The following is a 57,671-nucleotide window of genomic DNA, read 5'->3' on the forward strand; positions in this document are numbered from 1 at the left end:
GAGGCCAATCTCTACATCAAAGTCCTGCATTCTCGGCTTTTTATCGATGTCCGGATCGAATCTATAAATCGAAAATCGCATGGCTGCTTCCAATATGAAGTACCGCGGCGGTGGCTTATCAGCCGCCCGCTGTGAATAACACCTGCATAACCCATGCCCCCATGCTGATCAGGCTGAGTGCGAGCAATGCCAGCACAGTCATCCGTAGGGGTAAGGGTTTGACGTAATCCATAATGACGTCACGAAGACCGACCCAGGCGTGAGCAAGCAGGGCGATGAAAAATACGCTGGTCGTGACCATCAGCGCAGCGCCCGACATCGAATCTTGCCACGCGTCATACGACACCGGCGGAAAAAAGACGAAGTACACCAGCAGGAAAAGAAAGAAAAAAAGCAGGTAAATTGCGGTAAACCGTTGAATGATCCAAGCTCCCAGCCCGCTGACAGGTGACTTTTTCATAGGAAAGCCACGGCGGCAAGCACGGCAAGCAAAGGGCTGATGCAATTGACTATCCAGGCGCTACGCCGAGCCCCAGCCAACCTTGAACCAATATCGATATCACTGAGCAAGTGGCGAACGCCGGCCAACAGGTGATGGCCCAACGCCCAGGCAAAAAGTATCGCCAAACATCGAATGGGAAGGCTATCGAGTAGCGCCATGGCCTGTTGGTAGGCATCGGGACCATCCAGCGACAAATCCAGCAGGTAGATACTGAAAGGAATGCCTATGGCGAGCAGAATTCCGGTAACGCGATGGATGATGGAGGTGATCGCGCCTATTGGCATCTGAATCTGGAATACGTTGAAAAAGACCGGCCTTTGCATGTTCCCACCCCTTCATTGGTCAGGCTGCGACATGCAACTATCATACTCTTCGTGCCATTATGCGCTAGCCAGTGGGCTGTCGCAGGGCGCATTGTGACGACCCTTACATAGTCATGTGCTTGGGTAGCCAGGTGGCGATGCCGGGCACCGCATAAACGATAAGCACGCCGAGGATCATGAGCGCGAACATGGGGAACACAACGCGGGAGAGATAAGGCAGCTCTTTCTTGGTCATGCCGGAAAGCACGAACAGGTTGAACCCCACTGGTGGAGTGATCTGGGCCATTTCAATAACGAAGACCAGGAATATTCCGAACCATATGAGATCGATGCCTGCCGCGGTGACCGTAGGAAGCAGCACACCCATAGTCAATACCACGATGGATATTCCATCAAGGAAACATCCAAGGACGACGAAAAACACCATGAGCGCAATGATAAGGCTGAACTGAGAAAGGCCTAGGGACCCTATCCACTCCGCAAGAGCCCTCGGCAAACCGATATATCCCATGGACAGCGTCAGGAACTGTGCGCCAGCCAGAATCAGTGCAATCATGCAATATAACCGGGTCGCGCCCATGAGCGAATCTTTGAATACTTTCCAATTCAATGAACCCTGCGCGGTCGACAGGATCAACGATCCCACCACACCCACAGCCGCTGCTTCGGTTGCGGTCGCGAACCCGGTATAAATAGAACTGAGTACCACGGCAATCAGGATGACAACCGGAATCAGGTGACGCGATTCATAGACCTTGCGGGTGAACGTCATTGGCGCATCGGCCTGCGGAATCTGGTCAGGATGCAGCATTGCCCAAACGGCGATATAGCCCATGAAGAGCCCTGCCAGTAGCATGCCTGGGAAGATGCCTGCGATGAAAAGCTTGGAAATGGAGACATCGGCCGAGACACCGTAGACGATCATGATGATGGACGGCGGGATCAGCAGACCCAATGTGCCGGCACCAGCCAGTGTGCCAATGATCTGGTCTTGGGGATAACCGCGGCGGGTAAGCTCCGGTATGGTCATTTTCCCGATGGTCGCACAGGTGGCAGCCGAAGACCCTGATACAGCCGCGAAGATGGCACAACCGACCACATTGGTGTGCAGCAGGCGCCCCGGTATGCGGTCCAACCATGGTGCCAGCCCCTTGAACAAGTCCTGGGAGAGGCGCGATCGGAACAAAATTTCGCCCATCCAGAGAAATAATGGCAGGGCTGTGAGTGTCCAGCTTGACGCGGCCCCCCAAATGGTGATGGCCATGGCGTCGCCTGCAGGGCGATTGGAAAAAAGCTCCATGCCCAGCCAGGCCGCACCGGCCAGAGTAAGGCCCACCCACACTCCACCGGCAAGGAATCCAAAGATGGACAGCACGAGCAGGGAAATTACCAGCACTTCATTCATAATGTATTTCTTCGCTGTTCGCTTCGGGAATACCGCGCATGCGCCGTATGGTTTCGTCGGCGACGCCGATGAAGAAAATGAAAGTGCCTATAGCCATCGCGATTTGCGGTATCCACAAAGGGGTGGCGTCGTCACCGGTTGAAATGTCGTTATAGGAAAAAGAATCAAGGACCAGTTTTCCGCTGAACCAGCAAAGGTTGGCTGTGATGGCACAGGCTACCAGCAACGCGAAAATATCGAGTCGCATTCGGCCTTTTGCAGGTAATGCGGCCAACACTAGCGTCACACGTATATGCTCACCACTCTTGAATGTATGGGCCAACGCAAGAAAGCCGGTAGCAGCCATGAAATAGCCGGCGTATGCATCCAGTCCGCCAATATGCACACCCATTTGCCTGGAAACGATGGACAATACCACCGCGCCCAGGACGCCGACCATGAAGACGGCCGCCATGCCGCCTGATACGAGGTATAGTCCATCGAGAAAGCGGCGCATGCTTACTTGTTGGCCCGGAAAGTATCGATCACTTTCTGGCCATCAGGACCTGCCTTCTGGATCCACTCGGTAAGCATGGTGTCGCCGACTTTATCCAGGCCTTTCATCAGGGCGGGGGCAGGCTTGATGATTTCCATGCCATTCTTGGCCAGATTGTCCAAATACCATTGGGTTTTTTCTTTGGAAAGTGCCCAGCCGCGTTTTTCGGCGTCTGCGCTGGCTTGCAACAGCGCTTTCTTGCTTTTCTCGTTGAGCGCGTCAAACGCCTTTTTGTTCACGATGACGGCATTCTTGGGCAACCAGGCCTGTGTGTCGTAGAACTTCTTGATGTATTCATAGGTCTTGGTGTCCCAGCCTGTGGATCCGGACGTCATGAAAGCATTGACCACTCCGGTCGCCATGGCCTGGGCCAGTTCGGACTGCTGGATCGTAACGGGTTGAGCGCCAACCAGTTCGGCGATACGGGCGGTGACGGGGCTATAGGCGCGCCACTTGACGCCCTTCAGGTCGTCCACGCTGTTGATTTCTTTATTGGCGAAGATACCCTGTGGCGGCCAGGCCACGGTGTAAAGTGCCGTCATGCCTTGCGCAGCCAGCTTCTTGTTCAGCAGTTCTTTCTGAGCCTGGTAGAGCTTCCAGGCGGCATCGTAGCCAGTGGCCAGGAACGGGAGTCCGTCCAGTGCATAGATGGGATCTTCGTTCGCGTAATTGGTCAGTAGAATCTCACCGATCTGGGCCTGATTGCCTTGCACCGCCCGTTTGATCTCCGGGGCCTTGTACAGGGAGGCGTTATTGTGCAGGACGATGTCGAGTTCGCCATCGGAAAGTTTTTTTACATCCTTGACGAACTGCTCAAGGTTTTGCGTGTGGAGATTCGAAGCCGGGTAGGCACTGGGCAGATCCCACTTTGTTGCCGCATGAGCGTTCAAGGCAAGCGCGGCGGCACCGACTGTGGTCAGGAAAGCGAGTGTTTTTTTCATAGGAGAATCCTTTGACGGAACAGTACATTCGTGCGATATGCACAGGGGGCCGATTGTAGTGTGGGAACTTCCAAGATCCAGCGGTTTCGCCCGTAATTCAGGGTAATCACTAGTGGGGCCCCGGCCTGTGTTTGCGTGCGGGTGGTGAACTGCGTTCTAATCAATTCTTTTTGCGTTCACGGTCGTGATAACGGCCGCGTATTGCACATCGGTAATCGGAGCATGCATGAAGAAGTGGCAATTTTGGGTGGATCGTGGCGGTACCTTTACAGACATTGTCGCGATCACACCCGATCGAAACATACTGACCTGCAAATTGCTGTCCGAAAACCCGGAGCAATATCCGGACGCCGCTGTGGCGGGAATAAAGCGCCTCCTCAATGTAGATCCCGGCGAGAAAGTTCCAGTAGAGCGGATCGAGTGTGTGAAGATGGGCACTACCGTCGCCACCAATGCGTTACTCGAACGAAAGGGTGAACGCACGGTATTGGTCACGACTCGCGGTTTCCGCGACGCCTTGCGCATTGCATACCAGAATCGTCCGCGGCTTTTCGACCGCCATATTGTGCTTCCTGAACTTTTGTATGAAAGCGTTATCGAGGTGGATGAGCGCCTCGACGCCCAAGGTCAAGTGCTCAAGACGCCTGATATGGCCGCGTTGGAAACCCAGCTGGCTGCCGTTTATGCCACTGGCGTGCGCACGATAGCCGTGGTGCTGATGCACGCATGGTTACGGGGCGACCATGAGATGATCGTAGCTCAGCTCGCGCGGGACATGGGATTCACACAGGTTTCTGTGTCGCATGAAGTCAGCCCGCTGATCAAATTCGTGTCACGTGGCGACACGACGGTGGTCGATGCCTACCTTTCCCCCATACTGCAACGCTATGTCCAACAAGTTTCAGCCGAGCTTCCCGGTGTGCCGTTGCTGTTCATGCAATCCAGCGGCGGATTGACGCACGCTGGCAGCTTTCGCGGCAAGGACGCCATACTGTCTGGTCCCGCTGGCGGTATTGTCGGCATGGCGCGCACCAGCGAGCGGGCGGGTTTCGAGAAGGTCATTGGGTTCGACATGGGAGGGACGTCAACTGATGTCTCGCACTATGCAGGTGAGTTCGAGCGCGAATTCGAGACGCAGGTCGCCGGCGTTCGGATGCGGGCGCCCATGATGAGCATCAATACGGTAGCTGCGGGTGGGGGTTCCATCCTGCACTTTGACGGCGCGCGTTTACGCGTCGGCCCCGATTCCGCAGGCGCGAACCCCGGGCCGGCCTGCTATCGACGAGGCGGTCCATTGGCCGTCACCGACTGCAATGTCATGTTGGGAAAAATTCAACCTGATTTTTTCCCCGGGGTGTTTGGCCCGCGCGCGGACGAAGCCCTCGATGCGGCAACGGTACGGGCACTATTTCGTGAAATGGCCGGTAGCGTCAGCGAGGCTACCGGGCAGGACATGAGCGCCGAGGTGCTGGCCGAAGGCTTCCTTGCCATCGCAGTAGGTAACATGGCCGAGGCCATTAAGCGTATTTCTGTCCAGCAGGGTCACGATGTCACCACCTACGCACTCACCGTATTTGGCGGTGCCGGCGGCCAGCATGCTTGCCTGGTCGCTGATGCCCTCGGCATGACGCGCATATTTTCCCATCCTTATGGCGGCGTCCTTTCAGCCTATGGCATGGGGCTGGCGGATCAGATCGAGATTCGCCAGCAGACGGTAGAAAAATTGCTCGAGCCCGGGCTTATGCCCGTTCTGACGGCCTCCTGTCAGCAGTTGATCGAGCAGGCCAGCCAAGGCCTGGGCGGGCAGCATGGCAACAACGCGCCGTTGCAGACCACATGCCGCGTTCATTTAAAATACCAGGGAACCGACACGGCGCTGGATGTGCGGCTATCCGCAGCGATCGCCGACATGCAGACCGAGTTCGAGCAGTCATACCGCAAACGCTATTCATTTTTGATGCCGGACAGAAAGCTGGTGGTCGAGTCGATATCGGTGGAAGCCAGCCTGGCGGGCGACCAGATCGACGAACCACCGGCGCCTTTGGCGTCGCGCAATGGGGATGCGCAACCCCGGGCGATACGGCCCATGTTCAGCGGTGGCCAATGGTGGGACACGCCTGTCTATGATCGTGCCGATTTGCAAGCCGACGATGTCATAACGGGGCCGGCAATCATATCCGAGCCTAACCAGACGCTGGTGATCGAACCGGAATGGCAAGCTCGCCTGACGAGCCAGAATCACTGGACCCTCTTGCGGCTTCGACCCTTGACGGGTCAGATGGAAGTGAGCTCACAAGTCAACCCCATCATGCTGGAAGTGTTCAATAATCTGTTCATGTCGATTGCCGATCAAATGGGGGTGCGCCTGCAGAATACGGCGTATTCGGTCAATATCAAAGAGCGGCTTGATTTCTCCTGCGCAATCTTCGACGTTCAGGGCAATCTCATCGCCAATGCGCCGCACATGCCCGTGCATCTCGGTTCCATGAGCGAATCGATCAAGACCGTCATGCGCGAAAATGCGGGACGCATGCAAGCCGGCGACGCCTATGTCGTCAATGACCCCTATCACGGTGGGACACATTTGCCGGATGTCACGGTTATAACACCGGTGTTTGACCGGGCCGGGGACCGGATACTGTTTTTTGTGGGTTCGCGCGGGCACCATGCCGACATTGGGGGCCTGACGCCCGGATCCATGCCCCCAAATTCCAGGACAGTTGAAGATGAGGGCGTCCTGTTCACCAATTTCCAGCTGGTCGGCAACGGAGTCTTTCACGAAGCCGAGGCTCGCGCCATATTGGGTTCCGGTAAATGGCCGGCGCGTAATCCGGATCAGAACCTCGCCGATATGCGTGCACAGATCGCCGCCAACGAAAAAGGCGTGCATGAATTGCTGAATATGTGTGATCAGTTCGGCCTGGGCGTCGTTGTGGCGTATATGCAGCATGTGCAGGACAATGCGGAGGAGGCCGTGCGCAAGGTGATCACCCGGCTGCGCGATGGTCAATTTGATTATGCACTGGATAATGGGGCGCATATCCGGGTGGCAATCACCGTCAGGCACGAGGACCGCAGCGCCGTGGTCGACTTCAGCGGCACATCGGCACAGCTGGACAATAACTTCAATGCGCCAGCGTCCATTGCCGTTGCGGCAGTACTGTACGTGTTCCGTACACTGGTTGATGATGACATCCCCCTGAATGCGGGCTGCCTCAAGCCTCTCGAGATCATCGTCCCACAAGGGTCCATGTTGCGGCCCAACCCTCCGGCCGCGGTCGTGGCGGGTAACGTTGAGACCTCGATGTGTATCGTCAATGCGTTGTACGGTGCTTTGGGTGTGCTGGCTGCCAGCCAGGGGAGCATGAACAACTTCACTTTCGGTAACCAGCGCCATCAATACTATGAAACCATTTCAGGTGGCACTGGCGCCGGGCCGCAGATCATTGGTGTTCCTTACGACCAGGCGGGCGGTTTCCATGGTACGTCGGTGGTACAGGCGCATATGACGAACTCGCGCCTGACCGATCCGGAAGTTCTGGAGCTGCGCTTTCCGGTAAGGCTTGAATCCTACGAAATACGTCCAGGCTCCGGAGGGCAAGGGCGATGGAACGGCGGGGATGGCGGCATACGCAGGGTTCGCTTCCTGGAGACCATGACTGCCGCCATTCTCTCAAACAATCGCGTCTTTCCGCCGTTCGGCCTGGCCGGCGGATCCGCAGGGGCTTTGGGTGCCAACTACGTTGATCGCGCGGATGGCTCACGGACTGTACTAGGACCTCAGGACAGTGCCGAACTGGTGCCGGGCGATGTTTTTGTTATTGAAACGCCAGGAGGCGGTGGTTATGGTCTCAAGGAGTCCTCATGAAGCGGTACAGCCTGATTGCGGCGGTCGCATTGCTGTTCCCGCTTGCAGCCGGCGCCGAAGGCTATATCAGCCGCCTGTTGAATCAGCCCATACCGGGCGGTGTCGCGGTTGTGCCATTGGGCAAGGTGCCCCAGCTGCCCCGGGCATACCTCGATGGTGAACGGGTCATGGTGCTGCGCGACAGCGACGACCAATGGATTGCCATCGTGGGCATTGACCTGAAAACGCCCGCCGGCAAGCAGACTTTGAAGGTGAATGGCACGCAAGAGCGCACCTTCATGGTCGGCAGAAAGGATTACAAGGAACAACACATAACATTGAAGAATAAAAGCCAAGTCAATCCCGATCCTGAACAAACCCGCCGATATGAGCGGGAGTACAAGGAGCAGATGATTGCCTATGCCAACTTCCGGGATGCAACCCCCAGCAATGTGGTGCTCGATAAGCCGGTGGAAGGTCGTTTGTCGAGCCCGTTCGGATTGCGACGTTTCTTTAACGGAGAGGAACGCAACGCCCATTCCGGCCTTGACTTCGCCGTTGGGCTAGGGACACCTGTAAAAGCGCCTGCCGACGGAATAGTCACTATCGTTGGGGACTACTTTTTCAATGGAAAAACGGTGTTCATCGACCATGGCCAGGGCTTCATCACAATGTATTGCCACTTGTCATCGTTTCAAGTGAAGGTCGGCGATGCGGTGACGCGTGGTCAGCGCATCGGGAAGGTTGGGGCGACGGGTCGCGCCACGGGGCCACATTTGCACTGGAATGTGAGCCTGAACAACGCGCGGGTTGATCCGGCGATATTTATCAATGCATTCAAGCCTTGATGCCGGATGAAATCCGCTTTTTTCCGGGGCCTGTTCGATAGCCTGTCCATCGCCGTTGGTTATGTGCCGGTGGCAATTTCGTTTGGGCTGTCCGCCGTCTATGCAGATATTGCTCCCTGGATCGCGGTTCTCATCTCCGTTCTTGTCTACGCGGGAGCCAGTCAATTCATCCTTGTAAGCCTTGTAGCAAGCGGCAGTGGGGCTCTCAGTGTTGTCGGCATCGTCCTGTTGATGAACTTGCGCCATTGCTTCTACGGTCCAGTGCTGATGAGCAGATTCAACGACGCCCCGCGGCAACTGCCCGTCTTTGTGATGGCCGCAGGCCTGACCGATGAGGTGTTCGCGACGGCGATAAGCAAACTGGACCGCCAGCCGGCACCCGAACGCGAGCATTGGTATGTCGGTTTGCAATTGGGGGCTTACCTGTCGTGGGTCGGAGGGACGGCGATCGGTGCTTTTTTTGGTCATGACATGCTGCAGGGTTCGCCACTATTGGCGCAAACCGCAGGATTTGTCCTGCCGGCGCTCTTTTTCGCGCTATTGCTGGAGATTCGACAGCTTGTGCCGCATCTCCTATTGGCAGGGGCTGCGCTGGCTACAGTGGGTGCGTCGCTGGTATTGCCGCCCTATGGCGCAGTCATCGTCGGGATGTTGACGGGGTCCCTGCTGGGATTGCGACGGCGGATAGGTGCGAAATGACCAACACGACACTCGTGCTATTGATTGTGGCCGGCGGCGCAGGCACATTGCTGATCCGGCTGCTGCCAATGTTATGGCAGCAAAAGGGCGACAGAATAGGTCGCAGGCCTCTGTTGCGTAACGCACTGGAAGCTATCGGGCCCTCGGCCATAGTCGCCCTGTTGTCGGTGTCATTATGGAGCATGGCGTCCACGCAGCCTTCACTCGATGGCATCTTGCCTATGATCGCGGGTTTACTGGGTGTATTCACGGGAAAAAAGCTGCTGCGCAGCATAGCCTGGGCAACGCTGAGCGGGGTCCTGGCTTACGGCGCGACCCTGTGGCTGCTGTCTGTCAGCCTTTGACGCGTACGATTTTTTGCACTTGAGGTACGTGGCGTATGGCGCGTATGACCTGCGCCAGATGCTTGCGGCTGTCAACTTGGACCGTCAAGTGCAGAGTACCGTTGGCCCCAGCGTCGTCTTGCATGGTCAAGTGCAGGATATTTGAATCCGCCTCGGTTATTTGCGCTGCCAATCGTCCAAGCACCCCACGCTCGTTCACCACCGTGACGTCCAGCCGGGTTGTCAGATGCCTGGCCGTATTGGTATCCCAAAGCACGGGAATCCATCGTTCGGGTTCGCGCGCGCGTTGACGTTGTGCCACCGCGCATTCCTCCATGTGCACAACAAGTCCATGTCCGAGCCGGATACCACCAATGATGGCATCGCCAGGCAGTGGTCCGCAACAAGGTGCCAACTGGACTGCCTGGCCTTCATTGCCATGAATGAGAATCGGAGCGTTGGTGGCGGAGGAGATTTCGTCGAAGGCCGCCGCGGTAGTCGCCAGCAGGGCGTTCTCCGGAGCGAAGCGCCGGGCCACCACGGCTGCCAGGCGCTTGCCCAGACCGATGTCCGCGAGGATTTCTTCGCGCGAGATCGCGCCCGAACTTTTTGCGAGCTTTTCCCATTCGGGATCAGCGTCGGACGGATGAGGCAAATGCAGTTGATCGAATGCCTGATTCAGCAGGCGTTGACCAAAGGCGACTGATTCTTCAAGCTTGACCGTGCGCAGGTAATGGCGGATCTCGGACCGAGCGCGCCCTGTACGCACGTAATTGAGCCATTGAGCGCTGGGCCGGGAAGCGGGCGATGTGACGATTTCGACCGCGTCGCCACTTTTGAGCTCGGTGCGCAAAGGTGCGAACTCGCCATTGATCTTCGAGGCTACCGCCTGGTTACCGATATCTGTGTGTATGGTGTAGGCAAAGTCGACCGGCGTGGCGCCTCGCGGCAGCGAAAGAATCTTGCCTTGAGGCGTGAAGACATAGACGGCATCAGGGAAAAGGTCTACTTTGACGTGTTCGAGGAACTCACCCGAGTCGCCAGTCTGACTTTGAATGTCCAGAAGCGATTGCAGCCATTGGTGTGTGCGTTTCTGAAGGTCATTCAGCGTAACGTTGTCTTCTTTGTACAGCCAGTGCGACGCCACGCCTTCTTCGGCTACGTGGTCCATGTCGCGAGTACGGAACTGAAACTCCACGGGCGTGCCGTAGGGACCTACCAGTGTGGTGTGGAGCGATTGATAGCCATTGAGCTTGGGGATGGCAATGTAGTCTTTGAATTTGCCGGGAACAGGACGGTATAACTGGTGCAAGGTACCCAGGGCAAGATAGCATTCGGGTAGGGTATGGACGATGACGCGGAAACCGTAGATGTCGAGCACCTCGGAGAATGACTTTTTTTGCTCCGTCATTTTCGTGTAGATACTGTAGAGCGATTTTTCGCGTCCACTGACTTCGGCTTCGATACCTGCGGCGGGCAGTGCCACGCGGACCGCATCGGATATCTTGCCGAGTACTTCGCGGCGGTTGCCCCGTGCTGCCATCATGGCCTTGTGAAGCACCTGGTACCGGTTCGGATGAACTGCCTGGAAACAAAGGTCCTGCAATTCGCGAAACAGCGCATTGAGTCCGAGGCGATGTGCGATGGGCGTGTAGATATCCAGCGTCTCACGGGCAATGCGGCGACGTTTCTCTGGACTGACAGCGCCCAAGGTGCGCATGTTGTGCAGACGGTCGGCCAGTTTGATCAATATGACCCGTACGTCGCGGGCCATGGCGAGCAGCATTTTGCGGAAGCTTTCTGCCTGTTGTTCGGCTTTGGTTGCGAATTCCAGTCGATCAAGCTTGGACAAGCCGTCCACGATCTCCGACACATCCGCGCCAAATTTTTCGGCGAGCTCCTGTTTGGCGACCCCCTGGTCTTCCATGACATCGTGCAGCAGGGCGGCCATGAGTGAGTCGGCGTCCAGCTTCCAACCCGCACAGATCTCGGTGACGGCAATAGGATGGGAAATGTATGGTTCACCGCTGGCGCGGAACTGGCCAAGGTGGGCTTGGTCGGCAAACCGATAGGCTTCCTTCACCCGCTCTACGTCTTTCTGGCTCAGGTAGTGGCTGATGACTTTTGTAAGCGGGGCCAGCGACGCTATCGTATTGGGGGCGGTATCTGTACCCAGCGGCAGCGGAGTTTTGCGAGGCTTGGCGCGGCGCAGGCGTGAACCCTTCTTGAGGACGGCCAGTAGGCCGGATGAAGCACCACGAAGACTGGTAAACGCCATGACCTACATCCGGGGATCAGGTTGGGACTTTGCGCAGCATTTCCACACCGGTGACGCCGGCAGCAATTTCACGCAGTGCGGTCACGGTAGGCTTGTCTTTGCTATCGATACGCGGTTCATGGCCCTGGGCCAGTTCACGGGCGCGGTAGGTGGCGGCCAGAGTCAGGTTAAAGCGGTTGGGGATTTTATCCAGACAATCTTCGACAGTAATACGGGCCATGATAAACCTATGAAATGGGGGAATGAGAGTGTCAGGCAAGTGTCTTGCTAATGCCCAACTGCGAAAAGAGTTCTGCGTTACGGGCAGCCTGAGTGCCGAACCTCAGGCGGGTGGCTGCGACAATTTGCCCGAGTTGCAACAATGCGGTGCTAAATTCTTGATTAATAATAACATATTGACACTCGGACGCGTGCGACATCTCGCTTCCAGCTGCCAGCAATCGACGCGATATGACGTGCGGGGCGTCTTGTCCGCGAGTGGTCAGCCTGGACTCCAGCGCTTCGATGGAAGGCGGCAGAATGAAAATCCCTATTGCCTGCGGATAATGTTCACGTACCTGTCGGGCGCCTTGCCAGTCGATCTCGAGCAATACGTCCTCGCCCCGTTCAAGCGCGGTATGGATCCGGTCACGTGGAGTGCCATAGAAGTTGCCATGGACTTCGGCCCATTCCAGCAGGGCTTGATTATCGCGCATCGCCAAGAATTCTTCGGTACTGACAAAACGGTAGTGCTTATTGGCTTGCTCGCTTGGCCTGGGTGCGCGCGTCGTGCAGGAGATCGACAGAATAAGGCTGGGATCTTCGGACAGCAGCGCATTGACCAGGCTGGATTTGCCGGCTCCGCTGGGCGCCACGATCATGAAAATATTGCCGGAGTAGGAAGGCATGTTTGGTATTGGTAACAATTGCGAGACGCAAGAATAGCAAATCGTGCGGGAAATTTGGCCCGCAAGGCGGATTTCAGGCGGCTTCTTTACAAAATAGACGGGATTGTAAGGTCAATACCGTCTCTCGCCGGTTCAGTCTGCAGGTTCCGCCGCTTGCCCTAGTTCTTCGAGGACCGTGAGATAAACTTGCGAATTGGCGCAAAGGAATACCGCAGCATCGCCGGGGCTCATATTGAAGACAATGTCTTCAATCTGCTCTCGGGCCTGCTGTTTCTGGTCGATTGCGGCCACATGCACATCACCATCTTCCTCGAACTGTTCCTTGGGTACAAAGTCGGCAACCCGATCGATATCCGGTTCGCTGACGACGACATAGGCGCGAAACTGCAGGTCTTCAATCGTCACATCTAGCACCAGGCCTTGCTCCAACATATCGACAATTTGACTAAGTGCATTCATGGGAAGGTGGCGTAAGCTTGATTGAATGAAAAGAAAAGGTGGTGATGTTGGCGGGAGGCAAGTTTGCCCAGACAAACTGGGACGAGGTTTGCTGGGCGTCGACCAGGCGTCGCCACTTCGGCAGGCGCAGATTGTACGTGAACTGGATGGCGACCCCGCCGTCGTGCAAGAGGGTGCGCCACTGTTCCAATATCGACTGCGTGATGGGTTCAGGCAACGAGCACAATGGAAGGCTGGAAACAATAGCGCAAATTTTGGTGTTCCGCGGAAGCAGATCGCAAAGGTCGGCGGCATTGCCGTGGATGACCTCGACGTCTGGAAAGCGTTGACGGAGTCTTCGAACGAAGGGCGCAGAGAACTCGATAACCTTCAGTTTTTCAGGCGCCACGCCATGATCGAGCAATGCCCGGGTAATCACGCCAGTGCCACCGCCGAGTTCAACGATAAGCCCATCCTTCGAGTCGGGGATCTGCCGCGCCATCTGCCTTGCCAAATAACGGGAACTGGGACAAATGGCGCCGATGGCACCGGGCCGATTAATAAGCTCTTGAAGAAATATCCCTGGAGCGATATTTTTAAAGTATTGCGAAACACGCTGGGCGCGGCCCAATCGTAGAACTCGAAGCATCATAAAACCTGTCTTGTCGAAGTCGGGCCACGGTAACAGCTGCTACGCGAAACGCTATGTCGAAATGTTAATGGCAATTCCGCGCTGAAACAGCAGTATATGAGCAAGCCAGCAAGTGTGTAGCCCACGCTGATTTTTTTGTTTAAACGTTCGGATTGTGGGACGTGGTCAAATCCAGTGTCGCGATAACCGGAGCATGGTCGGAGGGTTGGTCGTTGGCACGCGGTGCCTTGTCGATAACGCAGGCGGTGCAATAGGGGGTCAGATCCTTGGACAACAGGACGTGATCGATGCGCAGGCCAGCATTGCGGCGAAAAGCAAACCGACGATAATCCCACCATGTAAATGATTTTTCGTCCTGTTCAAATTCGCGGAACGCATCAGTGAAGCCGAGGTCGAGTAAAGAATTGAACGCCGCCCTTTCGGGCTCTGAAACCAGGACGTCTCCAACCCATTTTGAAGGGTCATGAACATCCTCGTCTTTCGGCGCTACGTTGTAATCGCCAAGAATGGCCAACCGCGGATAACGCTTGAGTTCGTCGTTGAGCCATACGTGCAGCGCCTTGAACCACGCCAGTTTATATTCGTACTTATCGCTGCCTACCGACTGTCCGTTTGGACAATAGGCGCTTACGACGCGGATATCGCCTATTGCGCTATCCAGTGTTGTGGCGATGATGCGTTGCTGGTGATCGTCGTAGGCTGGAAGATTGCGTTGCACGTCCGTACAGGCGGCGCGGCTGATCACCGCCACGCCGTTATAGGTCTTCTGTCCGGCCCAATGCGCCTGGTAGCCAATCTCGGTGAAAGCATCCAACGGGAAATTTTCATTGGAAAGTTTCAACTCCTGCAGGCATAGCGCCTCAACCGGATTTAGAGCGAGCCAGTCCAGCACTTGCGGCAAACGCACCTTAAGGGAGTTCACATTCCAGGTCGCGAGTTTCATGTTTTATGTCGGGCCTTGTTTCATTTGCCTATGTGATTTAGGCACGCGGTGTTGGTCCGGATCACGGGCGGATATCCACGCGATCCCGTATAACGTGTCTACACCCGACAGGATACCATTGGCCACGTATGTGATGGATCGGAGGAACTGGTGTTGTCATTCCTTGTCCACCGAACCTCGGTACTGTGAAATCATTACGTTTTCGCGACAATGAGAGAGGTTATCCCTAGGGTTATCCACGGATAGTGTGGATAAGTGCTGCATTCGCAGTTGTCAGTGTCAGGGTTTTACATGTCTGAATAAAGATGCGGTAATGTGATGCCAGGGGTGATGCTTCGGTTTCTTGCCGGATGCTGCATACACTGGGCGGCTCACCGGATGGTGACGACGCGTTGCAGGACGCAGGAGTGCATTGGCGCGCGTCGTAGCGGTGTTTGCTGGGAGCACCGATCCGGCCCCGAAGGAAGTTTTGTCCTTGGCGTGGTTCTCTGTATTTTCATGGAGCAAATCGTCGTCTTCCTCGGCTTTTGGCGACGCGAGCGTCAGCATGCCGAATATGACGATGATCCAGAACAGCAGTGAAAGTGTCACCGACAAGAGGCCGTCCAGACTGCCATAGCCGTTTGCCGGCGTTGCATCGATATTGAGCAGGGATGCAATGGGAGGAATATGCCCCAAGCCTTCGACCAGCAGGTTTCCTGGCAGGCGATAGACAACCTTAAGGATCTCCCACAGCTCCCATGCGCTGTAATGGCCATCGCGATTGATATCGACAGAGAAGTTCAATGATTGAATGTTCATGGCGGCTCCTTGAATTGCAGCCAGACTCGGGTGCGGACTCGAAATGCGTTGCTTCAACACACCGTAATACTCATTAACACTATATTCCCTGCCATCTGCCAGTTCAAGCGTCACATGCTGGTGGGTCAGCAGTATTACGACCGGTCGCTGAAGAGCCAGACCCGCGGAATGTGACGTCCGGCATCATGAATCCGTGATCATGCAAAAAATAGTGTAAGCACTTGACGAAATGTTGCTCAAAACGTATGAGGGATATGGGCTAAGTCCATGAGCTGATTGGCTTTATTTGTGAATATGGGTTACCCTATAAGGCTACCCGGGCGCGTTGTGCGCCTTGGTGATGCATAAAGGAGAGCTAGCATGGCAACACAATCCACCCAGAAAAAGCAACCTTTTGTAATCGAGCCCCTGAACTGGGTAGCCCCTGAAGTCGATCGTGATGATTCCGATCGGCAAAACCAGGATGGCAAGCAGGCAACTGGTGCCAAGGAATCTCGCAGCTAAAAGCTGACTGGCATAACCTGACCATAAAGAAAAGCGGCAGACATCAAATCCTGCCGCTTTTCTTTATGCACGGCAAACGTGGGCGCAGGGCGCGCGTTACTATTCTGTATCTGGCTGAGGCCGCTCATAGTTAACAAGGAACCTTCATTATGGAAGATGTGGTTGTCATTGGCGCATGTCGTACCGCAATAGGTGATTTCGGCGGCGGCCTCAAGGATGTGCCTCCGTGCGAACTGGGTGCAACTGTCGTTCGGGCAGTCCTCGATCGCAGCAACGTGGCGGCATCCGACGTGGGGCACGTGGTATTTGGACACGTCATCAACACCGAACCGCGCGATATGTATTTATCCAGGGTGGCCGCCATCAATGCAGGTATAGGGCATTCCACCCCGGCGTTCAATGTGAACCGGTTGTGCGGTTCGGGATTGCAGGCCATTATTTCAGCCGCCCAGGCGCTGAAACTGGGGGACGCTGAAATCGCTATTGGCGCCGGCGCCGAAAGCATGAGCCGGGCTCCATATAGTGTCCCTGCACACCGATGGGGTGCCCGGATGGGTGAAAGTGTGCTTATCGACATGATGACCGGCGCACTGGCCGATCCTTTCGATAAGACACACATGGGCGTCACGGCGGAAAACGTCGCACAGAGGTATTCCATATCCCGAGAAGAGCAGGATGCCCTGGCCCTGTCGTCGCATCAGCGTGCCGAGACCGCCATTGACAATGGTTACTTCAAGGACCAGATCGTGCCGATTGTACAAAAGACGCGCAAGGGTGACGTTGTCTTTGACACCGACGAACATGTGCGTCGTGGTGCGACCGATGCCAATTTTTCTTCGTTGAAACCCGTGTTTGTGAAAGAGAATGGAACCGTGACCGCCGGTAATGCGTCCGGTTTGAACGATGGCGCTGCCGCGGTGCTGCTGATGACAGCCAGCGCCGCAAAGGCACGCGGTCTGAAACCGCTGGCAAGGTTGATTTCCTACGGCCATGCCGGTGTCGACCCCAAATATATGGGCATAGGGCCCGTTCCCGCAACCCGGATAGCGCTGAAAAAAGCCGATATCACGATAGACCAGCTCGATGTCATCGAAGCCAATGAAGCCTTTGCTGCACAGGCGTGTGCTGTCAGCAAAGAGTTGGGCTTCGATAGCGCCAAGCTGAATCCTAACGGCAGCGGTATCGGACTCGGACACCCCATCGGAGCGACAGGTGCAATCATCACGGTGAAGGCCTTGCACGAGCTCGAACGTGTCCAGGGCCGTTATGCACTGGTAACCATGTGCATAGGCGGCGGGCAGGGAATTGCCGCGATTTTCGAACGTGTTTGAAGCACAGCCCTGGCAGGCCGACGAACCCACGCTTTCCGAACTCGGCGGTGTGCGCTATCTGCACTTCGGTACCGAATGGGTGCAGGGTGCCATGCGGGTGGGCAAACCCAATGAACTGGTGCTTGCCTATACGCAACAAATGATGGCCTGGCTGCTATTTCTCGAACCTTCGAAACAGGACGAGATCGGCATCATGGGATTAGGAGCCGGATCCTTATTGCGATTTACGCTCAAGAATACGCAAGCCTCCGTGGAAACCGTTGAATGGAACCCCCAGGTAACCGCCATATGCCGGGCTTATTTTCGACTGCCCGACAACCGCCGGTCGGTTATCGACCATTGTGACGCGGCGATCTGGGTGAAAAAACGCCACAACATCGGCAGGTTCATGGCGTTGATGGTAGATCTATACGACGCCCAGGCTCAGGGACCTGTGCGTGATTCGCTCGAATTTTACCAGGGGTGTTACGGAGCGCTAGGCGACGTCGGGATCATGACAGTCAATTTGTTCGGCGATCATACCAGTTTTCCGCCCAATATCGATAACATCCGGAAGGCATTCGCGGGCAGGGTCCTGGAGCTTCCCGAGATCGACGCTGGCAATCGGATAGTACTGGCATTCAAGGGGCCTTTGCTTAATATCTCCACACAGCAGTTGCTGGATCGAGCGGCTGCTGTAGAGACGCGCTACGGGTTGCCGGGCGGCCGCTGGGCCAGGGCCTTGCTTGCCCAGCATGGCGCGGCAAGCAAGGTCGCCATTTAATGTCTTGCGCCCTGGGGATTTCCCCTCGAGACAATGGCTTCTTGAACGCGTTAGACTTAGCCCGTTCGCGATCATAGTCAGGTCGGCGCCAATAACCTTCAAGGAGCATCAATGAAGTTCTACAAGTCTGCCAAGCTGGTGTGCGGTGCTATGGCCGCGGCCGGCGTCCTGGCCCATGCCCCCGCGACCGCACAGTCGGTCGCAGTCACCTCCATAGTCGAACATCCGGCGCTCGACGCGCTCAAAGATGGCGTACTCGAGGCGTTGAACAAGGCCGGCTATACCGAGCCAAAAGGCTTGAAATGGCAATTTCAGACAGCGCAGGGCAATACTGCCATCGCGGCCCAGATTGCGCGAAAATTCGTGGGCGATCAGCCCGATGTCATCGTAGCAATCGCTACGCCGTCCGCGCAAGCCGTGGTAGCCGCCACCAAGACTATTCCTGTCGTGTATTCGGCCGTAACCGACCCCATAGCGGCCCAACTGGTCGCCACCATGGATCCCTCGGGCACGAACGTAACCGGCGTGTCCGACAGTCTTGCGCTCGAAAAGCAGGTGGAACTGATTAAAAAAGTGGTACCGGACGCCAAGCGCGTCGGCATGGTCTACAACCCGGGCGAGGCCAATTCGGTGGTGGTCGTCAAGCAGATGCGGGACCTCCTGCCCAAGTCCGGTTTATCCCTGGTTGAGGCGACTGCTGCTCGCACCGTGGATGTTGGTGCGGCTGCCCGCAGCCTGGTAGGTAAGGTCGATGTCATCTATACCAATACCGATAACAACGTCGTGTCGGCATACGAGGCGCTGGTCAAGGTTGGAAACGATGCCAAGATACCGCTTATTGCATCCGACACCGACAGCGTTGCGCGCGGCGCTATCGCGGCGCTGGGTGTCAACTACCACGATCTTGGCTTGCAAACCGGAAACATGGTCATCAAGATATTGAAGGGCGCAGCACCCGGCTCGCTCGCATCACAGACCAGCAGCAAACTCGAACTGCACGTCAACCCTGGTGCAGCCCGGAAACAAGGGATCACATTGACCGACGCCTTCCTGAAGTCGGCCAGCAAGGTTGTCGATTAGAATATAGCCATCTGGATATCAGGCGGGCTTGTCACGCGCAGCTCGCCTGTTTCTTTTTCTGGTTATCTGGCTAAAACATGTCACTTTATTCATTATGGGGTGCGCTTGAAATCGGTCTTATTTTCGGACTGGTCGCGCTCGGCGTACTCATCTCATTTCGCATGCTGCGCTTTCCCGATCTCACCGTGGATGGCAGCTTTCCGCTGGGCGGTGCGACCGCGGCCACACTGATCAGCGCCGGCATGGATCCATACACTTCAACCATTATTGCCACGTTCGCTGGGGCCGTCGCGGGCATGATCACAGGCTGGCTGAACGTCAAGCTGAAGATCATGGATCTGCTGGCCAGCATTCTGATGATGATTGCCCTGTACTCGATCAATCTGCGCGTGATGGGCAGGCCGAACGTGCCGCTGATTTCAGAGCCCACGGTGTTCACCATGATCCAGCCTGAAGGGATGAGCGACTATATTGCCCGTCCCTTGATTCTCCTCGTCTTGCTGATCGTGGTGAAGTTCGCGCTTGACTGGTTCTTTTCGACTAAGACCGGCTTGGCAATGCGGGCTACAGGTTCCAATCCCCGCATGGCGCGCTCACAAGGCGTGGCCACCGGCACCATGCTGCTGGTCGGCATGGCGATCTCTAACGGTTTGTGCGCCCTTGCGGGCGCACTTTTTGCACAATCCCAAGGCGGCGCCGATATTTCCATGGGAATAGGCACTATTGTCATAGGTCTGGCCGCGGTGATAGTGGGAGAAAGCATCATGCCATCACGCAAGCTTATCGTCATTACGCTGGCCGTCATTGTTGGCGCTGTGCTTTATCGTTTCTTTATTGCTTTGGCACTCAATGCCGACTTCATTGGGCTGAAAGCACAGGATCTCAACCTGGTCACTGCCTTGCTCGTGACGTTTGCACTGGTGGTCCCTTTGCTCAAAAAACGGCTGCGCACCTTGATGGGAGGGCATTGATATGTTGAGCGCCAAAGACCTGCGCATCACCTTCAATCGTGGAACGGTGCTTGAAACCAAAGCCTTGCGCGGCCTGTCGCTGGACATCCCCACGGGGCAGTTTGTTACCGTTATTGGATCGAACGGCGCTGGTAAATCCACACTGCTCAATGCCGTATCCGGTGATCTGCCTGTCGATAGCGGATCGATCTGCATCGACAGCCACGACGTTACGAAATTGGCGGTATGGACGAGGGCTGGACAGGTGGCGCGCGTATTTCAGGACCCGTTGGCGGGGACCTGTGAGGATTTGACCATAGAAGAGAATATGGCATTGGCGCATAGTCGCGGTCAACGACGGGGGCTAAGCCTGGCCGTCAAGTCCAACATGCGCGGCGACTTCCGGGAACGCCTTGCCACACTGGGCCTCGGACTGGAGAACCGGCTCGGCGATCGCATTGGCATGTTGTCCGGCGGACAGCGACAGGCCGTCAGCCTGCTCATGGCTGCCTTGCAACCATCCCGAATATTACTGCTCGACGAGCATACTGCCGCACTGGATCCGAGAACCGCCCAGTTTGTGCTGGACCTTACCACCCGTATTGTGCACGAACACAGCCTGACCACCATGATGGTGACCCACAGCATGCGCCAGGCACTCGACGTGGGTGAGCGAACCATCATGTTGCACCAGGGCAATGTGGTTCTGGATGTTTCGGGGACGGAACGCGAGGGACTAGACGTTCCCGATCTGCTCTCGATGTTTGAAAGGGTGCGAGGCGAGACCTTATCCGATGACGGACTGCTGTTGGGATAGGCTGGGCATGGCGCTTGCTGTCGAAGAAAATTATAACTTCGTGGGCGCCCATGACCATTGCAGATACGTCGACAACATTACGAGTGCTTACCGTAAATACCCATAAGGGATTTACATTTTTCAATCGTCGTTTCATCCTGCATGAACTGCGCGATGCCATTCGCGCCACCCACGCCGATATAGTCTTTCTACAGGAAGTGCTGGGGGCCCATGAGGCGCATGCGTTGCGCTTGGCCCGTTGGCCTGATGTCAGCCAGTATGAATTCCTGGCGGACTCGATCTGGGACGATTTTGCCTATGGTCGGAACGCCGTCTATCCCAATGGCCATCACGGCAATGCGTTGCTGTCCAAGTTTCCGATTACGTTCTACGACAATCTGGATATTTCGATGGGCAAGCACGAAAAACGAGGAATGTTGCATTGCATCCTACGTCCACCTGACATGGCGACAGATATACATGCGATTTGCGTCCACCTGGGCTTGCACGAAAGACATCGGACGCGACAATTGACAAGCCTGTGCACGCTGCTCAAGGACGAGATACCCGCAACAGTACCCCTGGTGGTCGCTGGCGATTTCAACGACTGGCGGCAGCGGGGACAAGAGATCCTGATGCGTTCCAGCGGGCTGAAGGAGATTTTTGCCGAGTGCAATGGACAGGTAGCGCGGACGTTTCCAGCGCGTTTTCCATTGCTGCGACTTGATCGCATTTATGTCCGTAATGTTGGCCAGTTTCAACCGATCACGCTATCTCCCAAACCCTGGACTCATTTGTCGGACCATGCGCCGTTGGCCGCCGAGGTGACGCTATGACGGTGAAATGGACTAGCGGAAATACCCTGGAACTGCTGGAAAACGGGGAGGCGTTCTTTCCCGCTGTATTCGATGCCATACGCCGTGCAGAATACAGTGTAATCCTGGAGACGTTCATCATCTTTGAAGACAAGGTAGGTAATGAACTGCGGCAGGTACTGATAGAAGCGGCCCAGCGAGGCGTTCGGATCGAAATGACCGTTGATGGTTATGGATCGGCTGACCTGACCCCGGAATATATCCAGGGCCTCACCTCGTTAGGCGTGGGTTTTCATGTGTTCGATCCGCAACCTCGGCGCATGGGTTTCCGCACCAATCTGTTTCGGCGCATGCATCGAAAGATAGTCGTGGTCGATGGTGTCCTGGCCTTCGTGGGCGGGATCAACTACAGCGCAGACCACCTGGCCGATTTTGGGCCTACGGCCAAGCAGGACTATGCCATATCGATTCGTGGTCCGCTTGTTGAAGAGATAGCGCGCTTCGCTCTGGACGCGCTTTCACCCGTTCGCGTGCGGTTCTCCTGGCGCAGCCTGCTGCGCCGGCGTGGGAGGCAACATTCCCAAAGTGGCGAGACTGTAGCGGCACTGGTCCTGCGAGATAACGATAAACACACTAACGATATTGAACAACATTATCGTATAGGCATTCGGGCGGCCAAACACGAGATCACAATCGCCAACGCTTATTTTTTCCCGGGCTATCGTTTTCTTCGCGATCTGCGCCAGGCGGCCAAGCGGGGAGTGCGGGTGCGCCTGATCCTGCAAGGGCAACCTGATATGGCAATAGTCCGTTTCGCGGCGACGATGCTCTATGACTACCTTTTGTCGGCCGGCGTCGAAATATATGAATATTGCGAACGTCCTTTTCATGGCAAGGTCGCGACAGTCGACCATACCTGGGCAACTGTGGGTTCGAGCAACCTCGATCCGCTGAGTCTGGCCTTGAATCTTGAGGCGAATGTAATGATTCATGACCGCGCCTTCAGCTCCCATTTGCACGAACGGCTTGAATTTCTCGTTAAGAATCATTGCAGGGTGATGGAGCGCGTTGCGCCGCCCCGGCGCAAGATCCAGCGAGTTTTCGTCAGCGTGTTTGTTTTCCATTTCTTGAGGCGCTTCCCCGCATGGGCGGGTTGGCTGCCCGCACGCGAGGCGCAACTTACGTCATTTGGATCGCAGGCCGAAACGATGAGCGAAGGAAAGCCATGAGCGCTTCCAGATGGGACGATGTCAGAAGCTGGCTCAAGCAGCATTGGAAAATCATACGACGGTTCATTGGCATTGCATTCGCGACAGCGATAGTAATACTGATTACCATGGCAGTGATCAAGATCGACTGGCGTGAGGTCGTTGGCGCCATCCATGGATTGCCGGCCAGCGCTTTGTGGCTCGCAGGCCTGATCACTGTGGCGAGCTATTTCGTCTACAGCAGTTATGACGTGCTGGGCAAGCGATATACGGAACATGACCTGCCATGGTGGAAATGCATGATGACCGGGTTCATCAGCTATGCATTCACCATGAATATGGGTGCGCCTGTGGGGGGGCTCGGATTGCGACTGCGCTTGTACAGCAAGCACGGTCTGGAGCCCGGCGTCATCGTGCGTATCGTCGGGCTGAGCATCACGACGAACTGGATAGGCTATACATTGCTGGCCGGAGTGCTATTCGCATCGGGCATGGTGGAGCTTCCTGCCGACTGGAAACTGGACAATGGCCCACTGCGGATCATAGGCGCAATAATGGTGGCTATCGCGCTTGCGTATCTGGCGCTATGCAAGTTCTCCACGACCCGTTCCCGGGAGATCTTCGGCCACACCATCGAATTGCCATCCATCGGCATAGCTTTAGTCCAGATCTGTTTGGCCGTAGTCAACTGGATGCTGATCGGCGCGGCCATCTACGTGCTCCTGCAGCAGAACATTTCCTATCCTGTCGTGCTAGCGACGTTTCTGGTAAGCGCAGTGGCCGGTGCCCTGACACACATTCCAGGCGGAATCGGGGTGATCGAATCCGTGTTCGTTGGCTTGCTCAGCGGTTCAATGGCCCGGCACGAGATTCTTGCCGGCCTTTTGGTTTACCGCGCCATCTATTACCTTGGGCCGCTAGTCGTTGCGGGTACGTGGTATCTGGCCATGGAGGCCAGGCTGGGCCGTTTCGCCCGGCATGCTAATTGCTCATCGAAGTCAACCAGATAGCGCTTTGGAGCGCTCGCCAGACAAGGGGTAATCATGTCGCTGATCGTAGCTGCTCGTTTCGATACCTTTGACGCTGCCGAAAGAGCTGCAACCGCTCTCATGAGCGAAGGTGTCGCCTCCAACGATCTCCATACCTTTTTTGTTAATCCACCCGGTGGGCATGACCGTTATCCGATGGGTGGCGACCAGGCAGCAGATCCAGATTCCGAGGGAGCACCTTTAAGCGCGATTGGCGGGGCCGCCGCCGTAGGGCTGGCCGGCGCGCTCATCGGCGGGTTGATCGCCTTGTCAATCACTGATTCGATGCTGCCTATCGTTGGAGGTGCGGGGGTGGGGGCGTATATAGGGTCGCTGGCAGGCGCGGTATATTCCCTTGGCCGCAAGCGTCCGTCGCGAACGCGACAGCAGGTTACCCAGGCGAAGGTCCATGAGGGTCGCCCGTCTGGCGTCGTGCTGGCAGTCCATACCTCACCGGAACATGAACGGCGTATCGCAGAAATACTTCGCGCCGCGGGCGGAGTCGAAGTTGAGCGAGCCCAGGGCCGATGGGCAAACGGCCGTTGGGAGGACTTCGACCCCTTGGTCAGTCCCACGTTGAAAAAGGATTTCTAGGGAACCTTGATGTCGTAATTCACCTTTTTCACTCCCGACACCTGCCGCGCCGCCTGTACGGCGTTCCGGGCCGCCAACGTATTATCGGCGGTGCCGGATAGCGTCACCACTGCACCTTCCGTCGAAATCCGGACGTTGTGGGTGTGTATGCCTGGAACACTCATGACTGCCGCTTCCACCTTTGCATTGATGGAAACGTCGTCGTCGTATTGAGCCGAGGCTCGCGGAGTGGTGTCACCGGCGCAGCCACCCAACGCCATGGCTGTGGCTGTGGCTGCTATCAGTGTCATCAAGCGAATGCTGTAGGGGAACATGCTGAAACTCCAGTAACGGTAAATGGGATCGGTGCAGAGTGAAGCCGGCAGCAATCGGTGTGCCGCGGTAACCGGAACGATACTTATGTGCGGTTGCAGCGAATTTTCGATATATACTCACGCTTTACTAAAAATCAGAACGGTCAAAGCTGTGTTTGCACAGTTCGCCATGCTGTTCCAGGAGTCTTTGTATGTCGAACCTTCGCCTGCCTTCCGGGCAGCAAGTCCGCGTTGTCATTTTTTCGTCCCTGCTCCTCCTTACCGCCTGCGGTGAAAAGCCGCCATCCGGAGTACCGGGAGAAATGAAGGTTCCGGTCAGCGTAGTCACCGTTCAGCCCACACCAACAGAAGTCGTTGTTGAGCTTCCCGGACGGGTCGAAGCCATCAAAGATGCGCAGATCCGCGCACGGGTCAACGGTATTGTCACTGAGATCAACTTTGACCAGGGCAGCGACGTCAAGGCCGGACAACTGTTATTCACCATCGATCCAGCTCCGTATCGCGCTGTCCGCGCCCAGGCGGCCGCACAATTGCAACGCGCCGAAGCCGATGCAAAGAGCGCACGGCTCCTGGCAGAGCGCTATTCCAAATTGATCAAGGCCAACGCGGTCAGCCGTCAAGAGTACGACAATGCCATGGCTGCGGCTGGTCAGGCTGAAGCAGCCATTGCTGCCGCCGAGGCGACGCTGCAGGCCGCCGACATCGATCTGGGATACACCAAAGTCGATTCGCCCATTGATGGACGCATAGGCAAGTCGCTGGTCACCGAAGGCGCACTGGTCAGCGCCACGGCGGCCACCCAGTTGGCCACGGTGCAACAGATTAACCGTGTCTATGTCGATCTCACCCGCTCGACCGCAGAGGTCTCGCAGTTGCGCCAGGCTCTTGCCAGCGGCAAGCTCGAACAATCGCCTGACGGCAATGCCAAGGCGGAGGTCGTGCTCGAAGACGGTTCAAGTTACGATCAGCCGGGAAAAGTCCTTTTTTCCGGAATCACCGTCGATCCGACTACGGGTCAAGTAGTTTTGCGTGCAGAATTTCCCAACCCAGACCAGATTTTGCTGCCGGGCATGTATGTCCGTGTGCGCCTGCAGCAAGGTGTAGACGAGAAAGCCTTGCTGGTACCACAACAGGCACTGCAACGTACCGCCGATGGCCTCAGCAGTTTGATGCTGGTCAGGGACGGCAAGGTCCAGGTAGTCGCGGTTGAAGTGGGTCCCGAAAGCAAGGGCAACTGGATCATCACAGAGGGTTTGAATGCCGGTGACGTCGTGATCGTAGAAGGATTCCAGAAAATTCGCCCTGGGGCGGCAGTGCAGGGAATGCCGTGGAAACCAAAGGGCTCACAGGACGGCAACGCATCTGCCCCGGCAGAGCCCGGTGCGCCAGGCGTCGAAAAAGGTGCGGATCCGTCGGGGGACAAGGCGCCCGTTGCCGAACCCGGTTCCAAGGGTTGATCCCTAAGCTTGCCCGGCCGCCAGTCTGGCCGCCGACACTGTTTATTGCTTTTAGAGTGAGCACGCATGCCGCAGTTTTTTATAGAAAGGCCTATTTTTGCCTGGGTCGTTGCCCTGGCAATTACCCTGGCGGGTTTGTTGGCCATTCCCAACATGCCGATTTCGCAATATCCCGAGGTGGCCCCACCAGCAATTACGATCCAGGCCACATACCCCGGTGCATCGGCTGAGGACGTTGCCCAATCCGTATCCAGCGTAATCGAGAACGAGCTTAACGGCGCAAAGGGGTTGCTGTACTACGAGTCGGTCAGCGACTCCTACGGCGGTTCAGAAATTACAGCAACCTTTGCGCCAGGCACTGATCCTGATCTGGCCCAGGTGGACGTGCAAAATCGCATCTCGAACATCACGGCCAAGTTGCCAGGCGCCGTTACGCAGCAAGGCTTGAAGGTCAACCAAAGCAATGCCAGCTTCCTGTTGGTAGCGGCGCTTTCGTCCACCGACGGCTCTCTCAATCAAGTTGCGCTGGCTGACTATATTACCCGCAACATCCAGAATGCTATTTCGCGCGTTCCGGGCGTTGGAAAATTCCAGCTGTTTGCGGCACCCCGGGCGATGCGTATATGGGTCGATCCCGACAAGCTGACGGGTTACAAGATAAGCATGGCGGAAGTCAACGCCGCCGTCGCGAAGCAGAATGTATTGATTTCCGCGGGGATTATCGGATCACCTCCCAACCCGGATGAACAACGTGTCACGGCACCTATTGTCGTCAACGGTGAGCTCACGACCGTGGAAGACTTCGAGAAAATCGTATTGCGTTCGAACGTGGATGGTTCCAGCGTCCGGATGCGTGATGTCGCGCGCATCGAGGTCGGCGCCGACAATTATCAGTTCGGTGCGCGGCTCAATGGCAAGCCCACCGCTGCGTTCGCCATATCGCTCGCCACGAATGCCAATGCCTTGGAGACCGCGGAAGGGGTGAAAGCACGCATGGAGGAACTGTCTCAGTTCTTCCCGGGAAACATCACCTACTCGATTCCCTACGACACGACACCGTATGTCCAATTGTCGATCGAGCAGGTCGTCCATACGCTGCTCGAGGCCATGGTCCTCGTGTTTATAGTGATGTTCATCTTCCTGCAGAACGTACGCTATACGCTCATTCCGGCCCTGGTAGTTCCGATCGCCATCCTGGGCGCCTTCGCCGTGATGCTAGCGCTGGGATTTTCGATCAACGTGCTCACGATGTTCGCCATGGTGCTCGCCATCGGTATTCTGGTTGACGATGCCATCGTGGTGGTCGAGAACGTTGAGCGCATCATGGTGGAGGAAGGGCTTTCGCCTAAAGAGGCGACCAAGAAGGCCATGCCGCAGATCAGCGGCGCAGTGCTGGGCATGACGCTGGTATTGGCCACGGTGTTCTTGCCGCTGGCTTTCATGAGTGGATCTGTTGGCGTCATCTACCGTCAGTTTTCCGTTGCCATGGCCGTGTCCATCCTGTTCTCCGGATTCCTGGCCCTGACGTTCACTCCGGCGTTGTGCGCGACCATACTCAAGCCAATACCGAAGGGCCATCACGAAAAGAAAAGAGGGTTTTTCGGCTGGTTCAATCGTTCGTTCGAACGAGTGACGAATCGGTATGAAGGGTGGGTAGGGCGGAGCCTGAAGCGCAGCGGACGCATGATCATCATCTACCTGATCCTGGTTGTGGCGTTGGGGTGGATGTATATGCGCTTGCCAACATCCTTTCTTCCTGAAGAAGACCAGGGCTACGTCATTGTCAATATGGAATTGCCAGCTGGATCGACCAGCAGTCGCACACTGGAGATCATCAAGAAGGTTGAGGATTATTTCACGAAGCAGCCAGAAACGGAGAATATCGTCACTGTCCAGGGATTCAGTTTCAATGGCAATGGATTGAATTCCGCGATTGCGTTTGTACCCCTGAAGGATTTTTCTGAACGCAAGGGGCAAGAGCACTCCGCGCAAGCCGTATCCGGCAGGGCAACCCAAAACCTGCTTTTTGGGTTGCCGGACTCCATGGTGTTTGCCATCGTGCCGCCGGCCATTTCTTCGCTGGGCAACGCTTCCGGTTTTGACGTTCGTCTTCAAGACCGTGGAGGCCAGGGACATGACGCCCTGATGGCGGCCACACAGCAGCTTTTGCAAATGGCCATGCAAAGCCCTGTCCTGGCGGATACCCGTATCACCGGCCTCGGAGCGGGCCCCCAAATGAGCCTCACGATCGACAGGGCCAAGGCCGCTGCATTGGGTGTGGACTTTGGCGAAGTCGCCACGCTGATTTCAACGTCGTTGGGTTCAGCCTACGTGGGCAAGTTCCCGAATATGGGGTGGATCCAGAACATTTGGGTCCAGGCCGAGCAAAGTCACCGCATGAATGCGGACGACATCATGAAGCTGAATGCGCGCAACAGTGCCGGCGAAATGGTTCCGCTGTCGTCATTTGTCAAAGTTGATTGGGAGCAAGGTCCGGTGCAGGTGGTTCGCTACAACAGTTATGAGTCCATCCGTATCGGCGGCTCGGCGGCTCCCGGATACGCGACGGGTGAGGCCATGGCCGAGGTCGAGGAGTTGATCGGCAAACTGCCCACGGGCTTCGGTTATGAATGGACCGGGTTGTCTTATCAGGAAAAGCAGGCGGGAAGTCAGTCCTTGATACTGATGGGGCTGGCCATGCTGGTTGTTTTCCTGTTGCTTGCCGCCTTGTATGAGAGCTGGGCGATCCCGCTGTCCGTCATGCTGATGGTTCCGTTGGGTATGCTCGGTGCCGTCGGTATGGTTTCAGCGTTAGGAATGTCAAACGATGTGTACTTTCAGGTTGGCATGATTACCGTAATAGGACTGGCCGCGAAGAACGCGATTCTTATTGTGGAATTTGCCAAAGATACTTATGCGCACGGGGGCAGCATCGTGGATGCTACCGTCGAAGCGGCGCGTCTTCGCTTCCGTCCGATCCTGATGACGTCATTTGCGTTTATCCTGGGCGTTGTCCCTCTGGCGATTGCCACGGGAGCCAGCTCTGCTAGCCAGAACGCCGTGGGCCTGGGTGTGCTGGGCGGCATGCTTGCCGCGACGCCGCTGGCCATGGTGTTCGTTCCTACGTTTTTCGTGGTGGTATTAACATTGTTCAAAACCAAGCCCAAGCTGCTGGGCGCTCACGCCAAGATGGCGCCACTGACTCAAGTTCATCATGCAAGCGGCACCGCTCAAACGGATCATTCTTCGAAGGATGGGGGACAGGCATGATTACACGTAACTTCACACGCTCAGCGTTGCCTATACTGATCACCCTGGCGCTGGCCGGATGCTCGCTGGCACCCAAGTATCAACGCCCGGTCGCGCCGGTGCCGGGACAGTATCCTGACCAGGATGCGGTGCAGAATCGTGGTAGCGGAACTGCGGCTTCGGTCGCACCCGACGCGGCTTATGGGTCCGACCTTGGTTGGAGCGAATTCTTTACCGATCCGCAGCTCAAGGCATTGATCCGCCTTTCCCTGGCCAACAATCGCGACATGCGCATTGCCGTTCAGCGTGTACAGGAAGCACGGGCGCAGTACGGTATCGCCGACAGCGATCGCTTGCCCACCATTGGTATTGGGGGAAATGCGCAGTTCACGCGTAATCCGGAAAATTTGCGGATGGGCGAAGATGCCGGTAGCGTCAGCCGGTATTACCAAGCCGGCGTGGGCTTGACCGCTTTCGAAATCGATTTCTTCGGGCGAGTCAAGAACCTGTCCGAAGCGGCCTACCAGCAGTACCTGGCGACGGCGCAGGCCTCGCGCACCGTGCATATCAATCTGGTCGCCTTGGTCGCCGAAGCCTACTTCCGTCTGCGTACCGCACAGCAGCTCGACGGTTTGATGCAGAAAACGCTGGAATCACGTCAGAACACGTATTCACTGGTCAAGGCCCGCTACGACGCGGGAGTCGCTTCCTCGCTGGATCTAAGCCAGGCGCGCGCTCAACTGGATACTGTGCGAGTGGATCGCGAAGGCATCAAGCGATCACAGGCCCAGGCCTTCAACGCGTTGCAGTTATTGCTGGGCACCGAAATTCCCCAAGATATGCCGCAGTCTACGGCTTTTGGTCGTGATCAGGTGTTAGCCGCTATTCCGGTCGGCTTGCCTTCCGACCTGCTTGAGCGGCGTCCTGACATCATGGGCGCGGAGAACGCGCTGCTGGCTGCCAATGCCAACATCGGGGCGGCTCGCGCAGCCTTTTTTCCGAATATTTCGATTACGGGTCTGCTGGGCTTCGCCAGCCCGCAACTGGGTGGATTGTTCGGCTCCGGTCAGCGTTTCTGGCAGTTTGCCCCGCAATTGCAAATGCCAATTTTCTCGGGTGGTGTAAGCGGCAACCTCGATTTGGCCGAGGCCCGCAATAATATCGCCGTCGCACAGTACGAGAAAACGATCCAGACCGCATTCAGGGAAGTGGCCGATGCCCTGGCCGGCGAGGCGACCTACGACCGCCAGCTCGACGCCTTGCGTTCGCTTGAGGCGGCCGCCTCCGAATCGCTTTCGCTCGCCACGCTGCGTTATGAAACCGGTATCGACAGCTTCCTGCAGGTGCAGAACGCCGAGGTCGATCTGTATACGACACAGCAGACTTTTTATCAGATAGGCATGGAGTCGCTGATGAATCGTGTCGAACTGTATAAGGCCCTCGGAGGAGGGTGGCTTGAAAGCTCGGTGGCGACTGCACCCGTGGCGGGAGGCGTATCCGGTACAGCACCCGGAAGGGACAGCGGATCGATAAAAGGTGATAATGGTTCATGACACGATGGCTGGAACCAAATGGATGCAAGAAAATGATTGAACTAGGCGTGAATATTGACCATGTAGCCACTTTGCGCCAACAGCGACTCACCTCATACCCGGATCCCATTGCAGCGGCATTGCGTGCGGAAGAGGCGGGCGCAGATGTCATAACCTTGCACTTGCGGGAAGACCGTCGTCACATTCAAGACGCCGATGTAGTGGCAATACGGCCTTTGCTCCGTACACGCATGAACCTTGAATGCGCTGTGACGTCTGAAATGCTCGACATTGCCTGCCGAATCCAGCCCCAGGATGTGTGTCTGGTTCCCGAAAAGCGCAGCGAACTCACCACCGAAGGTGGCCTCGATGTGGCAGCACAGCTTTCGCTAGTTCGACAAGCTGTCTCACAACTGCACGCTTCCGGTATACGCGTATCCCTTTTCATCGATCCAGAACCCTCGCAAATCGAAGCGGCGGTGCAGGCAGGTGCCCGCGTCATTGAATTGCATACTGGCGCCTATTCCGGGGCTATCGAGCCTGCGGCAATCGACTTTGAACTTATACGGCTGCGCGCGGCTGTCGCCCTTGCCGCAGGAGAGGGGCTGCGCGTGAACGCCGGACACGGCCTGCATTACGAAAACGTCACGACCATTGCAGCGATGCCGGGTATTGCAGAGCTCAATATCGGCCATGCCATCGTGGCTCGGGCGATTTTCGACGGCTGGGAAAAGGCCATACGCGATATGAAAGCGCTCATGCATACTGCCCGAGCGCCTCGCTGAAAAGGATTGAAGATGTCAGTGGTGCCCCTTGAATACTTGTTATCCCGACGATCGACCAAATTCCTGAAGTCTCCGGGTCCTGATGAGTCGCAATTGGCTCAGATACTCCAGACAGCAATGTCGGCTCCCGATCATGGCAGACTGCAGCCTTGGCGTTTCGCACTGATCCGCGAGGAAAGCATAGTGCGACTTGGCGACATGGCCATCTCCGCCATCAAGGCCGAGGGTCTTCCATTGACTCCAGAGAAAGAAGCCAATACCCGACGCTGGCTTGAAGAGCTACCCCTACTGATAGCCATAGCATGCAAAATCGACCACAACAACACAAAGATTCCCGAGCACGAGCGGATGCTGGCCGTGGGGTGCGCCGTCATGAATATGCTGAACGCCGCTCATATGTTGGGCTATGGCGCATTCTGGAGCACCGGGCTGGGTACCTATGTCGATGAAGTCAGCGAAATCCTGGGTTTTGATACGCTGGAGTATCGATTCATGGGCTACCTAGCCATCGGTACGCCCATCCGCGATCTTGGTCCCGCCCAACGGCCGGACTTCACGCAGTTCGTCAAAGAGTGGACTGGAACCCGATCCATTTGAGGGGTAAAGCATGAAGCAGCTAAAAACGGATGTGGCCATCATCGGTGCCGGCACGGCTGGAATGCTGGCGTATCGCACGGTAAAGTCCGCTGGCGCAAGCGCCATGCTGATCGAGGGAGGGCCCTATGGAACAACCTGTGCGCGTGTCGGTTGCATGCCTTCGAAGTTATTGATTGCGGCTGCCGAGGCCGCACATGCGGCAGCCTCGGCGAGTGCTCTTGGTGTTCACATTGACGGAACCCTTCGCATCGACGGCACCCAAGTCATGGACCGCGTCAAGCGCGAGCGTGACCGATTCGTCGGCTTCGTGCTCGATAGCATCGACAGCATTCCGGACTGCGACAAAGTCCGGGGGTATGCGCGGTTCGTTTCCGATACGCTGCTGCGGGTCGACGACCATACCGAAATCCAGGCATCGCGGGTCATCATTGCCACGGGTTCGACGCCAGTCGTGCCAGAACCCTACCGTGCGCTGGGAGACCGCGTGATTGTCAATGACGACGTCTTCGCCTGGAATCACCTGCCGCGCCGCGTCATGGTAGCCGGCGCCGGTGTCATCGGTATGGAGATAGGCCAAGCGCTGGCGCGCCTTGGCGTTCAGGTCCGGATGATCAACCGCAGCGATAGCCTTGGTGGGTTGACCGATCCCGTCGTTCGCGCCAGCGCGCTGACCGCCTTCCAGTCGGAACTTGACTTGCATCTGAAGTCTCGCATTATCGACGTCCGGCGTGTTGGTGACGAGGTCGAGATCCGCTATCAAGCGGAAGGTCAAGACGCCGTGGTCGAGCGATTTGATTATTTGCTGGTGGCGACGGGCCGCCGGCCCAATCTGAGCGCACTCGACCTGCACAACACATCGGCCATCCTCGATGACAAAGGCATGCCGCAGTACGACGCGCGTACCTTGCAGCTGGGATCAACGTCGATATTCATCGCCGGCGACGTCAATGGCGTCCTGCCGCTGCTGCACGAAGCCAGCGACGATGGACGCATTGCGGGCCAGAACGCCGCCGCTTACCCGCAGGTCGTCCCCGGCAAGCGGCGCGCGCCTTTCGCTATTGTTTTTTCTGACCCCCAACTGGCCGCGGTAGGCTTGCGGTTCAAAGACCTTCCCCAGCAAGGCGTGGTATTCGGCGAGGTGGATTTCACAGACCAGGGCAGGTCGCGCATCATGTTGAAAAACTACGGAAAGTTGCGTATCTATGCCAACCAGGAGGACGGGCGCCTGCTGGGTGCCGAGATGGCGGGACCAGCGGCTGAACACATTGCGCATCTTCTGGCATGGGCCGTACAGCAGGAAATGAGCATACACACAATGCTCGATATGCCTTTCTATCACCCGGTCATCGAAGAGGGCTTGCGCACGGCATTGCGCCATGCAGCCCACGAATTGCTGACGTCAAAACTCGAACATGTTCGGGTCGAAGAAGAATGCGTCAATAACACTTGAGCGTCAGCGCCCGGGCAGTAAAGATCGAACGCTACTCGTCAACGCTTCGATCGATTCAGTATCGGCGGCCAGCATCCGTGCATGGCCTTCGGCGTCGAACATGTACACGCCCCGGCTGTGTGCGACTTCGTAGTTTTCCTTGTCGCTGCCAGAAGGCTTTTCTATCTGATAGGCCACTCGATAGCGGCGGGCGAGGTCGGCGATCTGTTTTTCTGTTCCCGTCAAGCCTATGGCATTCTGATCGAATGCATTGACATAGGCCTGGAGGATCTCTGGCGTGTCGCGATGGGGATCCACGCTGATGAATAAGATTCGCACCTTGTCGGCATCGTCCTGAAGATTCGACATGACTTGGGAAAGTTGCGCCATCGTCGTAGGACAGATGTCGGGGCAGCTGGCATAGCCGAAAAACAGCATGACAGTCTTGCCCTTGAAGGTTTCCTCGGTCACTGTTTTACCGCCCGCCGCCTGAAGAGTAAAACGCAGGTCTGGCAGGAATCCGCGCACATTGTGTACCGGATTGTCGGCAGCTTTCATCGGAGACACCATGGCGAACGCACAGGCCACGGCCATGAAGTAGCGGAGGAAAAAACGCATTACTGAAGCCTCTATGTGTTTACGTACGCCGGCGTCCGGCGACCTAATGTTCGCCAATTTCAGTCATGCCGCTATGGCGCAGCAGGGCATCGATGGAAGGAGGGCGGCCCCTGAACGCCTGGAAGGATTCCGCGGCGGGTCGCGAGCCGCCAACCGCCAGAATTTCCTTCAGAAAACGTTGGCCTGTGGCGGCATTCAATGTCTCGCGTGTGTGGTCCGATGCCAAGATGGCACTCTCTTCAAATGCACCGTAGACGTCGGCCGACAGTACTTCAGCCCATTTGTAGCTGTAATAGCCGGCACCATACCCACCCGCGAACAGGTGCGAGAAGTTGTGCGGAAATCGGTGCCACGAAGGAGGAAAGAGCACCGCAACCTCTTTACGGATGTCATCGAGGACATTGAGCACGGCTTGTATGGACATGCCTTGCGCCTGATGATGGATGCCCATATCGAACAGTGAGAACTCGACCTGTCGCAACGTTTGCATGCCGCTCTGGAAATTGCGTGCTGCCAGCAATTTATCGTAGAGTTCGCGCGGCAGTGGCTGACCTGTTTCGATATGGGCCGACAAGCCGCGCACGACCGACCACTCCCAGCAGAAATTTTCCATGAACTGCGATGGTAGTTCGATGGCATCCCACTCAACACTCGCGAATGCTGCGGCGCCTGGTTCGTCGACCTGCGAAAGCAGCGCGTGCAGGGCATGGCCGCTTTCATGAAACAGTGTTATGACGTCGTCGTGCGTAAGCGACGCAGGCTTGCCGCCGCGTGGACGCGAAAAATTGCAGGTCAGGTAGACAACCGGCGTCTGTACACTGTTGGCCACCTTGCGGCGATTGCGTTCGCTATCCACCCATGCACCGCTTTGTTTACCTTGGCGGGCGTACAGGTCGATATAGAGAGTGCCAAGCACCACGCCAGCATTGTCGCAGACCTCAAATGCCTTGGCGTCATCATGCCAGGTCGGGGCGTCAAATGGCAAAATGGTTACATCGAAGAGCTTGTTGATGACGTCAAACAGACCCTTGAGCACCTGGGGCTCGGTAAAGTACTGTTTTATCTCTTCCTCCGAGTAGGCATAGCGTTCTTCGCGCAATCGTTCGGAAACAAATGCGATATCCCAGGGTTCCAGTTCGAGCATCCCCAGCCGGTCACGGGCAAATGTCCGCAGCTCGTCGAGATCACGCGTTGCATACGGCTTAGCCTTGCGGGCAAGCTCGCGCAGAAATTCCAGCACTTGAGCAGCATTGTCGGCCATGCGGGTTTCCAGCCGCAGCGCGGCGAAACTGCCGAATCCAAGCAGTGCAGCTTCTTCAGCCCGAAGTGCCAACAAGCGCTCGATCAGTGGAGAGTTGTCGAGCCTCGGCTCGCCTTGCTCCGAAGCGACCGTTGCATAGGCGCGATAGAGTTCTTGGCGCAAGCTGCGGTCCGTCGCATACTGCATCACTGGAATGTAGCAGGGCATCTTGAGTACAAGCTTCCAGCCGTCCAGGCCGTCGGCCTCCGCGGCAGATCTGGCTTCCTGGACAACATCGGCCGGTAGCCCGGCAAGCCGGGCTTCGTCGCGGACGTTGAGTGACCATTGGTCCACGCTGTCCAGCACGTTCTCGGAAAACTTCTGGGAAGCCTGTGCCTGAAGGTCGGAAATCTCGGCATAGCGCAGGCGCTGGTCGCCCACGAGTTCGACACCACTGAGTCGGAAATCGCGCAAGGCCAGGTCGATGACCCGCTGCCGCACAGGTGCGAGCTCGGCGAAGCTGGCGGAGGCCTTGATGCGTTTGTACTGATCATACAGGCCGGTATGAAGCCCGACCCAGGTGGAAAATTCGGTGACGAGTGGAAGGCATTCGTTATAAGCCGCTCGGAGTTCAGGCGTATTGACGACCGCGTTCAAGTGACCGGCCACCGACCATGCGCGCCACAACTTCTCAGAGGCGTCTTCCAGCGGCTCGACGATGCTGTCCCAGGTGGCGTCCAGCTCGGGGTCAGCAGCGCGGTCGACGGCCTGTCGCGTTTCGGCGATCAGTGCCGACACGGCAGGCTCTATGTGCGCCGGCTTGACGTGGGCATAGTCGATGAGCGAGGAAATGGGTGCCAACAGAGGATTTTCAGTCATTGTCAAATTCAGCATTAAATGTGTATGGCAGCGGCGCGGCGTTCCGCGGCCTCAACGGTATTGACCAGCAGCATGGCTATCGTCATGGGGCCGACACCACCTGGCACGGGTGTAATGGCTCCAGCGACGGTCTTGGCCGAGTCGAATTCCACATCGCCGACCAAGCGGCCATCGGCGCAGCGATTGATTCCAACGTCGATAACAACCGCACCTGGCTTGATCATATCGCCGGTCACAATGCCGGGTTTGCCAGTGGCCACGACCAACACATCGGCCCGTCTTGTCTGTGCACCAAGGTCGCGTGTCTTGGAATTGCACAACGTGACTGTGGCGCCGGCGGCCAGCAGCAGCATGGCCATGGGCTTGCCGACGATATTGCTGGCGCCGACGATAACCGCCTCGGCGCCACGCAGTGCGACATTTTCCGCCTCCAGCATCTTCATGATGCCGTAAGGCGTGCAAGGCCGAAAAAGCGGTTGGCCGGTCATCAATAGACCCGCGTTGCTGACGTGAAAGCCGTCAACATCCTTGTCAGCAGCGATGGCTTCGATAACCAGGCTGGCGTTCATGTGGGCGGGCAAGGGCAATTGCACCAGAATGCCATGGATGCTGCGGTCGGCATTGAGTTCCTGTACGACGTCGAGCAGCTCTCCCTCAGTGGTGTCCGCGGCCAGGCGGATGACCCGGGAATGCAGGCCTGCCTTGTCGCATGCGGCCGCCTTGTTGCGCACATAGACCTGTGAAGCCGGGTCATCGCCGACCAGGACGACGGCCAGGCCAGGTGTGATCCCTTGTTTCTTGAGAGCCAGCACCCGCTTCGACACTTCCGTTTTCACGGTATCGGAAAGCGCCTTTCCATCGATAAGACGCGCTGTCATATGACCCCTTCCGCTTTAGTCAGCGCGATTTTCATCAAGTCGGCAACAGTGGTGACTTCGAGCTTTTCCATGATGTTGGCGCGGTGTGCTTCGACGGTCTTGATGCTGATGTTCAAGTCGCCGGCAATCTGCTTATTCAGGCGGCCCGCCACAATGCGTTCGAGCACCTGCTGTTCGCGCGCGGTAAGACGACTGAGCACGGCCTGGTGATTCTTATGCGCCTGGGCCTGGCTGACTCGCTGTGTGGCCTGGTCCAGCATCCGGGCCACTATGGTTCGCAGATCGGTCTCATTGAACGGTTTCTCGAGGAAATCGACGGCACCTTTCTTCATGGTTGAAACAGCCATGGGCACATCGCCGTGACCGGTGATGAATACGATGGGCAAGGGTGCGCGCCGCGCGATTAGCTCTTCCTGCAGTTCCAGTCCACTCATTCCGGGCATGCGCACGTCGGCAATCAGGACGCCCACCTGATCCGGTTCATATGCATTAAGGAATTCTTCCGCACCGCTGAAGCTCCGTACCCGGTAGCCATTTGCTTCGAGCAGCCACCGCAGGGAATCGCGGACCGCCTCGTCGTCATCGACTATGAAGATGGTGCTCGGGGCTTGAGGTGTAGTCATGCATGCAACTCCTGGGTTTCCTCTGCGTCACGAGGCGCTTGTGGCGGCGCGCACGGCAGGGTAAAGCGAAAAATGGTGCCGCCTTCCGGATTGGAACTGGCCCAAAGCCGGCCGTGATGCGACTCGATGATAGTACGGCAGATGTTCAGTCCCATGCCCAGGCCTTCGGACTTGGTGCTGTAAAAAGGTTCGAAGAGGCGTTCAGGGTCGCGAAGGCCATGCCCGCGGTCGATGACGGCTATCTCGACCAGTGGATGCTGATCGGTGACAACGACATGAAGCACCCGGTACTCGCTGGATTCCATCGCTTCAACCCCGTTTTTAAGCAGATTGAGCAATACCTGTTCAATTAGGATGGGGTCGGCCATGACATTTGGCAAGGGCTCCGGCAAAATCTGGTCGATATCGATCTGGCGCTTGCGGGCATCGATCTCGGCGAAGCCAACGGCATTGTCCAGTATTTGGCTGACCGGGACAGACTGACGCCGAGGTTCGCTGCGCTTCACGAATTCGCGTATGCGACTGATGATTTTTCCAGCACGTTCTGCTTGTTGTGCTGCCTTTTCCAATGCCTCGAGGAGGCGCTCGGGCTGTGCATTGCCCGACTTGAGCATGGCGACGGCCCCCATGCTGTAGTTGCTGATCGCCGTCAGAGGCTGGTTCAACTCATGCGCCAACGAGGAAGCCATCTCGCCCATCGTGGTGAGTCGGCTGGTCAGCTGGATTTTTTCTTGTTGCACGCGCGAGTCTTCTTCATGCGTACGGCGCTCGGTGATGTCGCGCGCCACTTGGAGGCGAACGCGGCGCCCATCGGTCCAGGCCAGGATACGATGATGCACTTCGAACCAGCGCTGCGCCGATTCAGAAAAGATTTCGACCGTTTCATCTGTAAAGCGGCCGAGACGCCCACCCAGCAATTCGCCATGGCCGTTGGACTGTGCGCCAAAAAATCGTCGATAAGTACGGTTCGCGAAGAGCAGTTCAAGCCCTTCGGAGGTGTCAGCAACGACGGATATGGCGTCATCCAGGCCTTCGAGCACGGTCATGAAGCGTTCGTGGGCCGCCGTCAGCGCCTCGCGAATTCGTTTGGGTTCGGTGATGTCGGTCATGGACGTCATCCAGCCGATCTGCTCGCCATTGGGGTCGCGCAGTGGAGACACATACATGCGAGCGGTAAAGCGCGACCCGTCTCGACGTTGCGCCTCGACCTCCAGTCCGCTGCTGGGCGTGCGGCCCGACAGCAGCAGGTCTAGCGTTTCCTGGTGCTGAGCGTGTCGGCCGGGCAACCAATAAGGGAAGGGCGTGGTGCGCCCGATAAGATCGGCTTCATTCCAACCTATCATGCGGCAAAAGGCCGGATTCACATAGGCGATACGTCCGTGCATGTCGAAAACACGCATGCCGGTCGACATGGAATTTTCCATTGCGCGACGAAAGCCTGTTTCCGCAATGAGGGCCGCTTCGGCGGTTGTGCGAAAACGCGTGTAGCGCCACAAGGCCAGCAGACTGAGTACTATGACAAAGGACAGCGCCGCCACGACCATCAACAGGCGCTGTTGGCGCGTTTCCTGGTCTATCGTGACGAACATCACGCTATCGTTGTGCAGGCGCTGGAGCCAGATGAACGCGCCCATCACGCACAGGTAGAGGACCAGCACGATCACCGGCGTAAGCCAATAGAAACCGCGTCGCGTCGTACTCGCCTGGTCGTAGAACGTAGTCGGGATCAAGGATTTTTTGGAGTGACTCGCCATGGCTCTTCGGTTGTTGCACAGAATGCTTTCGGCATTTTAAACCGTAAGCGCGTTGTTAATATTTCACATTATGAAAAGTCATATCATAAAATGAAATATTGCTTGAACATATCACCGGTCTTTCCTAGAATTGAGTCCATTGCAGCATCTGGCTGCTCTGCATGCACGCGTCCGGGATCACCAGCTATCGGGTATAACGGGGACAACGATCAAGTGTTGTCAGTGTTCGAATCCATAATTTAAACAGGAGACACCCAATGTCCTCTCTTGACCCAATCAACGCACCGGCCGCTGTCGCCGATGATGCCGCACTAGAAACCCAGGAATGGCTGGAAGCACTGGAGGCGGTGTTGGACCGGGAGGGCCCGGAGCGTGCCCATTACCTGCTCGAACGCCTGGTCGATCTTGCGCGCCGTTCAGGTGCACACATTCCGTTTTCGCCCAACACGGCTTACGTCAACACCATACCGCCCGGGCTCGAGCCTCCACATCCTGGCAATCTGGTGCTGGAAGAACGCATCCGTTCGTATGTGCGCTGGAATGCCATGACCATGGTCGTCAAGGCAAATAGCCATAATCCGCCAGACGGCGGCGACCTGGGAGGACACATTGCATCGTTTGCATCGCTTGCCACCATGATAGGTTGCGGCCAGAATCACTTCTGGCACGCCGAAACCGAAGATCACGGCGGCGATCTGGTGTACTTCCAGGGTCACTCTTCCCCTGGCATTTATGGCCGCGCCTATCTTGAAGGGCGTTTGACCGAAGAACAGCTGGATAATTTTCGCCAGGAAGTCGACGGCAAAGGCTTGCCGTCTTACCCGCATCCCAAGTTGATGCCGGAGTTCTGGCAGTTCCCCACGGTCTCCATGGGGCTGGGCCCGCTCATGGCCATCTATCAGGCGCGCTTTCTGAAGTACTTGCACGCCCGCGGCCTCGCTGATACCAGCAAGCGCAAGGTATGGGTATTCTGCGGCGACGGTGAAATGGACGAGCCCGAATCGCTGGGGGCCATCAGCCTCGCTTCGCGTGAGAAGCTCGACAACCTGATTTTCGTGGTCAATTGCAATCTCCAGAGGCTTGACGGTCCGGTGCGTGGCAACGGAAAGATCATCCAGGAACTCGAAGGCGACTTCCGAGGCAGCGGCTGGAATGTGATCAAACTTATCTGGGGCGGCTATTGGGATCCTCTTCTGGCGCGCGACAAAGAAGGCATTTTGCGTCGCATCATGGAAGAATCCGTCGACGGCGAATACCAGGCTTATAAAGCCAATGACGGAAAATTCGTACGCGAACACTTCTTCGGCAAGCATCCCAAACTGCTTGAAATGGTCAGCCGCATGAGCGACGAAGACGTCTGGCGTCTGAATCGAGGCGGTCACGATCCCTATAAGGTATTTGCCGCGTTCGATGCCGCGTCCAAGCACAAGGGACAACCTACTGTCATCCTGGCCAAGACCATCAAAGGCTACGGCATGGGCCACGTGGGCCAGGCCAAGAATCCTACCCATCAGCAGAAAAAGCTGGACGTCGCCGCGGTTCGCGAATTTCGCGATCGTTTCAATATTCCGGTGCCTGACGACAAGCTTGAAGATCTGCCGTATTTCAAACCGGCCGACGACTCACCTGAAATGAAATATCTGCATGAGCGCCGCGAGGCGCTTGGCGGTTATCTCCCGCGGCGTCGAGCAAAGGCGGACGAGCATCTGATGGCTCCGAAACTTGAGGTCTTTAAGGCCGTGCTCGAACCGACGGCCGAGGGTCGCGAAATATCAACCACGCAAGCATTTGTTCGAATCCTGAATCAGATTCTGCGGGACAAGGATCTCAGCTCGCGTGTCGTGCCAATTCTTGCTGATGAATCCCGTACTTTCGGCATGGAAGGTTTGTTCCGCCAAATCGGCATTTATGCGCCTGAAGGTCAAAAATATACGCCTGTCGATAAAGACCAGGTCATGTACTACCGTGAGACGGAAAACGGGCAGTTGTTGCAGGAAGGCATCAACGAGGCTGGCGCATTCAGCTCGTGGATAGCGGCCGCGACGTCGTATTCCACCAATAACCGGATCATGATTCCGTTTTTCATCTATTACTCAATGTTCGGTTTCCAGCGCATCGGCGACCTCGCCTGGGCCGCGGGCGACATGCAGGCGCGCGGGTTCCTGCTGGGCGGTACTGCAGGACGCACGACGCTAAACGGTGAAGGTCTGCAGCACGAAGATGGCCACAGTCACATCATGTCGTCGCTCATTCCGAATTGCGTTTCCTACGACCCCACTTTCGGCCATGAACTTGCCGTCATCATCCAGGATGGACTGCGCCGGATGGTCGAAAACCAGGAGAGTGTGTATTACTACATCACGGTAATGAACGAGAATTATCCCCAGCCGGGGCTTACTGCTGGTGACGAACAGGGCATTATCCGCGGCATGTACAAATTCAAGTCGGTGGGAGACAGCAAGCTGCGCGTCCAGCTGATGGGCTCAGGCACTATCCTGCGCGAGGTGCTCGCCGCCCAAGACATACTCGAGAGCGATTGGGGCGTAGGGTCCGACGTCTGGAGCGTGACCAGCTTCACTGAATTGCGTCGTGACGGACTCGATTGCGAGCGCCATAACTTGCTTCATCCGGAAGACACCGCTCAGCAGGTTTCGTATGTCAGCCAGCAGCTCCAGGATACGACGGGTCCGATCGTGGTCTCTACCGACTATGTCAAGGCCTATGGTGACCAGATCCGTCCATTCATACCCAAGGGCCGCGATTTCCGGGTGCTGGGTACCGACGGATTCGGGCGTTCCGATTTCCGATACAAGCTGCGCGAACATTTCGAGATAAACCGGCATTTTGTCGTTCTGGCAGCATTGCGCGGACTGGCCGACGAGGGCAAACTGCCACTGGCCAAAGTGGCTGAGGCCATCAAGAAATATGGAATCAATCCTGAAAAAGCCAATCCGCATCACGCCTGAGCGAGGACGACAAAATGAGCAATAACACCGAAATCAAGGTTCCCGATATTGGCGACGTCAGTGAAGTCGATGTAATCGAAATATTGGTGGCCGAAGGCGACACCATTGCGAAGGACCAAAGTCTGATTACTGTCGAATCCGACAAGGCGTCGATGGAAATACCGGCATCACACGCAGGTTTGGTCAAGGCCATCAAGGTCAAGACTGGTGACAAGGTCAAGGAAGGCTCGGTCATACTTGAACTCGAAATTTCGGACGCCGCGAAAGCACCTCCACCGCCGGCCAAGGAAGCTTCGCCAGCAGCCGCGCCGGCCGCTGCTGAACAGGCGGCGCCCGAACCGCCACCAGCCGAAACAAAGGCGGACAAGGAAAGCAACGACGTTGGACACCAAGGCCCGGTCACTGTTGTGGTGCCCGATATCGGCGATACCAACGACGTCGAAGTCATCGAAATTATGGTGGCAGTCGGCGACACCGTGACCGCTGAACAAAGTCTTATCACGGTCGAATCTGACAAGGCTTCCATGGAGGTTCCGTCCTCGCATGCCGGCGTGGTGACCGCAATCAAAGTCAAGTTGGGCGACAAAGTAAACAAGGGCTCTGAAATTCTGGAATTGCGCAGCAGTGAATCTCCCGCCGCCGCCAAACCGGTCAAAGCGGTGGAACCGGTCCAGGCCGCAAACACTGACGCCGGTGCTGCGCAACAGTCCAGCTCGACGTCGCAGGCACCTTTATCCGAACGCGACAGCTCGGCAAGCCTCGCTTCCGTACCGCCGGAAAGGCATTCTCCTACCGAGGCTTTTGCCGACGTCGATCTGCCTTTGCGAAATCTGCCGCATGCCTCTCCGTCTGTGCGCAAATTCGCGCGCGAGCTGGGTGTCAACCTGACCAAAGTGAACGGCTCGGGCGATAAAAACCGCATAACGGCCGACGATGTGCGCGGTTTTGTCAAACAGGCGCTGGCGTCAGGTGGAGCCCCAATGCTCAGTGCAGCGGCTGGCGCCGAAGGAGGATTCAGCGTCCTGCCGTGGCCTAAAGTCGATTTTGCCAAATTCGGCTCCATCGAAGCCAAGCCTTTATCCCGCATAAAGCGAATATCGGGCGCCAATCTGCAACGAAACTGGGTGATGATTCCTCATGTCACCAATAACGATCTGGCCGATATCACCGACCTTGAAACGTTGCGCCAAACGCTGAATCAGGAAAACCAGAAATCCGGCATCAAGGTGACCATGCTGGCGTTCCTGATCAAGGCAGTTGTCGCGGCACTCAAGAAGTTCCCCGAATTCAATGCGTCCATCGAGGGCGAAAACCTCATACTCAAGCAGTACTACCATATCGGTTTTGCCGCCGACACACCCAACGGCCTGATGGTGCCAGTAATACGCGATGCCGACAAGAAAGGTATTTTCGATATTGCCGCCGAAACCTCCGAACTGGCCAAGCTTGCCCGCGACGGCAAATTGTCGCCAGCACAGATGCAAGGCGGCTGCTTCTCGATTTCATCATTGGGCGGCATAGGTGGCACGTCATTCACGCCCATCATCAATGCACCCGAGGTAGCAATCCTTGGTGTATCGCGGTCGTCGCACCAGCCGGTCTGGGATGGTAAGCAATTCCAGGCGCGCCTGATGTTGCCCCTGTCGCTTTCCTATGACCACCGCGTGATCGATGGTGCCGCGGCTGCCCGCTTTAATGCTTACCTGGGCAGCTTGCTGGCCGACTTCCGGCGCATTGCGCTATAGGAGCCCGACATGAGCACAATTGAATTGAACGTGCCCGATATCGGCGACGTTGCGGAAGTGGCAGTTATCGAAGTCATGGTTGCAGTTGGTGATACCATCAGCAAGGAGCAGAGCCTCATCACTGTAGAGTCCGACAAGGCCTCTATGGAGATTCCTGCTGAAAAGGCGGGAGTCGTGAAAGCCCTGTTGGTAAAGGTGGGCGATAAAGTTACCAAGGGCACTCCGATACTCCAGATTGAAGCCAGCCAGGAGGTCTCTTCCGAGCAAGTCAAACCAGCCCGGCCCGAGGCAGCATCGGTCGACAGCGCCGATGTCGCCGCCGCCACACCTGCACCAGCCAGTTATTCGGGGTCCACAGACGCAGAGTATGACGTCCTGGTGCTGGGCGCCGGCCCTGGTGGATATTCGGCTGCCTTTCGCGCCGCCGATCTCGGCCTCAAGGTCGTGCTGATCGAACGTTACGCCACGCTGGGCGGGGTATGTCTGAACGTCGGGTGCATACCCTCCAAGGCATTGCTTCATACCGCGGCGGTGCTCGAGGAAGCCAAGTCCTTGTCGGCGCACGGCATTTCGTTTGGCGAACCCAAGATCGACCTGGATGCGGTGCGGGCCTATAAAGATGGCGTCGTATCGAAGCTTACGGGCGGTTTGGCAGGAATGGCACGCGCTCGAAAGGTGACCGTGGTGACGGGCGTAGGGCAGTTTGTGGATGCACAACATGTGTCGGTTCAAGATGACAAGGGCCAGAGCCAGACGATAAAATTCGGCTCGGCCATCATTGCCGCCGGTAGCCAGTCCGTCAAGCTGCCGTTTTTGCCTGCTGACAGCCGTGTCTTCGACTCCACAGGCGCTTTGCTGCTCTCCAGCATACCGAAAAAAATGTTGATCGTCGGCGGCGGCATTATCGGCCTCGAAATGGGTACGGTGTATTCTGCGCTCGGCACGCGGCTGGATGTCGTCGAGATGCAAAGTGGATTGATGCAGGGTGCAGACCGCGACTTGGTCAAAGTCTGGGAAAAGATGAATGCCGGTAGATTCGACAACATCATGCTGGACACGAAGACAGTGGGTGCGCAAGCCCGCGAAGACGGTATCTGGGTGAGCTTCGAAGGCAAGAACGCCCCTAGCGCGGCGCAACGCTACGATCTCGTTTTGCAGGCGGTGGGCCGAGTGCCCAACGGCAAGAAAATCGCCGCTGACAAGGCCGGAGTTGCCGTCACCGAGCGCGGTTTCATCGAAGTCGACAGGCAGATGCGTACCAACGTCTCGCACATCTATGCGATCGGCGATATTGTCGGACAGCCTATGCTGGCACATAAAGCGGTTCACGAGGGACATGTGGCCGCTGAAGCCATTGCCGGACAGAAAAGTTTCTTTGACGCCCGGGTTATACCATCGGTCGCTTACACCGATCCGGAAGTGGCCTGGGTAGGACTGACCGAAGATGAAGCCAAGAGTCAGGGTATCGCCGTCGAACGCGGCGTCTTTCCCTGGGCCGCATCAGGACGTGCCATTGCCAATGGCCGTGATGAAGGATTTACGAAACTATTGTTCGACGCGACCACCCACCGCGTGCTGGGCGGCGCTATTGTGGGTACCCACGCGGGCGATCTTATCGGAGAAGTGGCGCTCGCGATCGAAATGGGCGCCGATGCGGTCGACATTGGCAAGACCATTCATCCTCATCCCACTCTTGGGGAGTCCATCGGAATGGCGGCCGAAGTGGCGGAGGGCAGTTGTACCGACCTTCCTCCACCGCGGCGCACCGGGAAATAAGCCTTTCTCCGTCTGGCCTTGTCTGCCGTTCGTGACCCACCAGCTACTATACGGACGGCATGCACCGGCCAGGCGTGCCGCTTTATCGCCGTTGATGGCGAGCCAGTCTAATACAGCACAAATGCTACTATTGGTGCCTGCCGTCAGCACTTCTATAAGCGTTCATCATGTCTCGTCTCGTACCCAGCGCAACCGCAACACTGCAGGACTGGTTGGCTTATCTGGAAACCCTACACCGCCATCCCATCGAACTTGGCCTCGAGCGCATCGGCGCCGTCGCTGCCAAGTTCGAACTGACGTATCCCTACGTGAAGATAACCGTGGGCGGCACCAATGGTAAAGGGTCAACCTGCGCCATGCTCGAAGCCATCCTGCTGGCGTCGGGCTATAAGGTAGGTCTGTATACGTCGCCTCACCTGATCGACTTCAACGAGCGTATCCGGATTAATGGCGAACTGGCTACCGACCACCAAATTATCGAGCAATTCCAGCGAATCGAATCCGGCCGGGGTGATATTACGCTCAGCTACTTCGAATACACCACCTTGGCCGCCTTCATGCTGTTCGAGAAGCATGGCCTGGATGTTGCGGTGCTTGAAGTCGGCCTTGGCGGCCGCCTGGATGCCGTCAACATGGTTGATGCCGACTGTGCCATAGTTACCAGTGTCGATCTCGATCACACCGATTATCTGGGTGATACCCGCGAGAAAATCGGTTGGGAAAAGGCCCATATTTTCAGAGCGGGGCGTCCGGCCATCTGTGCCGACCCGGTTCCACCGCAGTCGCTGGTCGACTACGCGGGTGAAATCGGCGCCGACCTGTGGTTATTCGGCAAAGACTTCAACTATTCCGGCGACCGTCTGCAATGGGCTTATGGAGGTCGTTCGCAACGGCGCAGCGGCATGGCATATCCCGCCCTACGAGGCGCGAATCAGTTGTTGAACGCCTCGGCGGCACTGGCTGCCATTGAAGCGTTGCGCCCGCAGCTCGCGGTACCCCAGCAGGCGGTACGTATCGGACTGGCGCAGGTATCGCTACCGGGTCGACTGCAAATTCTTCCCGGGACGCCCGCCATCATTCTTGATGTCGCCCATAATCCGCATGCGGCAGCGGCCCTGGGACAGAACCTTGACGGCATGTCGTATTTCCCGTCAACACATGCCGTGGTGGGCATGTTGAGCGACAAAGACGTGGCCGGAGTCATCGCCAAGCTCGCCAGCAGGGTCACCCATTGGTACTGCGCCGGCCTTGAAGGTCCACGTGGCATGTCCGGCGAAGACCTGGCAGCCATCGTGCGGCAAGTGATCGCCACTCGGGCGGGAAAAGAGTCGCTCGAGACACTGAGCCGCGAGGTCGTGCGTGATCGGCAACCGTCCACCGTCGAGGCGCCTAACAAGCCGGGCGTGCGCACCGTCGCTGTGACACCTCCGGCCGCCAGGTCGGTGGTGGTGACAAGTTTTGACACCCCCGTTCAGGCGTTTACAGAAGCTCGTAAACAGGCCACCGACAATGATAGAATTCTCGTATTCGGTTCTTTTTCCACAGTTGGTCCGGTGCTCAACGAGCTGGGACGAAAAGTCATATAGTTCAACCGGCCATCTCGCCGGGATTGTTCACCAAAATAGGTTTTTGCTCCATGGGATTGTTCTCTCGTAACGAATCAGCCACTGGCTCCGGGCGGCGTTCCTCTCAATCCAGCGAGGCCCAGGCCGGCGAATTGCGCGCACGCGCACGACGCAGGCTGGTGGGTGCCTTGGCGCTGGTGCTGGCGGCGGTCATCATAGTGCCCATGCTGTTCGATGACCCTGTGCCGCCGGAACAGCCAAGCACGCCTGTCGTCATTCCCGCCATTGTGCCGCCTGCGGCTCCCGACACCACAATCGCCCTGGCTCCCGAGCCAGCCGATCCGGCTTCGTCCGATAATGAAACGTTGCCCCTTGACACCCCGCTAGCGGTGGATCCAGCATCCGATGTCAACGCGGCAGCTTCGGCCACCACGCCGTCGACTGCGCCCGATACAGGTACGACTGGCGAGCGCAGCCCAGAGCAGGTAGAAGCACCAGCTAAGCCAGCGCCGGCCGCGAAACCAAAGCCGACTGAAAAGCCCGCCTCCAAATCGGAAGCGAAACCGGCATCCGAACGCACTGACGACGGATCTGTGGCAATAGCGTTGCTGGAAGGGCGCACTCCAGCCAAGAAAGCGCCAGCACCAGCTGCAAAGGGTAATTTCACTCTGCAAATCGCCGCGTACGGAAACGACCAGGATGCCCAGACTCGTCGGGAACGTCTCATTGCTTCCGGGGTAACCAACGCCTATGTCGAAAGTGCCGTGTCGGGCGGAAAAAGCACGTACCGATTGCGTGTAGGACCTTTCCCGACACGGGACGCCGCACAGGCCGCTCAGGCCCGTTTACGCGCACTGGGTTACGACAACGGATTCATCTCGACTAAGTGACCAGTTTCGACTATATCGTGCTGGCCATTCTGGGCGTGTCGGCACTGCTGGGGCTGATGCGAGGCCTCATCAAGGAAGTACTTTCTCTCATTGCCTATGTCGTTGCCTTCTTGGCCGGCATCTGGTGGGGTCCCACCGTATCCGTATGGTTGACCCCGTACCTCGATAATTCATTGCTCCGTACCGGCCTGGCCTACGGAGCTGTATTCATTATTGTGCTACTGCTGGTCGGCCTGGTGAATATCACCTTGAGCACGCTGATCCAGAAGACCGGGCTTACGCCAGCCGACCACGGTCTGGGAGCCTTGTTTGGCTTGATGCGTGGCTCGCTGGTCGTGCTGGTGCTGGTCGCACTGGCGGGCTATACCGAATTGCCAAAAGAACCATGGTGGCAGGGTGCCAGGCTGTCGGCTGCGACGGTCTCGGCCGTGCAGCAATTGAAACTCCTCTTGCCGCCGTCGCTGGCGTCTTGGTTACCGTATTGATCGTATTCACAGGAATATCAAAATGTGTGGAATAGTTGGAGTGGTCGGATCCGGCCCGGTGAATCAGCTGATTTACGACAGCTTGCTGTTGCTTCAGCACCGCGGCCAAGATGCCGCCGGCATTGCCACCTCGCATGACCAATTCTTTAATATGTACAAGGCGCATGGCTTGGTGCGCGATGTCTTCCGCACTCGCAATATGCGGTCGTTGCCGGGTAATAGCGGCTTGGGGCAAGTGAGGTATCCCACGGCGGGATCCAGCGACAGCGTCGATGAGGCACAGCCTTTCTATGTCAATGCCCCGTTCGGGATCACCTTCGTTCACAATGGCAACCTGACCAACTGGCGTGAATTGCGCGAAGCCCTGTTCAGGGTGGATCGCCGCCATATCAATACCAACTCCGACTCCGAAGTACTGCTGAACGTTTTTGCGCATGAGCTGCAGCTTGCCGCCAACGGTGGATCCCTTGACGAAGACGCCATCTTTGCAGCCGTGTCCTCGGTGCATCGGCGTGCAAAAGGCGCCTATGGAGTCATTGCGCAGATTGCCAACTATGGCATGGTCGCATTTCGCGATCCATTCGGCATCCGTCCTCTGTGCCTGGGCTCTATTCAAACCGACAGCGGCACTGAATGGATGGTTGCGTCGGAGTCAGTGGCCCTGACCGGCTGCGGATTCACCTTGGTGCGCGACGTTGCGCCGGGCGAGGCCATATTCATCGATCTGGATGGCAATATGGTCAGTCGCCAGTGTGCCGAACACACTTCGCTTACACCTTGTGTCTTCGAGTATGTCTACTTCGCACGGCCCGATTCGCTGATGGACAAGGTCTCCATCTACGATGCCCGTCTGAATATGGGTGAATATCTGGGCGACAACGTAGCCAAGGCCTTGCGGCTTGGCGAAATCGATGTCGTCATGCCCATACCCGATTCCTCACGCCCGTCCGCCATGCAGCTGGCTGCCCGGCTCGATCTGAGCTACCGCGAAGGCTTCATCAAGAACCGCTACATCGGCCGGACTTTCATCATGCCCGGACAGGCGGTGCGCAAGAAGTCGGTACGCCAGAAGCTCAGCGCCATCGATATGGAATTTCGAGGCAAAAACGTATTGCTGGTCGATGATTCCATCGTCCGGGGAACGACCAGCCGAGAGATCGTCGATATGGCGCGTGCCGCGGGAGCCAACAAGGTTTTTTTCGCGTCGGCCGCACCGGCGGTGCGTTTCCCCAACGTGTACGGCATCGATATGCCCACCCAGACGGAATTGATCGCGACCGGGCGGGACACCGATGCGGTGGCACGCGAGATAGGAGCGGATGGGCTGGTGTATCAGGAATTGGCCGATCTGGAGCAATCCATCCGGGACTTGAATCCGGACATGCGTGAGTTTGAATCCTCATGTTTCAACGGCCGCTACGTAACTGGCGATATCGATGCCGCTTACCTGGATCGCCTGAGCCTTACACGCGGCTTGCGGCCGGTTGCTGGAGAAATGGCCACGAGCAACGAAGAGCAGTAAGGCGCATTCCTTGCATATCGATGCTGGCCACGTATCCGCGGAGGATCCGGTGCCGCCCGCCGCGCAGGCAGCCAGTGCAGGGACTACAGTGCTTCAGTACATATGCTGGCCGCCATTCATGGCGATGTTGGCTCCGGTCATGAATGCGGCCGGCTCGCTGCAAATGAACGCGACCAATGCCGCGATCTCGGATGGTTTTCCAAGGCGGCCGACCGGAATCTGCGGAATAACCTGGGATTCGAGCACGTCCTTGGAAACCTTGGCCACCATCGCGCTATCCAGATAGCCTGGCGAAACAGTATTTACGGTTACGCCCTTGCGCGCCACCTCCAGTGCCAACGACTTGGTGAAACCGTATATGCCTGATTTCGCCGCTGAATAATTGCTCTGGCCAAAAGCACCCTTGCTGCCGTTGACTGAAGAAATATTCACGATGCGACCCCAGCCGCGTTGGACCATGGCCTCGCAGAAGGGCTTCGTCATGTTGAACACCGAATCAAGGTTGGTGCGCATGACAATGTCCCAGTCGATCCGGGACAGCTTGCGCAGGGTGGAGTCGCGGGTGATGCCGGCATTGTTGATCAGGATGTCGACTTGGTGTCCGTCACCGTGGATACGGTCAGCGCATGCCGCGCAGGAGTCGTAGTCGGCAACATCGACCGGGTACGCCGTGTAGTGGTATCCAGCCTTGGCCTGCGCCTCCAGCCAGCCCTTTACATCCTGACGGCCAAGGGAGTGGGTCAGCATTACAGTATTGCCCGCGTCGTGAAGGGCCTGGGCGATGGCGGACCCGAGGCAACCCAGGCCGCCAGTGATGAGCGCAGTGCGAGTGATGGACATGATGGTGTTCCTTTATTTTTCCAGTACATAGCGGCCAGGCGCCGGGCCGATTGCGGCATAACCCTGTTTGGATGCGCCCATGCCCGGAGGTGTAACGGGTGCCGACGAGCGTTCCTTGAGCCACTCTATCCAGGCTGGCCACCATGAACCCGCCTGTTCTGGAGCCGTTGCCAGCCATTCATCGGGCCCGAGGTAGCTGTCGCAGGCGCGGCGAGTGAGGCTCTGGAATTTACGGTGATGGTGTCCCGGCTCGTTGACCACGCCGGCGTTATGGCCGCCGTTGGTCAGGACAAAAGTGATTTCCGTCGGAGTAAGCAGGTGGATCTTGTATACCGACCGCCATGGGGCAACGTGATCAGTGGTCGTGCCCAGGCAGAATACGGGAACGCGGATATCAGTCACGGCCACTGGTTTTCCATCCACCGGATAGCGGCCTTCCGCCAGGTCGTTGTCCAGGAAGAGGCGTCGCAGATATTGCGAGTGCATCCGCGCCGGCATGCGGGTCGCGTCAGCATTCCAGGCCATCAGGTCGGTCATGGGCTGGCGTTCGCCCAGCATATAGGTATCCACCAGATGCGACCAAATCAGGTAGTCTGAACGCAACAGCTGGAAAGCGCCGGCCATCTGTTCGGTGGTCAGGTAGCCGGTATCTGTCATCTGGGCTTCCAGCAAGGCCACTTGGCTGGGGTCTATGAACAGGGATAAGTCTCCGGGCTCGCTGAAGTCGGTCTGCGCCGCCAGCATGGTGATCGAGGCCAAGCGATCGTCATGGTCGCGCGCCATGGCGGCGGCGGCAATGCTCAGCAGCGTGCCTCCCAGGCAATAGCCCAAGGCGTGCACCTTGCGCTGGGGCACAACCGTATTGACGGCGGCGAGCGCGGCGTGGAAACCGCGGGAAAGGTAGTCGTCCATACCCAGATCGCGCTCGGCGACGCCCGGGTTCTTCCAGGAGACGCAGAACACCGTATGGCCTTGACCGACAAGGTATTTGATCAGCGAGTTGTGTGGCGAAAGGTCCAGGATGTAATACTTCATGATCCAGGCTGGAATGATCAGCACCGGTTCTGGATGCACTTGCTCAGTCGTTGGCGTGTATTGGATCAGCTCCATCACGTCATTTTTGAGTATGACTTGGCCCGGGGTCGCAGCCAAATCACGACCCACCTCAAAATGTTCCATGCCAAACTTAGCGGCGCCCCTGGCCTGACGCATTATGTCGTCCACCGCATAGAGGCCCCCGCGCACGAGATTAAGGCCCCCTTCCTGGAGGGTTCGACGCACGATTTCAGGATTGGTAACAGGGAAATTGCGAGGGGAAAACAGCTTCAGCAACTCCTGGGCGGCGAAGCCGACTACCTCGGCGTGGTGAGGCGAAACACCGTATACGTCAGTGGTCGCGGCTTGCCACCACTGTTCGGACAGCAGATAGGATTGATGCAGAAAACTATAAGGCCAGGCATGCCATCCTGGTGCGTCGAAACGCCAGTCGGACTTAGGCGCATTGACGGGGACAGGAGGTAGCTCGGGTGCACCCGTCATGCGGGTAACGGCGTTGCCCTCCATGTATTGGGACAGCAACAGGCTTTGGCTTATCGCGAGTTGCAGGAGCTCCAGGCGCTTGCCCGGCGCAGCCGCAAGGTGGGTCGCCCAGTCGATGTAGCTCAGCAACAGCAGTGTGGGTGACACCGAGGAGGTAACACGTGCGACTGCAGCGTGTAGCCGCTGATCCATCTGCGCGGTGGCATTGGCGGGGAAAAGGGAATGAACATTCATGTTTGGTTTCCAGTATGTACGATGGCGCCGCGGCGTTCCCGGAAAAACCTCAAAAGCAGTTTTTCAAGTTCGGAGCATATGAACACAAGCACCCCTACGGCCAGGACCTTCAGCCATCCAACTAGCGTCAAATCGGACGATCCGAATATGGCCTGCATGAACGGTGCATGGGTATATAAGAGTTGCAGAACCGCGCAGGCGGCGATAGCCCAAAGCACATAGGGATTTCCGGTGAGGCCCTCGCGCGTCAGCACTGATCTGGTGATACGCCGGCTGCAGAGCAGATAGAACATTTCACTGACGACCACGGCGTTCACTGCCATAGTACGAGCTTGCGCCATGGTGGCGCCGACGCTCAATTCCCAGAGAAAAAGCCCAAGTCCTCCGGTCATCATCAACAAGGACACGAAAACGATGCGCCATATGAAGAAAGCCGACAGCAGGGGAGCTTGGGGCGGTCGCGGCCGTCTGCGCATTATGCCGTGCTCGGGGGGTTCGAACGCCAGGGCAAGGCCCAGCGAGCCAGCCGTTGCCATATTTATCCAGAGCACCTGCGCCGGTGTCAGAGGTAGGGCGATACCCGCGAAAAGCGCGGCGATGACGATCAAGGCTTCCCCACCGTTGGTCGGAAGCATGAAAAGAATGAACTTCCTGATATTGTCGTAGACGGCGCGACCTTCGCGCACGGCAATTGCAATGGTCGCGAAATTGTCGTCGGCAAGCACCATGTCCGATGCCTGCCGTGCCGCCTCGGTGCCTTTCAGGCCCATCGATATGCCCACATCCGCGCGCTTCAGGGCGGGCGCGTCATTGACGCCGTCGCCTGTCATGGCGACCACCTGGCCGTCAGCCTGCAGAGCCTGGACCAGGCGAAGCTTGTGTTCCGGACTCGCCCGCGCGAAGATATCAATATCATGGACCACCCGGCGAAGCGCGGCATCATCCATGAGCGCGATTTCCGCGCCGGTCATGGCGGGCTTGCCGACCCCTATGTTCAATTGTGCACCGATGGCCCGGGCCGTATCGACGTGGTCGCCGGTGATCATCTTGACGCGTATCCCGGCCTGGTGACACGCATGCACGGATTTGACCGCTTCTTCGCGCGGCAGGTCCACAATGCCTACCAAAGCCAGCAGCGTAAATCCTTCCTGGATGTCATCATTTGCGTTCAGGAAAAGCTGGCTGGACCCGGCACCTTTGGATGCCAGGGCAAGTACACGCAATCCACGTGCTGCGATATCCGTGGCCATACGCCGCCAATAATCGACTTGGATCGGCGCCTTGCCCGCGTCGGTTAATTGCCATTCGCAGAGTTCGATTATTTGCTCGGGCGCTCCCTTGGCGACTATCCACGAATCGCCTTGCGCGTCGCGATGCAGTGTAGCCATATAGCGGTTGGCTGACTCGAAAGGAATGGAGTCCAGCCGCGGCATGACAGCATTTTCCGACTCTGGCACCAAGCCCGCCTTATGGCCTAGCGTGAGCAACGCCACTTCGGTGGGATCGCCCGCCGGCAGCCAATGCTCGCCGTCCTGGCGCAAGCTGGCGTCGTTACATAGAACCCCTGCCCGAATGGCAGGCGCCAGCACTGGGTGAGTGGCTGCATCGGCGGGGTCGGTCCCGCTACTGAAATTGCCTGCGCTGCCATAACCAACGCCACTGACATTGAACTCACACCCGGCGCAAACCACCCTTTGTACGGTCATTTCGTTGCGTGTCAGGGTGCCGGTCTTATCGGTGCAGATCACGGTGACCGAACCCAGAGTCTCGACTGCCGGCAGGCGGCGGACTATGGCATTTTGCCGGGCCATCCGCTGCACGCCGAGCGCCAGGGTGACGGTCATAATTGCAGGAAGTCCCTCCGGGATTGCCGAGGCCACGAGCGCCACCACCATCATGAACATGGCAACCACGGACTCGCCTCGCGCCAGCGTGCCGAACACGAAAACCAGCGCGCCAATAGCCAGTATGACCAAGGCGAGCCAGTACGAAAATCGGTTGATCTGGCGCATCAGCGGGGTCGTGACGCTTTGGATCCCCGCCAACAATTGATCTATCCTTCCTATCTCAGTGTTCGCCCCGGTGGCAACGACTATTCCATGAGCCTGGCCAGTCAGGGCAACGGTACCCATGAACGCCATGCAGTAACGATCGCCCAACGGCGCATCGGCCGCGACGGCTTCTATACCTTTTTCGACCGGCAGCGATTCCCCCGTGAGCGCGGCCTCTTCAACGTGAAAGTCCTTGGCGGCGATAAGACGCAAATCGGCGGGAATGCGGTCGCCGGGATTGATCACGACCAAGTCTCCGGGCGTCAACAAACTGGCATCGATTTCATAGCGGCGACCATTGCGGATCACCGTGGCGCGCGGCGCCAGCATGGTGTGTATGGCATCCAGCGCCGATTCTGCCTTACCCTCCTGGATAAAGCCGATAACGGCATTGAGCACGACGGCCGCCAGCAAGACACCCGTATCCACCCACTGCCCCAGGATCGCCGTTATTGCCGATGCCGCCATCATCACATAGAGCAATATATTGTGAAATTGTCCCAACAGGCGGCGCAGGGGTCCACGCCGTTTGGACGGCGCCAGTTGGTTGAGTCCATGCATCGCCAGGCGGGCCCGGGCTTCATCTTCCTGCAAGCCGCTGGCGCTGGAGCGGGTGCTCTCCAGGAGGTCGTATACGGGAACGGCGTGCCACATGATCTCGGCGGGTGGCTGCGCTATGTTGCGGCGACGTGTCATTGAGCAATTCCGGGTCTTTTATCGTTAAAGACAGGGCACTGGGACAGGAAGCAACTGGATTTGAGGGCAAACCGCCAAGGCGGGCCGTTGCTCATGCTTTGCTACGGTTGCTACGATATATATGATCGCATAGCATTTCCACGAAGGTCTCACCCTTTCGCAGGGCACCTCCGATTATTTGATATAAATCAATCGATCGAAGCGCATACGACGAAATCGGATGCACATCGTGATAAAGTCAAACACTGACACTGATCGGAATGCTGATGCGCCCACCCGACATGTTGTGCTACCGATTTCAGACCATTTCATCGTATTTCCGCAACACACGGGTGTCGAGGGGGCGGCGCGTCGGTGTCCGGGGAAGCGCCACGGCGACTCCGGCTGTAGCCGGGCCACCCGCGATATGAATAAGGCATCCGTCATTGCCATGCTCAAAAAGAAAATGCCGATCATCGCCTTGGCCTTGACTGTGCTGATAGCCGTGGGCGCCTACTACTGGAGCAACTTGCGCGTTACCGGTCCGGGAGACGGCTTCATCGGCGGCAATGGGCGCATCGAAGCCACCGAAGTCGACGTTTCCACCAAGATGGCGGGGCGTGTCCATGACATCATAGTGAACGAAGGCAGCTTCGTGAAGGCCGGAGAACCCCTGGCCTATATGCAGATCGATGTATTGCGAGCTCAACTGGCCGAAGCACAGGCCAAGCTAATGCAAGCCGGCAATAATGTCAGCACGGCACGGGCACAGGTCGCCGCTCGCATGAGTGAGCATGTGGCAGCCTTGGCGCTTATTGCGCAGCGGGAAAGCGACCTGCTGGCGGCAAGGCAGCGCCTCGCGCGTTCAGAGACGCTTTCATCCAGGGGAGCCGTTCCGCGGCAGACATTGGACGACGATCGCGCCGGCGTGCGCGCCGCTCAAGCGGTGCTGGCGGCCGCCAAGGCGCAGGCGGCGGCCGCACAGGCCGGCATTGATGCCGCCAAGGCCCAGGTAGTGAGCGCAGGCTCGGCGGTCACTGCGGCTGAGGCCACCGTGGCCCTGGTTCAGGCCGATATCGACGACAGCGTGCTCAGGGCGCCGCGCGATGGAAGGGTGCAGTACCGGATCGCGCAACCTGGAGAGGTACTCGGCAACGGCGGCAAGGTCCTCAACATCATCGATCTTAGCGATGTCTACATGACCTTTTTTCTGCCTGAAACGGTTGCAGGCAGGGTGGCGCTGGGCAGCGAGGTTCGTCTAGTGCTCGATGCCGCGCCGCAGTATGTGATTCCGGCCAAGGTATCCTATGTCGCCAGTACTGCACAGTTCACCCCAAAAACAGTTGAAACCGCCAGCGAACGACAGAAGCTGATGTTTCGAATCAAGGCGCGGATCGATCGCGATCTCTTGAAGAAGCATTTGGAACAGGTCAAGACCGGACTGCCGGGCATGGCATGGCTGCGCCTTGACGCCCGGCTTCCCTGGCCGCCCGAACTTGCGCTTAACGTTCCCGAGTGATCATGGTCGCCACGGCAG

The 57,671-nt window shown here is 57.3% G+C and carries 51 protein-coding genes (2 of these 51 only partly in view); 29 read left to right on the plus strand and 22 right to left on the minus strand.

Translation table 11 applies throughout. From position 1 onward, the window contains the following. The 6 genes from CR155_RS08315 to CR155_RS08340 all read right to left on the minus strand — a co-directional run. Positions 1-81: the 5' end (the start) of a succinate dehydrogenase iron-sulfur subunit gene (locus tag CR155_RS08315; protein ID WP_102069555.1), read on the minus strand. 618 nt of this gene lie to the left of the window's left edge; the window shows 81 of its 699 coding nt (coding positions 1-81); it begins with the start codon at positions 79-81; the stop codon falls past the left edge of the window. A 37-nt stretch (positions 82-118) separates the two neighbouring features. Next, positions 119-460 carry a succinate dehydrogenase, hydrophobic membrane anchor protein gene (sdhD, locus tag CR155_RS08320; protein WP_102069556.1) on the minus strand — a complete coding sequence of 114 codons (342 nt, stop codon included), beginning with the start codon at positions 458-460 and terminating at the stop codon, positions 119-121. After that, positions 457-825 (minus strand): succinate dehydrogenase, cytochrome b556 subunit, encoded by a 369-nt coding sequence (gene sdhC / locus CR155_RS08325; RefSeq protein WP_102069557.1) that lies wholly within the window; start codon positions 823-825, stop codon positions 457-459. The genes sdhD and sdhC overlap by 4 nt, the downstream gene beginning before the upstream one ends. 103 nt (positions 826-928) lie before the next feature. Then, entirely contained in the window at positions 929-2,230 is a 1,302-nt protein-coding gene (locus tag CR155_RS08330) for a TRAP transporter large permease (protein WP_102069558.1), read from the minus strand. Continuing rightward, positions 2,223-2,726 (minus strand): TRAP transporter small permease, encoded by a 504-nt coding sequence (locus tag CR155_RS08335; RefSeq protein ID WP_102069559.1) that lies wholly within the window; start codon positions 2,724-2,726, stop codon positions 2,223-2,225. The genes CR155_RS08330 and CR155_RS08335 overlap by 8 nt, the downstream gene beginning before the upstream one ends. A 2-nt stretch (positions 2,727-2,728) precedes the next feature. Beyond that, positions 2,729-3,706 carry a TRAP transporter substrate-binding protein gene (locus tag CR155_RS08340; protein WP_102069560.1) on the minus strand — a complete coding sequence of 326 codons (978 nt, stop codon included), beginning with the start codon at positions 3,704-3,706 and terminating at the stop codon, positions 2,729-2,731. A 226-nt stretch (positions 3,707-3,932) separates the two neighbouring features. Here CR155_RS08340 and CR155_RS08345 point away from each other — a divergent pair, with 226 nt between their 5' ends. From CR155_RS08345 to CR155_RS08360, 4 genes are read left to right on the plus strand one after another with little or no spacing between them, the layout of a single operon-like run. Beyond that, complete coding sequence (locus CR155_RS08345; protein WP_102069561.1) at positions 3,933-7,574, plus strand: hydantoinase B/oxoprolinase family protein; 3,642 nt, start codon at positions 3,933-3,935, stop codon at positions 7,572-7,574. Beyond that, positions 7,571-8,401: a peptidoglycan DD-metalloendopeptidase family protein gene (locus CR155_RS08350; RefSeq protein ID WP_102069562.1), complete on the plus strand. Its 831-nt coding sequence runs from the start codon at positions 7,571-7,573 to the stop codon at positions 8,399-8,401. The genes CR155_RS08345 and CR155_RS08350 overlap by 4 nt, the downstream gene beginning before the upstream one ends. Before the next feature lie 6 nt (positions 8,402-8,407). Beyond that, entirely contained in the window at positions 8,408-9,100 is a 693-nt protein-coding gene (locus CR155_RS08355; RefSeq protein WP_102069563.1) for an AzlC family ABC transporter permease, read from the plus strand. Then, a complete protein-coding gene (locus CR155_RS08360; RefSeq protein WP_102069564.1) occupies positions 9,097-9,444 on the plus strand; it encodes an AzlD domain-containing protein in 348 nt (115 codons plus the stop codon). Before CR155_RS08355 ends, CR155_RS08360 begins: the two co-directional genes overlap by 4 nt. Here CR155_RS08360 and CR155_RS08365 read toward each other — a convergent pair. The 7 genes from CR155_RS08365 to CR155_RS08395 all read right to left on the minus strand — a co-directional run bounded on the left by CR155_RS08365 (position 9,434) and on the right by CR155_RS08395 (position 15,422). Beyond that, the gene (locus CR155_RS08365) at positions 9,434-11,701 is read right to left on the minus strand and encodes a RelA/SpoT family protein (protein ID WP_102069565.1); all 2,268 of its coding nucleotides are present in this window, start codon (positions 11,699-11,701) and stop codon (positions 9,434-9,436) included. The genes CR155_RS08360 and CR155_RS08365 overlap by 11 nt on opposite strands. Positions 11,702-11,717: 16 nt before the next feature. Next, on the minus strand, positions 11,718-11,921 hold the full coding sequence (gene rpoZ, locus CR155_RS08370) for a DNA-directed RNA polymerase subunit omega (protein WP_102069566.1): 204 nt from the start codon (positions 11,919-11,921) through the stop codon (positions 11,718-11,720). A 31-nt stretch (positions 11,922-11,952) separates the two neighbouring features. Further along, positions 11,953-12,588 (minus strand): guanylate kinase, encoded by a 636-nt coding sequence (gene gmk, locus CR155_RS08375; RefSeq protein WP_102069567.1) that lies wholly within the window; start codon positions 12,586-12,588, stop codon positions 11,953-11,955. 132 nt (positions 12,589-12,720) lie between these two features. Continuing rightward, entirely contained in the window at positions 12,721-13,047 is a 327-nt protein-coding gene (locus CR155_RS08380) for a hypothetical protein (RefSeq protein WP_233214052.1), read from the minus strand. After that, positions 13,034-13,678, minus strand: a complete 645-nt coding sequence (locus tag CR155_RS08385) for a class I SAM-dependent methyltransferase (RefSeq protein WP_102069568.1) — start codon at positions 13,676-13,678, stop codon at positions 13,034-13,036. The genes CR155_RS08380 and CR155_RS08385 overlap by 14 nt, the downstream gene beginning before the upstream one ends. Positions 13,679-13,817: 139 nt before the next feature. Next, positions 13,818-14,621, minus strand: coding sequence for an exodeoxyribonuclease III (xth, locus tag CR155_RS08390; protein WP_102069569.1), 804 nt, complete (start codon positions 14,619-14,621; stop codon positions 13,818-13,820). A gap of 279 nt (positions 14,622-14,900) precedes the next feature. After that, a complete protein-coding gene (locus CR155_RS08395) occupies positions 14,901-15,422 on the minus strand; it encodes a hypothetical protein (protein ID WP_102069570.1) in 522 nt (173 codons plus the stop codon). A gap of 360 nt (positions 15,423-15,782) precedes the next feature. On the opposite strand from CR155_RS08395, the gene CR155_RS20760 reads away from it, so the two are divergent. From CR155_RS20760 to CR155_RS08440, 10 genes are all read left to right on the plus strand, one after another. Further along, complete coding sequence (locus CR155_RS20760; protein ID WP_158238250.1) at positions 15,783-15,926, plus strand: hypothetical protein; 144 nt, start codon at positions 15,783-15,785, stop codon at positions 15,924-15,926. Positions 15,927-16,075: 149 nt separating this feature from the next. Continuing rightward, on the plus strand, positions 16,076-17,257 hold the full coding sequence (locus CR155_RS08400; protein WP_102069571.1) for an acetyl-CoA C-acyltransferase family protein: 1,182 nt from the start codon (positions 16,076-16,078) through the stop codon (positions 17,255-17,257). After that, positions 17,250-18,020: a class I SAM-dependent methyltransferase gene (locus CR155_RS08405; protein ID WP_102069572.1), complete on the plus strand. Its 771-nt coding sequence runs from the start codon at positions 17,250-17,252 to the stop codon at positions 18,018-18,020. Before CR155_RS08400 ends, CR155_RS08405 begins: the two co-directional genes overlap by 8 nt. 111 nt (positions 18,021-18,131) lie before the next feature. Beyond that, positions 18,132-19,100: an ABC transporter substrate-binding protein gene (locus CR155_RS08410; RefSeq protein ID WP_102069573.1), complete on the plus strand. Its 969-nt coding sequence runs from the start codon at positions 18,132-18,134 to the stop codon at positions 19,098-19,100. Positions 19,101-19,177: 77 nt separating this feature from the next. Continuing rightward, positions 19,178-20,071 (plus strand): ABC transporter permease, encoded by an 894-nt coding sequence (locus CR155_RS08415; RefSeq protein ID WP_102069574.1) that lies wholly within the window; start codon positions 19,178-19,180, stop codon positions 20,069-20,071. A gap of 1 nt (position 20,072) precedes the next feature. Next, positions 20,073-20,867, plus strand: coding sequence for an ABC transporter ATP-binding protein (locus CR155_RS08420; protein ID WP_102069575.1), 795 nt, complete (start codon positions 20,073-20,075; stop codon positions 20,865-20,867). A gap of 50 nt (positions 20,868-20,917) precedes the next feature. Next, complete coding sequence (locus CR155_RS08425) at positions 20,918-21,682, plus strand: endonuclease/exonuclease/phosphatase family protein (RefSeq protein ID WP_102069576.1); 765 nt, start codon at positions 20,918-20,920, stop codon at positions 21,680-21,682. Then, positions 21,679-22,890: a cardiolipin synthase ClsB gene (clsB, locus tag CR155_RS08430; RefSeq protein ID WP_102069577.1), complete on the plus strand. Its 1,212-nt coding sequence runs from the start codon at positions 21,679-21,681 to the stop codon at positions 22,888-22,890. The genes CR155_RS08425 and clsB overlap by 4 nt, the downstream gene beginning before the upstream one ends. Further along, positions 22,887-23,879, plus strand: a complete 993-nt coding sequence (locus tag CR155_RS08435) for a lysylphosphatidylglycerol synthase transmembrane domain-containing protein (RefSeq protein ID WP_158238251.1) — start codon at positions 22,887-22,889, stop codon at positions 23,877-23,879. Before clsB ends, CR155_RS08435 begins: the two co-directional genes overlap by 4 nt. Before the next feature lie 33 nt (positions 23,880-23,912). Next, positions 23,913-24,491: a hypothetical protein gene (locus tag CR155_RS08440; RefSeq protein WP_102069579.1), complete on the plus strand. Its 579-nt coding sequence runs from the start codon at positions 23,913-23,915 to the stop codon at positions 24,489-24,491. Here CR155_RS08440 and CR155_RS08445 read toward each other — a convergent pair. Beyond that, a complete protein-coding gene (locus CR155_RS08445; protein ID WP_102069580.1) occupies positions 24,488-24,805 on the minus strand; it encodes a BON domain-containing protein in 318 nt (105 codons plus the stop codon). The genes CR155_RS08440 and CR155_RS08445 overlap by 4 nt on opposite strands. Positions 24,806-24,996: 191 nt before the next feature. Here CR155_RS08445 and CR155_RS08450 point away from each other — a divergent pair, with 191 nt between their 5' ends. The 6 genes from CR155_RS08450 to CR155_RS08475 all read left to right on the plus strand — a co-directional run bounded on the left by CR155_RS08450 (position 24,997) and on the right by CR155_RS08475 (position 33,875). Next, on the plus strand, positions 24,997-26,262 hold the full coding sequence (locus CR155_RS08450) for an efflux RND transporter periplasmic adaptor subunit (RefSeq protein WP_102069581.1): 1,266 nt from the start codon (positions 24,997-24,999) through the stop codon (positions 26,260-26,262). Between the two features lie 66 nt (positions 26,263-26,328). After that, on the plus strand, positions 26,329-29,532 hold the full coding sequence (locus CR155_RS08455; protein WP_102069582.1) for an efflux RND transporter permease subunit: 3,204 nt from the start codon (positions 26,329-26,331) through the stop codon (positions 29,530-29,532). Continuing rightward, positions 29,529-31,064, plus strand: a complete 1,536-nt coding sequence (locus tag CR155_RS08460) for an efflux transporter outer membrane subunit (RefSeq protein ID WP_102069583.1) — start codon at positions 29,529-29,531, stop codon at positions 31,062-31,064. Before CR155_RS08455 ends, CR155_RS08460 begins: the two co-directional genes overlap by 4 nt. 32 nt (positions 31,065-31,096) lie before the next feature. Then, positions 31,097-31,828 (plus strand): pyridoxine 5'-phosphate synthase, encoded by a 732-nt coding sequence (gene pdxJ / locus CR155_RS08465; protein WP_102069831.1) that lies wholly within the window; start codon positions 31,097-31,099, stop codon positions 31,826-31,828. 12 nt (positions 31,829-31,840) lie between these two features. Next, entirely contained in the window at positions 31,841-32,425 is a 585-nt protein-coding gene (locus tag CR155_RS08470) for a nitroreductase family protein (protein WP_102069584.1), read from the plus strand. 10 nt (positions 32,426-32,435) lie between these two features. Then, positions 32,436-33,875, plus strand: a complete 1,440-nt coding sequence (locus CR155_RS08475) for a dihydrolipoyl dehydrogenase (RefSeq protein ID WP_102069585.1) — start codon at positions 32,436-32,438, stop codon at positions 33,873-33,875. A 3-nt stretch (positions 33,876-33,878) separates the two neighbouring features. Here CR155_RS08475 and CR155_RS08480 read toward each other — a convergent pair whose 3' ends face one another. From CR155_RS08480 to CR155_RS08500, 5 genes are all read right to left on the minus strand, one after another. Beyond that, complete coding sequence (locus CR155_RS08480) at positions 33,879-34,424, minus strand: SCO family protein (RefSeq protein ID WP_439650427.1); 546 nt, start codon at positions 34,422-34,424, stop codon at positions 33,879-33,881. A gap of 91 nt (positions 34,425-34,515) precedes the next feature. Next, positions 34,516-36,591: a M3 family metallopeptidase gene (locus CR155_RS08485; RefSeq protein WP_102069832.1), complete on the minus strand. Its 2,076-nt coding sequence runs from the start codon at positions 36,589-36,591 to the stop codon at positions 34,516-34,518. A 14-nt stretch (positions 36,592-36,605) separates the two neighbouring features. Further along, the gene (folD, locus tag CR155_RS08490) at positions 36,606-37,469 is read right to left on the minus strand and encodes a bifunctional methylenetetrahydrofolate dehydrogenase/methenyltetrahydrofolate cyclohydrolase FolD (protein WP_102069587.1); all 864 of its coding nucleotides are present in this window, start codon (positions 37,467-37,469) and stop codon (positions 36,606-36,608) included. Further along, positions 37,466-38,092 carry a response regulator transcription factor gene (locus tag CR155_RS08495; RefSeq protein ID WP_102069588.1) on the minus strand — a complete coding sequence of 209 codons (627 nt, stop codon included), beginning with the start codon at positions 38,090-38,092 and terminating at the stop codon, positions 37,466-37,468. Before CR155_RS08495 ends, folD begins: the two co-directional genes overlap by 4 nt. Further along, positions 38,089-39,846: a PAS domain-containing sensor histidine kinase gene (locus CR155_RS08500; protein WP_102069589.1), complete on the minus strand. Its 1,758-nt coding sequence runs from the start codon at positions 39,844-39,846 to the stop codon at positions 38,089-38,091. The genes CR155_RS08495 and CR155_RS08500 overlap by 4 nt, the downstream gene beginning before the upstream one ends. 257 nt (positions 39,847-40,103) lie before the next feature. Between CR155_RS08500 and aceE the strand changes: the two genes are divergently transcribed. The 7 genes from aceE (at position 40,104) to purF (ending at position 50,795) form a co-directional block, all read left to right on the plus strand. Then, positions 40,104-42,812, plus strand: a complete 2,709-nt coding sequence (aceE, locus tag CR155_RS08505; protein ID WP_102069590.1) for a pyruvate dehydrogenase (acetyl-transferring), homodimeric type — start codon at positions 40,104-40,106, stop codon at positions 42,810-42,812. A gap of 14 nt (positions 42,813-42,826) precedes the next feature. Continuing rightward, positions 42,827-44,557 (plus strand): dihydrolipoyllysine-residue acetyltransferase, encoded by a 1,731-nt coding sequence (aceF, locus tag CR155_RS08510; RefSeq protein ID WP_102069591.1) that lies wholly within the window; start codon positions 42,827-42,829, stop codon positions 44,555-44,557. Between the two features lie 9 nt (positions 44,558-44,566). Continuing rightward, entirely contained in the window at positions 44,567-46,333 is a 1,767-nt protein-coding gene (gene lpdA, locus CR155_RS08515) for a dihydrolipoyl dehydrogenase (protein ID WP_102069592.1), read from the plus strand. A 167-nt stretch (positions 46,334-46,500) separates the two neighbouring features. Further along, complete coding sequence (gene folC / locus CR155_RS08520) at positions 46,501-47,919, plus strand: bifunctional tetrahydrofolate synthase/dihydrofolate synthase (RefSeq protein WP_102069593.1); 1,419 nt, start codon at positions 46,501-46,503, stop codon at positions 47,917-47,919. A gap of 50 nt (positions 47,920-47,969) precedes the next feature. Further along, the gene (locus CR155_RS08525) at positions 47,970-48,788 is read left to right on the plus strand and encodes an SPOR domain-containing protein (RefSeq protein ID WP_102069594.1); all 819 of its coding nucleotides are present in this window, start codon (positions 47,970-47,972) and stop codon (positions 48,786-48,788) included. Then, positions 48,785-49,273: a CvpA family protein gene (locus tag CR155_RS08530; RefSeq protein ID WP_102069595.1), complete on the plus strand. Its 489-nt coding sequence runs from the start codon at positions 48,785-48,787 to the stop codon at positions 49,271-49,273. The genes CR155_RS08525 and CR155_RS08530 overlap by 4 nt, the downstream gene beginning before the upstream one ends. A 22-nt stretch (positions 49,274-49,295) precedes the next feature. After that, entirely contained in the window at positions 49,296-50,795 is a 1,500-nt protein-coding gene (gene purF, locus CR155_RS08535) for an amidophosphoribosyltransferase (RefSeq protein ID WP_102069596.1), read from the plus strand. A gap of 93 nt (positions 50,796-50,888) precedes the next feature. Here purF and phbB read toward each other — a convergent pair whose 3' ends face one another. From phbB to CR155_RS08550, 3 genes are read right to left on the minus strand one after another with little or no spacing between them, the layout of a single operon-like run. Further along, complete coding sequence (phbB, locus tag CR155_RS08540) at positions 50,889-51,635, minus strand: acetoacetyl-CoA reductase (protein ID WP_199171710.1); 747 nt, start codon at positions 51,633-51,635, stop codon at positions 50,889-50,891. A 12-nt stretch (positions 51,636-51,647) separates the two neighbouring features. Beyond that, on the minus strand, positions 51,648-53,408 hold the full coding sequence (locus tag CR155_RS08545) for a PHA/PHB synthase family protein (protein WP_102069598.1): 1,761 nt from the start codon (positions 53,406-53,408) through the stop codon (positions 51,648-51,650). Further along, positions 53,405-56,155, minus strand: coding sequence for a cation-transporting P-type ATPase (locus tag CR155_RS08550; protein WP_102069599.1), 2,751 nt, complete (start codon positions 56,153-56,155; stop codon positions 53,405-53,407). The genes CR155_RS08545 and CR155_RS08550 overlap by 4 nt, the downstream gene beginning before the upstream one ends. 406 nt (positions 56,156-56,561) lie before the next feature. Here CR155_RS08550 and CR155_RS08555 point away from each other — a divergent pair, with 406 nt between their 5' ends. Next, positions 56,562-57,653, plus strand: a complete 1,092-nt coding sequence (locus CR155_RS08555) for an HlyD family secretion protein (protein WP_199171711.1) — start codon at positions 56,562-56,564, stop codon at positions 57,651-57,653. Positions 57,654-57,655: 2 nt separating this feature from the next. Beyond that, positions 57,656-57,671, plus strand: the beginning of a protein-coding gene (gene rbbA / locus CR155_RS08560) for a ribosome-associated ATPase/putative transporter RbbA (RefSeq protein ID WP_102069600.1). It continues 2,759 nt past the right edge of the window; 16 of the gene's 2,775 nt are visible here — the first part of the coding sequence; the start codon lies at positions 57,656-57,658; the stop codon falls past the right edge of the window.

This window comes from Pollutimonas nitritireducens (genome assembly GCF_002849615.1).
Taxonomy (GTDB): Bacteria; Pseudomonadota; Gammaproteobacteria; order Burkholderiales; family Burkholderiaceae_B; genus Pollutimonas; species Pollutimonas nitritireducens.

Excerpts from the sequence above, each read along its gene's own strand:
- aceE (WP_102069590.1), top strand. The coding sequence starts at position 40,104 with ATGTCCTCTCTTGACCCAATCAACGCACCGGCCGCTGTCGCCGATGAT.
- CR155_RS08335 (WP_102069559.1), bottom strand. The coding sequence starts at position 2,726 with ATGCGCCGCTTTCTCGATGGACTATACCTCGTATCAGGCGGCATGGCG.
- CR155_RS08440 (WP_102069579.1), top strand. The coding sequence starts at position 23,913 with ATGTCGCTGATCGTAGCTGCTCGTTTCGATACCTTTGACGCTGCCGAA.
- phbB (WP_199171710.1), bottom strand. The coding sequence starts at position 51,635 with ATGTCCATCACTCGCACTGCGCTCATCACTGGCGGCCTGGGTTGCCTC.
- CR155_RS08395 (WP_102069570.1), bottom strand. The coding sequence starts at position 15,422 with ATGAACATTCAATCATTGAACTTCTCTGTCGATATCAATCGCGATGGC.
- CR155_RS08495 (WP_102069588.1), bottom strand. The coding sequence starts at position 38,092 with ATGACTACACCTCAAGCCCCGAGCACCATCTTCATAGTCGATGACGAC.
- sdhD (WP_102069556.1), bottom strand. The coding sequence starts at position 460 with ATGAAAAAGTCACCTGTCAGCGGGCTGGGAGCTTGGATCATTCAACGG.
- CR155_RS08350 (WP_102069562.1), top strand. The coding sequence starts at position 7,571 with ATGAAGCGGTACAGCCTGATTGCGGCGGTCGCATTGCTGTTCCCGCTT.
- CR155_RS08450 (WP_102069581.1), top strand. The coding sequence starts at position 24,997 with ATGTCGAACCTTCGCCTGCCTTCCGGGCAGCAAGTCCGCGTTGTCATT.
- CR155_RS08410 (WP_102069573.1), top strand. The coding sequence starts at position 18,132 with ATGAAGTTCTACAAGTCTGCCAAGCTGGTGTGCGGTGCTATGGCCGCG.
- CR155_RS08380 (WP_233214052.1), bottom strand. The coding sequence starts at position 13,047 with ATGAATGCACTTAGTCAAATTGTCGATATGTTGGAGCAAGGCCTGGTG.
- CR155_RS08330 (WP_102069558.1), bottom strand. The coding sequence starts at position 2,230 with ATGAATGAAGTGCTGGTAATTTCCCTGCTCGTGCTGTCCATCTTTGGA.
- CR155_RS08455 (WP_102069582.1), top strand. The coding sequence starts at position 26,329 with ATGCCGCAGTTTTTTATAGAAAGGCCTATTTTTGCCTGGGTCGTTGCC.
- CR155_RS08445 (WP_102069580.1), bottom strand. The coding sequence starts at position 24,805 with ATGTTCCCCTACAGCATTCGCTTGATGACACTGATAGCAGCCACAGCC.
- clsB (WP_102069577.1), top strand. The coding sequence starts at position 21,679 with ATGACGGTGAAATGGACTAGCGGAAATACCCTGGAACTGCTGGAAAAC.
- pdxJ (WP_102069831.1), top strand. The coding sequence starts at position 31,097 with ATGATTGAACTAGGCGTGAATATTGACCATGTAGCCACTTTGCGCCAA.
- sdhC (WP_102069557.1), bottom strand. The coding sequence starts at position 825 with ATGCAAAGGCCGGTCTTTTTCAACGTATTCCAGATTCAGATGCCAATA.
- lpdA (WP_102069592.1), top strand. The coding sequence starts at position 44,567 with ATGAGCACAATTGAATTGAACGTGCCCGATATCGGCGACGTTGCGGAA.
- CR155_RS08555 (WP_199171711.1), top strand. The coding sequence starts at position 56,562 with ATGAATAAGGCATCCGTCATTGCCATGCTCAAAAAGAAAATGCCGATC.
- CR155_RS08470 (WP_102069584.1), top strand. The coding sequence starts at position 31,841 with ATGTCAGTGGTGCCCCTTGAATACTTGTTATCCCGACGATCGACCAAA.
- CR155_RS08425 (WP_102069576.1), top strand. The coding sequence starts at position 20,918 with ATGACCATTGCAGATACGTCGACAACATTACGAGTGCTTACCGTAAAT.
- CR155_RS08360 (WP_102069564.1), top strand. The coding sequence starts at position 9,097 with ATGACCAACACGACACTCGTGCTATTGATTGTGGCCGGCGGCGCAGGC.
- CR155_RS08400 (WP_102069571.1), top strand. The coding sequence starts at position 16,076 with ATGGAAGATGTGGTTGTCATTGGCGCATGTCGTACCGCAATAGGTGAT.
- CR155_RS08500 (WP_102069589.1), bottom strand. The coding sequence starts at position 39,846 with ATGGCGAGTCACTCCAAAAAATCCTTGATCCCGACTACGTTCTACGAC.
- CR155_RS08365 (WP_102069565.1), bottom strand. The coding sequence starts at position 11,701 with ATGGCGTTTACCAGTCTTCGTGGTGCTTCATCCGGCCTACTGGCCGTC.
- CR155_RS08355 (WP_102069563.1), top strand. The coding sequence starts at position 8,408 with ATGAAATCCGCTTTTTTCCGGGGCCTGTTCGATAGCCTGTCCATCGCC.
- CR155_RS08480 (WP_439650427.1), bottom strand. The coding sequence starts at position 34,424 with ATGGTGTCTCCGATGAAAGCTGCCGACAATCCGGTACACAATGTGCGC.
- purF (WP_102069596.1), top strand. The coding sequence starts at position 49,296 with ATGTGTGGAATAGTTGGAGTGGTCGGATCCGGCCCGGTGAATCAGCTG.
- CR155_RS08435 (WP_158238251.1), top strand. The coding sequence starts at position 22,887 with ATGAGCGCTTCCAGATGGGACGATGTCAGAAGCTGGCTCAAGCAGCAT.
- CR155_RS08485 (WP_102069832.1), bottom strand. The coding sequence starts at position 36,591 with ATGACTGAAAATCCTCTGTTGGCACCCATTTCCTCGCTCATCGACTAT.
- folD (WP_102069587.1), bottom strand. The coding sequence starts at position 37,469 with ATGACAGCGCGTCTTATCGATGGAAAGGCGCTTTCCGATACCGTGAAA.
- CR155_RS08475 (WP_102069585.1), top strand. The coding sequence starts at position 32,436 with ATGAAGCAGCTAAAAACGGATGTGGCCATCATCGGTGCCGGCACGGCT.
- folC (WP_102069593.1), top strand. The coding sequence starts at position 46,501 with ATGTCTCGTCTCGTACCCAGCGCAACCGCAACACTGCAGGACTGGTTG.
- CR155_RS08525 (WP_102069594.1), top strand. The coding sequence starts at position 47,970 with ATGGGATTGTTCTCTCGTAACGAATCAGCCACTGGCTCCGGGCGGCGT.
- CR155_RS08340 (WP_102069560.1), bottom strand. The coding sequence starts at position 3,706 with ATGAAAAAAACACTCGCTTTCCTGACCACAGTCGGTGCCGCCGCGCTT.
- CR155_RS08345 (WP_102069561.1), top strand. The coding sequence starts at position 3,933 with ATGAAGAAGTGGCAATTTTGGGTGGATCGTGGCGGTACCTTTACAGAC.
- gmk (WP_102069567.1), bottom strand. The coding sequence starts at position 12,588 with ATGCCTTCCTACTCCGGCAATATTTTCATGATCGTGGCGCCCAGCGGA.
- CR155_RS08545 (WP_102069598.1), bottom strand. The coding sequence starts at position 53,408 with ATGAATGTTCATTCCCTTTTCCCCGCCAATGCCACCGCGCAGATGGAT.
- CR155_RS08550 (WP_102069599.1), bottom strand. The coding sequence starts at position 56,155 with ATGACACGTCGCCGCAACATAGCGCAGCCACCCGCCGAGATCATGTGG.
- CR155_RS08420 (WP_102069575.1), top strand. The coding sequence starts at position 20,073 with ATGTTGAGCGCCAAAGACCTGCGCATCACCTTCAATCGTGGAACGGTG.
- rpoZ (WP_102069566.1), bottom strand. The coding sequence starts at position 11,921 with ATGGCCCGTATTACTGTCGAAGATTGTCTGGATAAAATCCCCAACCGC.
- CR155_RS08415 (WP_102069574.1), top strand. The coding sequence starts at position 19,178 with ATGTCACTTTATTCATTATGGGGTGCGCTTGAAATCGGTCTTATTTTC.
- CR155_RS08385 (WP_102069568.1), bottom strand. The coding sequence starts at position 13,678 with ATGATGCTTCGAGTTCTACGATTGGGCCGCGCCCAGCGTGTTTCGCAA.
- CR155_RS20760 (WP_158238250.1), top strand. The coding sequence starts at position 15,783 with ATGGCAACACAATCCACCCAGAAAAAGCAACCTTTTGTAATCGAGCCC.
- aceF (WP_102069591.1), top strand. The coding sequence starts at position 42,827 with ATGAGCAATAACACCGAAATCAAGGTTCCCGATATTGGCGACGTCAGT.
- CR155_RS08460 (WP_102069583.1), top strand. The coding sequence starts at position 29,529 with ATGATTACACGTAACTTCACACGCTCAGCGTTGCCTATACTGATCACC.
- xth (WP_102069569.1), bottom strand. The coding sequence starts at position 14,621 with ATGAAACTCGCGACCTGGAATGTGAACTCCCTTAAGGTGCGTTTGCCG.